This is a genomic window from Chryseobacterium indologenes, from assembly GCF_018362995.1.
GTDB classification, from domain to species: Bacteria; Bacteroidota; Bacteroidia; order Flavobacteriales; family Weeksellaceae; genus Chryseobacterium; species Chryseobacterium indologenes_G.
On sequence record NZ_CP074372.1, the window covers coordinates 4,496,188 to 4,553,858 of the forward strand.

The following is a 57,671-nucleotide window of genomic DNA, read 5'->3' on the forward strand; positions in this document are numbered from 1 at the left end:
CCTAGCCTTCGGGCGAAGCTGCTGTAGTGTAATCTGATCCAAGAAAAGCCGAAGTGAAGCAACCCGTACCAAAACCGACACAGGTGGTCGAGGAGAGAATCCTAAGGTGCTCGAGTGAGTCGTGGCTAAGGAACTAGGCAAAATAGTCTCGTAACTTCGGAAGAAGAGACGCCATCAGCAATGGTGGCCGCAGTGAAGAGGCCCAGGCGACTGTTTATCAAAAACACAGGACTCTGCTAAATCGAAAGATGCTGTATAGGGTCTGACACCTGCCCGGTGCTGGAAGGTTAAGGAAGGTGCTTAGGGTTAAACCGAAGGCATTAACTGAAGCCCCAGTAAACGGCGGCCGTAACTATAACGGTCCTAAGGTAGCGAAATTCCTTGTCGGGTAAGTTCCGACCTGCACGAATGGTGTAACGATCTGGGCACTGTCTCAGCCACGAGCTCGGTGAAATTGTAGTATCGGTGAAGATGCCGATTACCCGCAATGGGACGAAAAGACCCTGTGAACCTTTACTATAACTTCGTATTGACTTTGAGTAAGTAATGTGTAGGATAGGTGGGAGGCTTTGAAGCTTGCACGCTAGTGTAGGTGGAGCCAACGTTGAAATACCACCCTTTACTTACTTGGAGCCTAACTTCTTTTAGAAGGACATTGCGTGGTGGGTAGTTTGACTGGGGTGGTCGCCTCCAAAAGAGTAACGGAGGCTTTCAAAGGTACCCTCAGCACGCTTGGTAACCGTGCGTAGAGTGTAATGGCATAAGGGTGCTTGACTGTGAGACCTACAAGTCGATCAGGTGCGAAAGCAGGACATAGTGATCCGGTGGTTCCGTATGGAAGGGCCATCGCTCATAGGATAAAAGGTACTCCGGGGATAACAGGCTAGTCTCCCCCAAGAGCTCACATCGACGGGGAGGTTCGGCACCTCGATGTCGGCTCGTCACATCCTGGGGCTGGAGAAGGTCCCAAGGGTTGGGCTGTTCGCCCATTAAAGTGGCACGCGAGCTGGGTTCAGAACGTCGTGAGACAGTTCGGTCTCTATCTATTGCGGGCGTTAGATGTTTGAGAGGGCTTGATTCTAGTACGAGAGGACCGAATTGAACAAACCTCTGGTGTATCAGTTGTACCGCCAGGTGCACCGCTGAGTAGCTACGTTTGGAAGAGATAAGCACTGAAAGCATATAAGTGCGAAACTCGCCTCAAGATGAGACATCTTTTAAGGGTCGTTGTAGATGACGACGTTGATAGGCTACAGGTGTAAAGACAGTAATGTCATAGCCGAGTAGTACTAATTACCCGTAGATTTATAGCCTTTGGTTGCTATATCAAATTATTAAATAATAAATACGACAAGTACTTTATGCGCAGTGAAGGTTTTGTCTTTGTGAAAGTTTTTATCGCTTAAAAATGCAATTGGCGACTAGCGGTTAGCGAATGGCAAATAGCCAAGAGCCAGCAGCAAATAGCCAGATGCTATATACCTTCTTTAGGGTGGTTTTAGCGGTGGGGCTCACCTGTTCCCATTCCGAACACAGAAGTTAAGCCCACCAGCGCCGATGGTACTGCGAAAGCGGGAGAGTAGGCCGCCGCCAGTTTTTATTTTATTTTTAAAAATCCTTTATCATAAGATAAAGGATTTTTTTTGCTTTGTACACAACTCAAACCAAATTACCCGTCAAATAAGTACAAATCTCAACACAAACATAAGCAATGAGTAATCGCTAATGAGCAATGAGTAATGATTGATTGTTTGCTGTTGCCATTCAATCCAAATCATACATTACATTGATCACTTATTACTTATCATTCAGAGCACATACTATCTTGTCACTCCGCAGGAGTCCGAATAATCCATTTTAAATTCTATCATCAAACATAGCTGAGATTATTAAATCACTTAGTATTAAAAGTGCCTATTAGTATTCCTTTGAATCCTTCACGTTAACAAATGTGGCTGGATTCCTACGGAATGACATGATTGGGCATATTAGATCTTAGAAACTCACAATTTAAAATTGATCACTCCTAACCAACTCAGGGTCTATAATTCATAACTCATCATTTATAATTCATAATTATCGTTCATCATTCGTCTTCCCTAGCCCCGATAGTAATGGTTACCCCGTAGCACGCCTGGTAAAGCTGTTGGTTTTGAGCGCAGGAAAGCCCTGGCGCGAGGAGTATGAATGGATAGCGGGAGAATGCGCCCGAAATTTCAGAGTTGTTCACAAAACTATTCTCTATAATCCCTATTTTCCTCGAATAAATTCAATAAGTTTGTATCAGTTTTCCAAAAATAATTATAATGTCAGGAAACATTCTGATCATCGATGATGAGATCAAACTTCTTAAGTTATTAGGAATGATTCTCTCCCAAGAAAATTTTAATGTAAAAGAAGCTTCTACGGCACGTTCAGCGATGACAATGCTGGAGCAATATGATTTTGATGTTGTTTTAAGCGATGTCCGTCTGCCTGATGCTTTTGGAGTAGAATTGATAAAGTCTATTAAAAGCAAATATCCTCAGCTGGAAATTATTCTGATGACGGCTTTCGGTAATATTACTGATGCAGTGCAGGCTATGAAGAATGGAGCATATGATTATCTGGTGAAAGGTGATGATAATGAAAAAATTATCCCATTGGTGTACAAAGCTCTTGAAAAGGTAAAGGATAACAAATCAAGAACAGTACAACAGGTTGTCACCAAAGGATTTGACCAGATCATAGGGAAATCACCTTTAATTTTACAGGCCAAGAAATTGGCTGAAAAAGTGGCTTTAACAGACGCCGCTGTTTTGCTTACAGGAGAAACAGGAACGGGTAAAGAAGTCTTTGCAAGTGCGATTCATGAAGGGAGTGACAGAAAGAAAAACAGCTTTGTAGCAATTAACTGCTCGGCATTCAGTAAAGAGATTCTGGAAAGTGAGCTTTTCGGGCATAAACAAGGGGCTTTTACCGGTGCTGTAAAAGACAAGAAGGGATTGATTGAAGAAGCAAATGGAGGTACTTTGTTTCTGGATGAAATTGGAGAGATGCCGATAGAACTTCAGGCCAAGCTTCTCAGGGTTTTGGAAACCAGAGAGTTTATCAAAATGGGTGAGACGAAAGTTTCAAAATCTGATTTCAGATTAATCGCAGCTACTAACAGAGATTTGGAAGATGAAATAAAGCAGGGAAACTTCAGAGAAGACCTCTATTTCAGACTGAATGTATTTGAAATCACTCTTCCGTCTCTGCGCAATAGAAAAGAAGATCTGAAAGTACTTGCGAAGAATTTTATTGACCTTTTTTCTCATAAACTTCATTTGTCATCTGTTCAGGTAAGTCCGGATTATTATAAAGCATTGGAGAAAAACGACTGGAAGGGAAATATCCGTGAGTTGAGAAATGCTGTGGAACGAAGTTTAATCTTGATGGATAATAATATCCTTGATGCCGACAGTCTTCCTCATTATTCTGAAAAAGCAATTCCGGAAAGCGATTCTTTAAGCATCCGTTCCCTGGAAAAAATACATATTCAGAAAGTATTACAATATACAAAAGGAAATAAAGCGGAAGCAGCCAGATTACTTGAGATTGGTATTGCCACACTATACCGTAAACTGGAAGAATACGGATTAAAATAAACTTATTATCATTTTAATAAAGAGCCTATCATTTTGATAGGCTTTTCTGTTTTTATATGGTTTGATGTTGTGGTTTAATTTATTGTTATTCAGTGTTTTATATGTTTGTTTTTCAAAATGGACTTTCTTTTGGCATATAGTCTCTGAATAAAATATTTAAAAATGACAATTTCAAGAAAAACGTTTAAAAAACGGGAGCATTCTACTTTTAGTCTGCTTATTGTATCGTACGTATTACTGACTCTTTTAACCCTAATGATTAAGATATGATGCTTATAAGTTTAATCCTGCTTTTTGCAGTATTGTTTTGGCTTTTATATAAATCAGTTGAATTTTTTGATAGAATATAAATTATGTGGAGTTTATTTTTCCTCTCAATACTTGCCTTTGTGTATATCTGTTATGTTTTAATAAAACCTGAAAAATTTTAAACAATCATGAATACAGAAATTTTAGGCATTATAGCAATGTTTGCTGTCACGTTAGTTATCGGAATTTTTTTAGGAAAATATATAGCTAATGTTTATGGATACAAAAAGACTTTTCTTGATCCGGTTTTTGAACCCATTGAAAAGTTAATTTATAAAGTTTCGGGGATTAATCCTGCCCGTCAGATGAATTGGAAGCAGAATATGTACGCCATGCTGGCGATCAATCTTATATGGTTCATCATTGGATTCCTTCTTTTATTGAATCAGGCATGGCTGCCTTTAAATCCTGATGGAAACCCGAATATGTCTCCCGATCTGGCTTTTAATACAACCATTTCATTCTTGGTTAACTGTAATTTACAGCATTATTCAGGAGAAACCGGGGTAAGCTATTTGAGCCAGCTTTATCTGATGTTTTTACAGTTTGTAACTGCAGCAACAGGTATGGCAGCAATGGCTGTCCTTTTCAAAGCTTTTAAAGAAAAAACAAGTACAGAATTAGGGAACTTTTATGATTATTTCACAAAATCAATGGTCAGAATCTTAGTTCCTATAAGTGTGATTGTTGCTTTAATTCTTTCTATGAACGGAAGTCCTATGACTTTTGAAGGAAAGGATCATATCATCACATTGGAGGGACAGAAGGCTGATGTTTCCAGAGGTCCTGTATCTGCATTTGTTGCAATTAAACATTTAGGAACTAATGGAGGTGGATTTTTCGGAGCCAACTCGGCACATCCGCTTGAAAATCCTAATTATATCACCAATATGACAGAGATGGTCACTCAGATGATCATTCCGTTTGCATTAGTATTTGCACTGGGTTTTTATCTGAATAAAAGGAAACTGTCATGGGTGATCTTTACCGTAATGACAGTCGGTTTTCTTGCTCTTACCATTCCGAATGTTGTGAATGAAACGGCTGGAAATCCTCTGATTACACAAATGGGAACAGACAGCAGTCTGGGAGCAATGGAAGGTAAAGAAATCCGTTTCGGAAGTGCTTCATCCGGCTATTGGAGTATCGCTACTACAGTTATTTCTACGGGATCTGTGAATTCCATGCATGACAGTACTATGCCTCTCTCGGGGATGAATGAGCTGCTTGCCATGATGATCAACTGCTTCTACGGAGGCTGCGGGGTTGGAATTCTGAACTACTTCATCTTTATCATTCTGGCTGTATTCATCAGTGGTCTGATGGTAGGGCGAACCCCTGAATTTATGGGGAAAAAGATTGAAGCCAAAGAGATGAAAATCGCTATGATTGTGGCTTTATTCCATCCTTTTTTAATTCTTGCAGGAACAGCTTTAACGGCTTATCTACCAGAATTTGGAGCAAAAACATTGAATAATCCAGGTTTCCATGGTTTCAGTGAAATGCTGTACGAGTTTACTTCTTCTGCAGCCAATAACGGATCCGGATTCGAAGGACTGGGAGACAATACACCATGGTGGAATATCTCAACGGGAATTGTTCTTTTATTATCCAGATTCATCCCGATTATAGGCCCTGTTGCTATTGCAGGATTACTGGCACAGAAAAAATATATCCCCGAAAGTTCCGGAACACTGAAAACAGATACAGCTACTTTCGGCTTTATGACCCTGGCGGTGATTTTACTGATTGCAGCATTGTCATTCTTCCCTGCATTGACATTAGGCCCTATTGCAGAGCAGATTCAGTATTTCTCAAAATAAAAATGTGAACATTAAAAATTAAAATCAATATTCAACCATTAAGGAAGCCGAAAAGTTGGAGGAAGCTAGTCTGACACTTACTGAAACGTTCACTTAATATTATCCATATCTATCCTCATTATCTGGCAGACCTTGATGGTTACTATTGATTTACAATGATATAAACTCTTTCAAAAAAATGAAAAATCAGTCACAAACATTGTTTCAGAGAGATTTGGTCAACGAAGCGATAAAACAGTCCTTCGTGAAACTGAATCCGAAAATTATGTTTAAAAATCCAGTAATGTTTCTGGTGGAAATCGGAACCATTGTCATGTTTATTGTAAGCATGTTCAGTCTTACTGGTGATAAAACCCAGGGAAGCTTTTCCTATAACTTTTTAGTATTTATTATTTTATTTTTCACCGTTCTGTTTGCCAATTTTGCAGAAGCTATTGCGGAAGCAAGAGGAAAAGCACAGGCTGATACTCTCAGAAAAACAAGAGAAGAAACTCCGGCTAAATTGGTCATTGATAATAAACCAGGTTTTCAGGTAGAAACAGTGTTGAAAATGTCAGCTGAAATGACTTTAGGTGATATTTTCCTTTGCGAAGCCGGAGATCAGATTCCAATGGATGGTGAAATTATTGAAGGTCTTGCAACCATTGATGAATCAGCAATTACCGGAGAAAGTGCACCTGTAATCCGTGAATCCGGAGGAGATAAAAGTTCTGTAACAGGAGGAACAAAAGTTCTTTCAGACAGAATTAAAGTGAAAGTAACCACAAAACCAGGAGAATCCTTCCTTGATAAAATGATTGCCCTTGTAGAAGGAGCTTCAAGACAGAAAACACCTAACGAAATCGCACTAACTATACTTCTGGCAGGATTTACCCTTACATTTATCATTGTTACCCTCACTTTAAAGCCTTTTGCAGACTATGCGCAGACTCCGATTACCATAGCGGCATTTATATCTCTTTTCGTTTGTCTTATTCCGACAACCATCGGTGGTCTGCTTTCTGCAATCGGGATTGCGGGGATGGACAGAGCTTTAAGAGCAAATGTGATTACAAAAAGTGGTAAAGCAGTGGAAACTGCGGGTGATATTGATGTTCTGTTGCTTGATAAAACCGGAACAATCACTATCGGAAACCGTAAGGCAACTCAGTTTCATCCTGCAAACGGAATCGAACTTGACAAATTTATTAAAGCTTCTGCATTAAGTTCTGTGGCTGACGAAACACCGGAAGGAAAATCAATCATTGAACTGAGTGCTTTGAAATCTGAAGACTTGCTGGTTGCGAATCCTGTTTATATCGATTTTACAGCAGAAACAAGAACTTCAGGAATTGATTTTGACGAAACAAGAATCCGTAAAGGAGCTTATGATACGATAAAAAAACTGACTGAAAAAGCCGGGAATATCTTCCCACAGGAAACTCAGGATGCGGTAACCAAAATTTCTGAAAACGGAGGAACTCCTCTGGTAGTTTCTGTGAATGAAAAAGTATGGGGCGTTATTGAGCTTCAGGATATCATCAAAACCGGAATTCAGGAACGTTTTCAAAGACTGAGAAAGATGGGAGTGAAAACGGTAATGGTAACCGGCGATAACCCTCTGACTGCCAAATTTATCGCAGAAAAAGCTGGAGTAGACGATTTTATTGCCGAAGCCAAACCTGAAGATAAGATGAATTACATCAAAAAGGAACAGCAGGAAGGTAAGCTGGTAGCGATGATGGGTGACGGTACTAATGATGCTCCGGCACTGGCACAAGCCGATGTAGGTGTAGCCATGAACAGTGGAACACAGGCTGCAAAAGAAGCCGGAAACATGGTAGATCTTGATAATGACCCTACAAAGTTGATCGAAATCGTAGAAATTGGGAAGCAGCTGCTGATGACAAGAGGTACTTTGACAACTTTCAGTATTGCAAATGACGTGGCGAAATATTTTGCCATTATTCCTGCGCTCTTTATCACTTTTATTCCTTCCCTTCAGAAGCTTAATATTATGAATCTTCACAGCCCGGAAACAGCCATATTATCAGCGGTTATTTTCAATGCGATAATCATTCCGTTCCTGATTCCGCTGGCGTTGAAAGGAGTGGCTTACAAACCGATTGGTGCAAGTGCCTTATTGAGAAGAAACCTTTTGATTTATGGTTTAGGCGGGGTAATCGTTCCGTTTATCGGAATCAAAATCATTGATCTGGTAATCAGTTTATTCTATTAAAATTAAAAAAATGAAAAATCATATTGTTTCAGCATTCAGATTAACTCTTGTAATGCTGGTGGTGACAGGTATTTATCTGGGGGTTGTATATGGAGGTTCCAAAATACTTCCGAATAAAGGAAACGGAGAAATTGTCTATGATAAAGGACAGAAGTTTTATGCCAATATCGGACAGGAATTCAAATCTGAAAAATACTTTCACGGTCGTCCTTCTTCCGTTAATTATAATGCAGCAGGAAGTGGTGGGAGCAACAAAGGTCCCAGCAATGAAGAATATCTGGAAACAGTTCAGAAAAGAATTGATACTTTAAAAATGAAAAACCCTGAAATGGGAAATACGAAAGTGCCTGTAGAACTTGTTACGGCAAGTGGAAGCGGGCTGGATCCGGATATTTCTGAAGAAGGAGCACTGTATCAGGCCAAAAGAATTGCAAAAGTGAGAAACCTTTCCGAGGAACAGATCAAAAGCTTAATTAATACTCAAACAGAGAAGCCGTTGTTAGGATTTTTCGGACCATCAAAAGTAAATGTACTGAAGCTTAATATTGCTTTGGATCAATTAAAATAATAAATTTAATAATCAATAATCATATCAAGGTTTTAAACCTTGATATGATGAATACACCTTTAAAACTAAAGTGAAAAAATATCTAGCTATATGTGCACTATCAGGGCTGTTTTTAGCCAAAGCACAATCATCAGATTCATTGAAAACAGGAAATAAAGTTACGTTTTCCGCCTATGCAGAACTCTTTTACACCTATGATTTTAATGAACCTGGAAATCATATGCGTCAAAATTTTCTCTACTCATATAACAGACACAATGAAATGAATCTTAATCTGGGATTGGTTAAAGCCAATTACCAAAGTGAAAATATTCGTGCCAATGTTGCTTTAATGGCCGGAACGTATGCACAGGATAATATGGCAGCTGAACAAAATGCTTTGCGCTATGTAAATGAAGCCAATATCGGTATCAAAATCTCAAAAAATAAAAATCTCTGGATTGATGCAGGAATCATGCCTTCACATATCGGCTGGGAAAGTGCTATAGGAAAAGATAATGTGAATCTGACAAGAAGTTTAGCCGCTGAAAACTCGCCATATTTTGAAACCGGAGCTAAAATTTCCTACACCTCAGATAACGGAAAATGGTTTTTAAGCGGGCTGGTGCTGAATGGCTGGCAGCGTATTGCCAAACCGGAAGGAAACCAGAGTATTTCTTTCGGACATCAGTTGACGTATAAACCGAATGATAAAATTACTTTGAACAGCAGCTCATTCGTAGGAAATGATAAAGCAAAAGAAGATAAAAGAATGCGGTATTTCCATGATTTATATGGAAGCTTTCAATTGACAGATCAGTTCTCTGCAGTATTGGGATTTGATATCGGTGCAGAGCAAAAATCAAAAGGAAGCGAGCAGTATAATATCTGGTACAGCCCAAATGTATTAATGAAATATCAATTAGATAACAAATGGGCACTGGCAGGGAGATTGGAATATTACAATGATAAAAATGGAGTGATTATCAATACTGGAACTCCTAATGGATTTCAGACCTTCGGATATTCTCTCAATGTAGATTATGCGATCTTTAAAAATGTGATTTTCCGTACAGAAGCAAGAGGTTTTACTGCCAAAGATGCCATTTTTGCGAAAAATGATGAATTTAGAAAAGGGAATTTCTTTATAACATCAAGTTTAGCGGTCTGGTTTTAATATCGGTTTAGCCACAGAAAATAGTGTTTAAAGTAAAATTAAAAAGAATAAAATCAATGTCATCAGCAAAAGATTTTTTAGAACTGATTCAGAAGTCCCGCAAAGGAAAATTCAAAATTTATATCGGGATGAGTGCAGGTGTAGGAAAGAGCTTCCGTATGCTTCAGGAAGCGCATTCTCTTTTGCGAAATGGCATTGATGTAAAGATTGGCTATATTGAAACTCACGGCAGAGAAGAAACGGTAGCTCTTGTAGAAGGTCTTCCTGAAATTGAAAGAAAATCAGTTTTTTACAAAGGAAAAAACCTTGAAGAAATGGATTTTCAGGCCATTATCAATGAACATCCTGAAGTTGTTTTAGTGGACGAACTGGCGCATACCAATGTAGAAGGCTCCAAAAATAAAAAAAGATGGCAGGACGTACTGGAAATCCTTGATAACGGCATCAATGTTATCAGTGCGATGAATATTCAGCACATTGAAAGCCTGAATGAAGAAGTAAAGAAAATCACAGGAGTAGAAGTGGCAGAAAGGGTTCCGGATAAAATACTGGCACTCGCAGATGAAGTGGTGAATATTGACCTTACCGCTGATGAACTTCTTACTCGACTGAAAGAAGGGAAAATCTATAAAAAGGAAAAAATTCAGACAGCACTGAGTAATTTCTTCCAAAGCGGGCATATTCTACAACTTCGTGAGCTGGCTTTAAAAGAAGTAGCCACTCACGTGGAAAGAAAGGTAGAAACGGAGATCAAAACTGAAAATTTTAAACCCATAAAATTCCTGGCCTGCATCAGCAGCAACGAGAAAATTGCCAAAACAATTATCCGGAAAACAGCAAGGTTAGCCAGCTATTATAACAGTCCATGGACTGTTTTGTACATTCAGAAACCTTCAGAAAATCCGGAAAAAATAGCGTTGGATAAACAGCGGTATTTGATTAATAATTTTAATTTAGCACAGGAATTAGGTGCCAAAGTAGTCCGTATCAAAGAAAACAGTGTTCATAACGGGATTCTTGAGTATGTGATTGCCCATAATATCACGACGGTCTGCATTGGAAAACCTCATGCCAGTTTCTGGCAGCGGCTGTTGGGGTACAGCTGGATCTATACCCTTATGAACAGGCTGAATGAAAGACAGATAGATATTATTATTTTATCTTAAAAGTAATGAAACTTAAAACGAAACTTACCTTAGGCGTTGGCCTTTTATTTCTGCTGATTGTTCTGCTTTCAGTGATAGGTTCTGTATACATCAATAAATTAAAATCCGATACTGAAAAGATCCTTACGGCCAATTACAACAGCCTGGAGTTTTCTAAAAATATGCTTCTGGCGCTGGATAATATCAGTACAGACAGTACTGTTGCGATCGCAGATTTTCGAAAGAATAATAAGCTGCAGGAAAAAAACCTTACAGAATTTGGAGAAAGAGAAGCCACTCAAAACCTTAATATGCATTTCAGTAGCTATCTGAAAGCACCTGATATCCATAAAGAAAAACTAATCCGTGAGGATCTTGCCAAGATCATGTCTTTGAATATGAAAGGCATAGAAAGAAAAAGTGATATCGCGATTATTACAGCAGAAAATGCCACTTTTTGGATTGTAAGTTTAGGAACCGTATGCTTTCTGATTGCTTTTATTCTGCTTTTCAATTTACCACAAACTATTGCAGAACCAATTAATCAGTTAACCTTCAGTATCAAACAGATTGCTGATAAAAATTATAATGAGAGGGTTCATTTTAAAGGAAGTGAAGAGTTCAACAGCCTGGCGGAGTCCTTCAACAGTATGGCGGAAAAACTTCAGGAGTACGAAAGCAGTACACTTTCCAAGCAGCTGATGGATAAAAAACGTATCGAAACATTGGTCAATAATATGCACGATGCAGTGATTGGGCTGGATGAAAACCATTTTATTTACATGATCAATGATGAAGCATTGAAGATCACCAACCTACATAAAGAGGAAATTATTGGAAAAACAGCTCATGAAGTTGCTGTTAACAATGATCTGATGCGTGAACTGCTGAAAAATATAGATCATCCGGTAAAAGATCCGATTAAGATTGTTCGTGATAACAAGGAAAACTATTTTGAACAGGATATTATCCCGATCAATATTGTTAAAACAGGCGAAAAAGAAAAAAAATATATTGGAAAGGTAATCTTGTTGAGAAATATTACCCCTTTTAAAGAGCTTGATTTTGCCAAAACCAATTTCATTGCAACGATCTCTCATGAACTGAAAACTCCGATTTCAGCCATCAAAATGGGTGTTCAGCTTCTGGGAAACCAAAAGTTCGGAGAACTGAATGAGCAGCAGCAGGAATTATTGAAAAGTATCAATGAAGATGGACAGCGATTATTGGATATCACAGGTGAATTGCTTAATCTTTCTCAGGTAGAATCCGGAAATATCAGATTGACTGTTGAGAAATGTTCCCCTAAAGAAATCGTACAGACTGCTGTAAAAAATGTTGAAAAGCTTGCCGAGCAGAAAAATATTTCCATCAGCACAGAATATCTTCTGGAAGACAGCGATGCTGTGACTGCTGATTTTGATAAAACAGTCTGGGTGATGAATAACTTTCTTACCAATGCGGTAAAGCACTCTTTTCAGGATGAAAATATTAAGATTGTGGTAGAAAAACAGAACTTATTCATTCAGTTCAGTATTATTGATACCGGAAGCGGAATTGATGAAAAATACCACCGCCAGATCTTTGACCGTTATTTTCAGGTTCCCGGCGAACACCAAAATGGAACAGGTTTGGGCTTGGCTATTTCAAAAAATTTCATTGAAAAGCAACATGGAGAAATAGGAGTGAAGAGTTCTCTGAATAATGGAAGTACGTTTTACTTCAGACTGCCGGTTTCATAAGGATTATTGTTATATCTTTGACTCAGAAAATATCTGATTTTCTTATTTAAAAATTTGTAATTCTATCCTTTTAAATTCATGGATCCTTTTTTCTATTTGCCATTGGCAGGTGTAGTATTTTTTATCATCTCAAGAATTTTCTTTTATGCGCAGAAAAATAAAATCATTGAAAAATATCAGCAGCCGGATGCGGTAGTTTTTAAAAATATCCATGGTACCATTATTTCAGTAACTAAAGGAGGTCTTGGCTATAGTAAAAAATTTCGGTGGTGCAGTTTTGAAATTTTCATGAATCAAAATTCTATATTTTTGTTTCCTAAAGATTTTTACATTGTTCCCGGTAAGTGTATTAATCTGAGATTTGGATCAGATAGAAGAAATACAAAAAATCCTGAAGTTCTGAGAGAATTTCATATATATGACAATTATGTTGAACTGATTCTCTATCCTGACTGGATGCCCAATACAAAACGTACAATTTCTTTGGAAGGACTAAATAAGGACGAAATTTTACTTTTCAGGAAAGTTTTGATTAAGGAATAGTAGTTTAAGCAGTTATTTCAGACTACCAGTTGTAAGGATTATTGTTATTTGTTATATTTTAGCGCTATAAAATTAAATAACCTAAACCTGTGAATATTAAAACAATTGTTCTTTTTTGGGGACTAGCAATATCGAATTTTTGCTTTAGTCAGCAAAAATTTCGTGAAAACTTTACTTTAAAACTTCCGGTGGATTCTGTGAGATACTATCAGCAAGAAGTTAAAAAATCTCCCTATTTTGTTGAGGAAAATACTTTGCAAATTTACCCTGGTGAACACTTATTTATTGCAGCAGATATTAAAGAGGGAAAACTGGAATCTATGAAGGTGGTTAAAGAGAATGTAAACCCGTCAAAGACCATAGAAATAGAGTTTTCACAGGATGTTGAAGGCAGAAAACATAAAGGAATGATGCTTCAGGTAAGTAATCCCTTTGATAAAAATCTCTTATATGATGCGACAATGTATACTGTAGAGGAATCTAAATGGGTTGAAACTTCCATTCTTCCAGTAAAACCTAAGTTGGCAGGCTTTGAGTTATGGAACGACGTTATTATTACTCTTGTCCTTCATAACTGGAGATTACAAAACTGACAATCCTATTCTTATATTTACGCTAAAATAAAAATGAGAAAAACGTTAGCATTCTTGTTATTTTCAATGGTACTCAGTATCCAGATCTCTGCTCAGACCTTCACATTAGAACAACTTAAAGGTTTCAACAAGCTTACTATGGATGAGTTTAAAAAGGAAATGAAACAGCTTAAGTTCAAATTTTATGACAAAACTGAAGGTTTAAGTTTTCTTTTAACCGAATACGAAGCCCCAGACTATACCTCGAAAATAGGAAAGTTTGAATACAAAGAAGAAAAATCAGAAGACAGAATTGAATTTGAGTTTAAAGACAAGAAAGAATACGATCAATATCTTAAACTGATATTGTCAGCCGGATATAAAGAAACGGAGAAAGGAAAGATCATTACCAAAGAACCCTATGTGGATTACCACAGGAATAAAGAATATATCAGGCTAATCTTGCCAAAGACAGGAGAAAGTTCTCCATATACTATTATTGTTTTTAAGTAAATAAATTTTTCTAAATTTGAACTTAAGTCACGCAAGATGAACACCTCAGATTTAAAAATTGATTTAATTAACAGAATTACCCAATTAAAAGAAGCCAGAATTATTGAAGAAATTCAAAAGATTCTGGATTTTGAATTGGACCATAATGAATATATTCTTACTACCGAGCAAAAAGAAAGAGTTGCTGAAGGAAGAGAAGAATATAAGAACAAAGCATACCTTACGGAAGATCAGGCCAACAAGGATATTGAAGAATGGCTAAAAGAAAAGTAATTTGGACCGTTAAAGCCAATAAGGATGAAAGAAAAGAAGATAAAAAGTTAGGAACTGTTAATTCAACTCACTTTACGATAATAAAAAGGCTGTGATCATTTTCACAGCCTTTTTATGTGAATATTTTTAAAGTTTAGTCTTTAATAAATTTCTGTACAATTACTTTGTCTTTCAAGAAAACTTTGAGAATATAATTTCCTTTAGAAAGTTCAAAAACAGGAATGGAGTTTCCTTTTACATTTGTTGAACTGATAATTCTTCCGGCTGCATCATAGACTTCAGCTTTTACAATTTCATTTTTAGATTGAATATGTAAAATATCTCTTACTGGATTCGGATAAACAGAAATACCATTGCTTTCCTTATTGTTTTCTGCTGTTGCTAATACATTTTGAATGCTTGTTGTATAAGTATTGGTAATAATCGGAGCATTGTAATCGAAGTAAATATTGGCTGTATTGCTGAAGCTGTTCCCAATATTTAAAGTAGATTTTGTTTTAATTTTGAATGAGACATATCCGTCATTATTCGCATCATCAAAAGGAAGCTGGATGTTTTCAAAGATGAATTCTACTGTACTTGGATTGGTAATTCTTGCTACAAAATTGTGACTTCCGTTCAACGCAACTAAACTTGATAGATCAAATTTAGAAGTATCAATAACATCCTTTACCACAATATTCTGTGCATTTGCGGTTCCAGTATTTTCAAACCTGATCAGATAATGCACATAATCTCCAACTTGGGTTTGCGTAATAGTAGTTCCTTCCAGACAAGTCTTATCATTTGGATCAAAAGAATTGACAACCGATTGGTTCAACGTGAAATTATTGTCAAATGGTGTTTCATCAGTAGCTCCATTGATTTGTGCCGTATAATGCAAAATATCACCACCGTTTAGTGGTGGGGTCTGAGTTGGTGTATTTAATTTTAGAGTTACAGTAATTTCTTTGGTTTCAAAAGGGAGAAGATTCGTGAAATTCCAGTTCAATATACCACTAGATTGAGAGCCTGGAGATGTCGTTGCACTCAGATAATTCATCAGGTTATTATTGAAATTAAAAACTATATTTCCCGACTGTGGTGCAGTGCCTTTGTTTTTATAGATGATTTTATATTTTGATTCAAAACCAGGTGAAGCTGCTGTTACAGGAATAATCAGCACTTCTAAATCATGATGAACTCCATTAGCTGCCAAACAGAAATTTTGTGCTACAGGACTAGGCTGATTGGGAAAGGTGACGCTTATGGAAGGTGGAGTGACTGTAAAATAATTAGGGTTTTCTAACACAGGGGTAAGCGTATGTGTTCCTGCCTGTAGTGGAATTGAATAATTAGCTGAAGTATTTCCTATGAAACTTCCTGAAGTATTCCCACTTGTAATATTAAATTTTTGCAATGCTTTACCCGGATCACCGATGTCACAGCCATTATTGTTACTGTCATATTTTGTATTTCCCTGAACCACATAGAAGATTCCGCCCGGAGTAAATGAGCAATAATTTGTTGTTTTATAAGTGGAGTAAAAATAGGGAGAACTATCTATTATACTTTGTATCATATCCTGTTCATTGTAATCACAGCAAATTACAAGATTGGGATTAAAAACGATACCTGTTCCGCTATTTTGCTGAACTTTACCGTTTTTTAAATTAAGAAAACTCATATTGTTTGAGCTGCAGTTGATATTATAAAATTCAGGGTTTTGGGATAGATCAAGAGATTGAATTGAATTATTATTGCAGTTGAGTGTATTTAAAAGAGGATATATGGAAAGATTGAGGTTTGTGAGCTGATTGTATCCGCAATAAATCATTTTCATATCGGGACAACCGGGCATACTTAAGCTTGTTAAGTGATTGTTTTCACAGTAAACAACACGAAGGTTGCTTTGATTTTGAATATTGAGTGCTGATAGGTTATTTTTGCTGACATCTATGATCTCCATATTGGAATTTGCAAAGTTAATGGATGAAAGCAAAGTATTGTTCTTCAGGTAAAAAACAAAAATATTCTGCAGATTAGAAGCATCAAATGTTGTAAGTTGTGTCTTTTCTATATCCAATTCCACAATATTTGAAGATCCGGAAATATTGATATTCGTTAAAGGGGTATTAAAAATGTACAAATATTTTAAAGAAAGTCTATTCTGTAAATCCAATGAAGTTATAGCTGTATTATTGCAGTAAAACCTGTATATATTGTTACAGTTGGTAAGATTCAGGGAAGTTAGTTGAAACATTGCATCTAAGCTTAATTCTGATAAAAAAGGATTAGAGCTCAGATTTAGGGATGATATATTATTCCCGGAAATATCCAGCTCTCCTAAATTTCCAAAGGCAGAGATTCCTGTCAGATCTGATATTCCTCCACCATAAAGTCGGAGTCTTCCTACCTGTAAAGCTTCGGATACTTCAATTTCTCCATTGTTATTCGTATCAATTTTCATGTTGAAATTACCGGAATTTGTTGATGCAATACTATTGGTAATGTCTGCTGACAATAATTTTGCTTTAAAATTAGCATCGGGAATATTGACAATCTGTGACTGAAGGATAGAAAATACAGTCAACAGAATAACTGAGTAGAGTTTTTTCATGGTTAAGGTAAGTTGGGTTTTAGTTTTTTATTATTTGATTACAAATCAAAAGCAAATGTAAACTTTTACACGAATATTTTATTAGTTTTTACGTTTGAATTCAAAGAACTTATCTCAAAAATGAAAATAAAAAAGACTGTGATAGATTTCACAGTCTTATATAAATGATTAAACCATTATTCTTTATTGCTTTTCAATCAAATCCAGAAACTGCTGCTCATCCAGAATCGTAATTGTTCCGATATCCTGAGCTTTTTTCAGTTTGCTTCCGGCTTTTTCACCTACTACAAGATAGTTGAGGTTTTTTGAAACCGCAGAGATATTTTTTCCACCATGCTTTTCTACCATTTCCTCAGCAGATTCTCTGGTAAATAATGACAATTTTCCGGTGAAAAGGAAAGTTTTTCCTTCCAGAACGTTGGATAAAACTTCATTGGTGCTTTCTCCTTTTTCAAGCTGTACACCATAAGATTTTAAACGCTCGATCATCAATACGTTTTCAGAATTCTGAAAGAAATCAACAATGCTTATTGCAATCTTAGTCCCGATATCTTCTACCTGGCAAAGTTCTTCAACAGTAGCATTCTTTAATTCTTCAATTGTTGGGAAGTTTTTTACCAGTTTCTTGGCAACCGTTTCTCCCACATGTTTGATTCCGATTCCGTATAATACCTTTTCAAAAACAATTTCTTTGGATTTCTCAATTCCTGAGATGATGTTCTGAGCTGATTTCTCAGCCATTCTTTCCAGTGGAAGAAGCTGTTCTTTCGTTAAAACATAGAAGTCGGCGGGATTTTCAATCAGTCTTTCTCTATAAAGCTGTTCAATCGTTTCACTTCCAAGATTATCAATATTTAAGGCTTTTCTGGAAACATAGTGAATCATTCTTCCAACAACCTGTGGCGGGCAGTGAAGTTCGTTCGGACAGAAATGAATGGCCTGATCTTCAACTTTTACCAACTCAGTACCACATTCAGGACAATGTTTGATGTATTCTATTTCTTTACTTGCTTCTGTTCTTTTTTCGGTGTTTACGCCTACAATTTTTGGAATAATCTCACCACCTTTTTCTACATACACGAAATCATGCTCGTGAAGATTCAGTTTCTTGATAATATCCTCATTATGAAGAGAAGCTCTTTTAACGATTGTTCCAGCCAGTAATACAGGTTTTAGATTAGCAACAGGGGTTATGGCACCCGTTCTTCCCACCTGATAAGAAACACTTTGAAGTTCTGTTTCTACCTTTTCTGCTTTAAATTTATAAGCCATTGCCCAACGCGGAGATTTGGCTGTATAACCAAGCTGTCTCTGCTGTTGTAATGAATTCACTTTTAAAACAATTCCATCAATTTCAAAAGGAAGATTATGACGTTCTGTGTCCCAGAAAGTAATAAACTCCTGTACCTCAGCCATGGTTTTACATAATTTGGTCTGCTGAGATGTTTTGAAGCCCCAGCTTTGGGCTTTCTGAAGCAGTTCCCAATGCGTTTCCGCAGGGACTTCATCAGAAATAAACTGGTACAGTACAGAAGAAAGTCCACGTTTTCTTACCTCAGCACTGTCCTGCATTTTCAAACTTCCGCTGGCCGTATTTCTTGGATTCATGAAAGGATCCAGACCTTCTTCTTCACGGAGCTTATTAATTTTATCAAAGTTCTTTCGGATCAGATAAATTTCGCCACGCATAAAAAACTGAGCCGGGAAATCACCTTTTAATGTCAAAGGAATATCTGAAATGGTACGTACATTCGGGGTAATCTCATCTCCCTGGAAACCATCACCACGGGTTACCGCTTGTGAAAGTTTTCCGTTTTCATAAAGAATAGAAATGGAGGCACCGTCATACTTTAGCTCAGCAACAAATTCTACAGGATCTACAATCGTTTTAATGATTCTTTTTTCCCAGTCTTCCAGATCGTCAAAATCATAAGAATTATCCAGTGAATACATTCTGAATTTATGCTGAATGGTAGGAAAAACCTTGGTAACACCACCACCTACACGTACCGTAGGTGAATTCTCGTCATAAAATTCGGGATGCTTGGCCTCCAGATCCTGAAGTTCCTGAAGAAGCATGTCGAATTCAAAATCCGTAATGGTAGGAGTATCCAGTTGATAATAATTGTCGTTATGCTGGTGAAGCTCTTTGCGGAGCTGCTCTATCTTTTGTTGAATGTTTTCAGACATTGGGTTTCTATCTTTTGAGCAAAAATAACTAAAGTAATTGCATTTAAAAAATAACAGAATTAAATAGTACAGGAAAATTAAAAATACGTAACATGTCTTAACAGATTGATTCTGTTGAAAATAAAACAAGTGTTTAAAGTAATTTAACATAAAGTTCCGATTTAATTAAAAAAATGTTAAAACTTTCTTAAACACCCAGCTTTTAAAGTCAAAATACCTTTGCGCATCTGATTGAAAGAAACCTCAACATGATCTATTAACATGAAAATCAAAGAGGTTTCCTGGCGAAAATCAAAAAATTAATCATAAAGATCTTCGGAAGAAATGAAAAAAGTAAAGATTGTATTGGGATTATTGTTTTTAGGGCTTGGGACCATGGCATATGCACAGACCACGCAGGCTTCTATTGTAGGGAAAGTTACCGGACCGGGAAGTACGGCTCAGGAAAAAGTGAAAGTAACGATCGTGAATGAGTCTACAGGATTCAGAACGGAAACGGAAACCAACTCAAAAGGAGAGTATATTTTTAAGGAAATACCTCTTGGTGGGCCTTATACAGTTATTGTAAACGATGATAAAAAGGAAGGTTACAATGTCAACTTCGGAGATCAGGTTACTGTAAATATGGATCTTGGCAATGAAAAGACCATTGAAGAAGTAAAAATTACCGGAAACCTTAAAAACAAGATCGGAAACCTTGGTGCTGCTACGGCAATCTCTGCAAAAAATATCAGCATGCTTCCCGTGAACGGACGAAACTTTACCAACCTTGCTGAACTTTCGCCATTAAGTGGAAAAGGAGGAAATCTTTCCGGACAGCTTGGATCTTCCACCAACTTTACAATTGACGGAATGACTGCCAAAAATCCAACTTCTGCAGGTTCTACTACCAGCCGAAGCGGCGCCCCTTTTTCAATCTCTATTGAAGCAGTACGTGAATTTAAAATTACCACCAACCAATATGATGTGACATTGGGAAGAAGTGGAGGAGGAACCGTAAGTGCTGTTACCAAATCAGGAACCAATAAATTTTCTGGAAGTGCCTGGGAATATTTAAGAACCAACTGGCTTTCCAGCCCATATGACATCAGAGGAAACAAAAGAGATAATGATTTCTCTACTTCCCAGTTCGGATTTTCACTGGGTGGACCGATCATTAAAAATAAATTACATTTCTTCGTAGCATGGGATCATCAGTTGGATTCAAGACCTTTGGTGATTGCAGATATCAAATCTCCGGATGATGAAAAGAGATTCAATACAACAACGCAGACTCTTAATCAGTTTGTGGATATTGCCAGAGCAAAATATGGAGTAGGAAGCGGCCCTCAGTTTGGAAGTTTTGACAAAGTAAGAAACTCGGATGCAGCTTTCTTACGTCTTGACTGGCAGATCAACGAAAAGAATTTATTAACGCTTAGAAATAACTTTACTTACGATCTTAATAAAAACGGTCTTGGTGATAATACCAATATCAATTTCTTTGAATCTTATGGAAATGATAAAAACCTTGACAACAGCTTATTATTAACCTTAAGATCAAACCTGCAGCCTAATTTAACCAATGAATTAAAGGCACAGTATCTTTATACTTTCCAGGACAGTTATCAGAACAATCAATTAGGAAAACCTGTTCCGAGAGCTATTGTTGAAGGAGTATCTTCCAGTGCGGGATCTACGAATATTCAGATCGGAGGACACCGTTTTGCCCAGGAAAGCTTTAGAAATAATGTATTCCAGATCGTAGATAACTTATATTATAATACCGATAAGGTAAAGTATACATTTGGGGCAGATCTTATGTATACAACAGCAAAATCGGTATACGGAAGTGAGGTAAACGGAAGGTTCCATTTCCAGGGAATGAGCAATTTTGATGCAATGACACCTTACCGATTCTACAGAGAAGTTCCTTTGATGGCAGATCCGTCTGTAAGATCAAATATCTGGAACATAGGTGTTTATGGACAATTCCAGACCAAAGTGGCCAAAGGTCTTGATTTAATGGCTGGTTTAAGATTAGATTACGGTGGTTACCCGAAAGCAGAATTCAACCAGAAGCTGTTTGATGAAATGGGAATCAGAACAGATAATCAGATCAAATCATTTGTAATCCAGCCAAGATTCCAGTTTGACTGGAATATCAATGAAGGAAACAAAGACTTCCTGAAGTTCGGAGCCGGAATTTTCTCTTCGGATATCAACAACTATATGATCATTAACAACCTTGTATTCGATGGAAAGCATCTTGCTACAGTGGATGTAACGGGTAAAGATGTTCCGTTCCCGGATTTCAACAGTTATAGAAATGATTATAACTCTGTTCCGTCTCTTTCCCAATATCAGATTCCAACCATCAACTATACGGGTAAAGACGCAAAAATTCCAATTGTTTATAAAGCGAATATCTCTTATACCCATTTCTTCAATGAAAGATTCAGAGCAGGAATCGCAGGATATATGGCTTTAGGTAGAAATAATTATTTTTACTATGACAGAAACATGGTAGCCAATCCTTTCTTTACATTGAGTAATGAAGACGGAAGAGGGGTATTTATTCCTACAGGTGCCATTACCAATAATGCCAATAACAGTGTAAGCTTTGACTGGAAACAGGGAAGAATCAATAAGAATTTCGGAAGAGTACTGGAGTTGGTGAGTGATGGTAAAGTAAACCAGTTCTCATTCGTCATAGATACAAGCTACCGTTACTGGAAAGATGGAGAAATTACTGCAAGTTATACATGGTCTGATATCAAAGACAATACTTCTTACAACGGAAACGTAGCCAACTCTGCAACATTATCTACCATGATTCAGAGCGATCCGAGAGATTTGAGAATGACCTATTCTGACAACCAATTCAGAAATAAAGTCGTGATCTATGGAAACTCTCCTACCATTGCAGGATTTACATTAGGAATCAGATATTCGGGAATCGGAGGAACCCGTTTCTCTGCAACAACAGGAGGAAATATCAATGGTGACTTTGTAGATTCCAATGACCTTGCTTTTATCTTCCCGAACCTTACCAAATCGATTTTGGATGATCCACAGGTAGGACAGGCTCTGAAAGATTATATCAACGAATACAACGGGAAAATCGCAGAACGTAACGGAGGTAAAAACGGGTTCTACGGGGTTTGGGATGTACGTGTAGCGAAAAAAATTAAATTCGATAAAGTAGGAGCTTTTGAACTTTCTGTAGATATCTTCAACGTAGCAAACCTTCTTAATAAAGAATGGGGTGTCAACAACTCATATGGAAATACATCTTTGTATAAAGTAACCAGATTTAATAAGGATACCATGCAGTATGAGTATGCCAAAAACGTAAGTGGAGGAGGTCTGGTTCCTATGACGGGAAATCCATATCAGATCCAGATTGGTGCGAAGTATTCCTTCTAATAATTACCTTTTTTAATCACTGAAGACATAAAAGAAATGTAAAGAACTACGATTAATATCAGTTTAAAATCTTTTATGTCTTTTTGGTTTCCATATTTTAATAACTACCTTTATCAGAAAGTTTCAGGACTTTTTTTAATTATCTAAATTATATTATGAAAAATTTTATCTTAGGGTTAGCAGTTTTAAGTACAGTTATGATGAAAGCACAAACCCAGATCATTGCCCATAGAGGATATTTCCAGGCCCAGCCTCCTACAACGGAGAACTCAATTCAATCATTGGAAAATGCCCAGAAATTAAAAATATATGGGTCTGAATTTGATGTAAGAATGACAAAAGATGGTGTATTGGTGATCAATCACGATGAACATCATGGTAATATGGAAATTTCTGACGCTACTTTCAAAGAACTGGAAGCTGTGAAATTATCCAATGGAGAAAAATTCCCGACCTTAAAAGATTATTTGAAACAGGGGAAAAAAGATAAGTCTCTGAAACTGATCGTTGAGATCAAGCCAGCCAAGACTCCGGAAATTGAAAATGAGATCACAGAAAAAACGATCAAAATGATCAAGGATATGAAGCTGGAATCTCAGAGTGAGTTTATTTCTTTCAGTCTTAATATCTGTAAAGAGATCAAAAAACTGGCACCTTCCTTTAAAGTACAGTATCTGAATGGTGAGCTGTCTCCTGAGCAGATCAAAAAAGAAGGATTGGATGGGATGGATTACCACTACAGTGTTTTCCAGAAAAATCCTACCTGGATCGCTGATGCAAAAGCATTAGGATTAATTACCAATTCATGGACCGTGAATGATGTTGCAGTTTACGATGAATTGAAAAAACAGGGAATCGGATTTGTAACAACCAATATTCCTGACCAGTTAAAGAATAAATAACAGTCTAAGCTTTTCACAAAATTACAGCTGAAGAATGAAACATTCCCCTCCTCCGGAGGGGTGGCAAAAATTCAAAGAATTTTTGCCGGGGTGGTTTACAACGCCTCTCAAATCAAAATTTCAACAAGTAGCAATTTACGCAGTCTGCCCTTTATAAAAGGCAGGCTGTTTCTTTTTTAGGGGAGTTAAGCCCTTATATTCAGAAATAACAAAAAAACAATATAGTTGGATTTGATTTATTGTGTTGTTAATCAAATTGTTATGTTTGTTTCGTTGTATTATCTCAAGTAAAGACAATAAAGATACATAAATAGGGTTGTAAAATGGTATTAAAAATAATTAATTGCTTAATTGCTTGTGAATTAATTGTTTATGTAATGTTGTTAAGAGTGAATTAATATATGGTTTAATAAATTTTTAAGAAACGTTAAAACTGTGTTAAGGTCATCCTTGTAATGTCGTTCTAATTTTGCGCAAACAAAAAGTAAATGCGTAAAGAGACACAAAAACTGTTGGTTTTGTCACTGTTAGGATTTGTCACTGTTAATCTGGCAGCTCAGCAGAAAGCTAAAAAAGACACGGTTAAAGGACTTGACGAAGTAGTAGTAACTGCTTTGGGAATCAAAAGACATGACAGGGCTTTAGGGTATGTTGCAGAAAAAGTAGAAGCCAAAACATTTGAAGAAACCCAGAATAACAACTGGGCACAATCCATGGAAGGAAAAGTGGCAGGTCTAAAAATCCAGACTGCCGGAGCAGGACCGCTTGGTACTTCCAGAATTACTTTGAGAGGAGAGAAATCCATTATGATGGATCATAACTATGCTCTGATTGTTGTGGATGGCGTTCCATTGGGGAATTCCACCACAGGATCCGGTACGGCAGCGTATGGAGCAGGTTCCGGAGGTGATGTTCCGATTGACCTTGGAAACGGATTAAACAGCATCAATCCGGACGACATAGAATCTGTAACTGTACTGAAAGGCGCTTCTGCAGCTGCATTATACGGATCCCGTGCTGCCAACGGAGCCTTAATGATTACCACAAAATCGGGAAAAACAAAAAACGGAAAACTGAGGGTAACCTTCAATTCTTCTTCAAGCTTCGATTCCGTATTAAAATGGCCGGACTGGCAGTATGAATACGGGCAGGGTACCCTGGCAGTCAATCCAGCAGGAAACTTTTACTATTCTTATGGCCTTTCCCCGGATGGACCAAGTACCGGAGGTACAAGTAGTGCTTTCGGACCTAAATTCGCCGGACAATATTATTTTCAATACGATCCAAATGTACTGGGACAAAGCAAAGAAAGGCAGCTGTGGAGACCCTACAAAAATAACATCAAAGGTTTCTGGAGAACAGGTTCTAATTACTCAAACAGTATTTCGGTAGAAAGCTCCAATGAGAAAACCAGCTTCAGGACGTCATTGACTTACCTTAATAACGAGTGGATGATGCCGAATACTGGCTTTGACAGGTTCAATTTTGCCTTATCCTTTGCCCATCAGCTTACCCAAAAATTAAAAATCTCAACAAAATTTGCTTATAACACTACTACGAGTGACAACCTTCCTGCGACGGGATACAACAACCAGTCGATCTCTTATTTCATGATCTTTCAAAATCCCAATGTAGATTTGGAATGGTATAAACCGATATGGAAACCGGGTCAGGAACAGGTGGACCAAATTCATCCTTTCAGCTCCTTTATTGACAATCCTTATATGATCGCTTACGAAATGTTGAATGGGGTCAGAAAAAAGACCATTACAGGAAATATTACGGCAGATTATCAGTTTAATAAAAATTTTAGTTTAATGCTGAGGTCTGGTATTGAAATTCTGAATGAAAAAAGAACGACTAAAAGACCATGGAGTTCAGCAAACTATCTGAAAGGGTTCTACAGAGAACAATTCATCAAAAATCAGGAATATAACAACGACCTTTTATTCTCTTACAAAGCAGATTGGAATAAATTCAGCATTTCCGCTTCTGCAGGGGGAAGTATCCGTTACAACGAATATCTGCTGAATGATTATCAGGCCATCGGATTGAAAATAGCAGGTGGATACGATCTTACCAATGCACTTAATATTCCGGTTAAATATCCGGCGCCAAGAGATAAACATGTTGACAGTGTTTACGGATTACTTACTCTGGGATATGACAATAAAATTTTTGTGGACGTTACCGGAAGAAATGACTGGAGTTCTACACTTCCGAAGCAAAACAGATCCTTCTTTTATCCTTCAGTGAGTACCAGCTTCATTCTTTCAGACATTTTTAATCTGAAAAGTAATAACCTGAATTTATGGAAACTGAGAGCTTCCTGGGCTAAAGTAGGGATAGACAGTGATCCTTATCTTCTGGATAACTATTATTCAGCAAGTAATATTACAGGAAGTGTAGTAGCACCTACGATCTTTAATAATCCTTCGCTTAAACCTGAAAAAAATACCAATATCGAAGCCGGTATGGATTTCAGTTTTTTCAAAAACAGATTGAATCTTAACCTTACTGCTTATCAGAACGTCAGTGAAAACCAGATTATCCCTGTATCATTGCCCACCGAAACAGGATATTCCAAAAGGATAATCAATGCAGGGAAAATCCGAAACAGAGGTCTTGAACTTTCAGCTGATATCTTAGCTGTAAAAGGTGAAAATTTCTCATGGAAAGTAGGTGGAAACTGGTCTACCAACGAAAACAGAGTGATGACTCTGCCTGAAGGATTTGACGGAATCGTTTCCAATGTAGGAGATGTTGTTTTCTATAAAATGGAAGTCGGAGGTTCTCTTGGAGATATGTATGGATTTAAATTACTAAGAACTCCGGACGGAAAAGTTATCTATGGAGACAACGGACTTCCGGGAAGACCTGCAGATATTGAAAAAGTTGGCAATGCATTCCCGAAATGGAGAGCTGGTTTTCAGAATGATTTCAAGATCAAAAACTTCACAATAAGTTTCTCTTTTGACGGTCAGTACGGTGGTATTGCCTATTCACAGTCTCATCATAAAATGTCTGAACAAGGTAAACTGAAATCTACCCTTCCCGGAAGAGATAATCCTGGCGGAATGATTATAGGAGACGGTGTTGTTCAGAATCCTGACGGATCCTTCAGTCCGAATACAAAAGGAGTTCTGGTATCTTCCTATTATGGAGATTACTATAGAAGAGCCAATGTAGAAACGAATAGCTTCAGTACAGATTTTATTAAGCTGAGAGATGCCAGAATTGCTTATTCTTTCCCAAAAGAAACTATAAAATCTATTGGTCTGGATGATCTTACGATTGCCATTTTCGGAAAGAACCTGTGGATGTGGACCAAGTTTCCAATGTTTGACCCTGAAGTGGCTACACTGGATAATGCAACCATTACCCCGGGGGTAGAGATGGGGCAGCTTCCAACAGCAAGGACAGTTGGTTTTCAGTTAAATCTTAAATTCTAAAATCTTTAAAAATGAAAAAAATAATCATAAATCTGACATTGGTAGCTTCTGTTTTTATGCTTCAATCCTGCGACAGAACTTTCGGGGAAATGAATACAGATACCAGTAAGGTTAAAGATCCTTCTGTTGGAAGCCTTCTTGCTCCTATCCAATATGAAATGGGAAGTTATGGCTATAACAGAGCTGATGATTTCACTTTTGATATGATGCAGATCGCTTTAGACTTTCCCAATGAAGGAAATTCCTACAGCCGATATTATATGGACGAAAAAAGTGGTAATGGCTACTGGAATACTTCTTACAGATGGCTTAAGCAGGTCAGTGACCTGAGAAAATACGCAGCCAAAGAACAGAATAATAATTATCTGGCTATTTCAATGGTTTTGAATGCATGGATAGCTTCCAATCTTACCGATGCTTTCGGAGATGTACCTTTATCTGAAGCGGTGAAAATTGAAGAAAATATTTTAAAGCCAAAATATGATAAGCAGAAAGATATCTACATCCAGCTGTTAAATGATCTGAAAACAGCTAATTCACTATTCAACCCAAACCAGGCATTAGCAGAAACAGATTTATTTTACAATGCCAATACCAATAGTCAGACGGGTATTTTAGGATGGAAAAAATTCTGTAACTCTCTTTCATTGAGATTATTGACCAGGATTTTAAGCAGAAACGGGGAAGTAAATGTTTATGAAAGAATCCAGGAAATTGTCAATAATCCTGCACAATATCCTGTTTTCCAAAACAATACAGACAGTGCAGTGCTTCCGCTTTCAGGGATATCACCTTATTTACCGCCAATTGCCCGTCCTCAGGATTTTACGGCATACAGGGCAGCAGGCGAATTCTTTGTAAATGCCATGAAAGATAATAATGATCCAAGGTTAAGTATGTTTTTTACCAAAGCGAAAGCAACATCAGGAGAAGATCTTGGGTATAAAGGAGCGCCTTCAGGATATGCTTTGGGAACAGCTTTCAATTATCAGCCTTCAAACCTTAATCAAAACCTGGCAAAAGCCCCATTAAAAATCTTAATCATGACCTATTCTGAGGTTCAGTTTATCCTGGCAGAATTAGTCAACAAAGGAATTATTGCAGGAAATCAGCAGACTTATTACGAGACGGGTGTGAAATCTATTATTGAACAGTGGGGAGCAACGGTTCCGGCCAATTACTTTAGCAATGCAAACGTTGCTTATGACGGCTCTCTGCAAAAGCTGATGCTTCAGAAATATATCTCCCTGTTTTTTGTAGACCATCAGCAATGGTACGAATACAGACGTACAAAACTGCCGGTACTTCCTAACAACGGAGGACTTCAGAACGGAGGGAAGATGCCTGTAAGATTCATGTATCCTACCGCTACAAAAGTGATGAATACGGATAATTATAATGCAGCCGTACAATCGATGGGAGGTGACAATATCAACGTAAAAATGTGGTGGAATAAATAACAAATTGAATTTAAAAATAATTTAAAGATTAAAAAACGATGAGTATCAATATAAAATTTTTAGTGCCATATCTGTTGGTCTCAGCAATGGCATTCCCGCAAACTTCTGTTTCAGGATATGTATACGAAGACAGCAGCAAAAATCAAAAGAAAGAAAACCGCGAAAAAGGAATTGAAGGCGTAGCCGTTTCTAATGGCGTTCAGGTAGTTCTTACCGATAAAAACGGACGATACAGCCTTCCGGTTCAGGAAGATCAGACTATTTTTGTCATCAAACCTTCAGGATATCAGACGGCTTTAAATGCGAATAACCTTCCACAGTTCTATTACCATCATAAGCCGAAAGGATCTCCCGCAGATTTCAAATACAAAGGAGTTGCTGCTACAGGAGATCTTCCGAAAGAGCTGAACTTTCCGCTTTATAAGCAAAACGAAAATAAAAACTTTGATATCCTTGTTTTCGGTGATCCGCAGCCTTACACAGAAAAAGAACTGGATTATTTCAAAAGAGGAATTGTAAATGAAGTGAAGAATACGAAGAAAAATGCAGTACTGGGAATCAGTCTGGGAGATCTGGTAGGAGATAATCTAAGTCTTCAGAAGCCTTATGCAGACGTCATGAAAGAAGTTGGACTTCCTTGGTATAATGTGATGGGAAATCATGACATGAATTATGATGCGAAAGAAGACCGTCTTTCCGATGAAACATTTGAATCCAATTTTGGTCCTGCCAATTACTCTTTCAACTACGGTAATGTACACTTCATTATTTTAGATGATATTCTTTATCCGGATCCGAGAGATGGTAAAGGATACTGGGGAGGATTCCGCGAAGATCAGCTTCAGTTCATCGAAAACGATCTGAAACTGGTTGATAAAAATAAATTGATCGTCATTTCTTTCCATATTCCATTGGAGCATAACAACGAAGACAGCTTCAGAAATGCGGACCGTCAGAAATTATTTGATTTCTTAAATCCCTTCCAGAATGTATTACTTCTGTCAGCACACACCCATATTCAACAGCAGATTTTCTATGGAAAAAAAGCAGGCTGGAACGGAATAAAAGAACTCCACGAATATAACGTAGGAACTACTTGTGGCGACTGGTACTCAGGAACACCGGATGAGGCCGGGCTTCCTACTTCTACCATGAGAGACGGAACGGCAAAAGGATATTCATTCATCAGTTTTGCAGACAATCAGTACAAAGTGAAATACAAAACGGCCGGAAAACCGGACGATTATCAGATCAAATTATATGTTCCGAAAGTCATTCCTTCCTCAAGAACCTCTGCAAAAGTATTGGCTAATTTCTTCATGGGAAGCAAAAAAGACAAAGTAGAATACAGAATAGATGGCGGAAAATGGGAAGAAATGGAATATGATGAAACTATAGATCCGAATTTTGCCCTTTCAGTTTTCAAATGGGATTCTACAGAGAAAATTTTCCCCGGAAGAAGACCTTCCAATCCCGAAATGTCAAAGCACATCTGGGAAGCAGATTTCCCTAAGAAATTATCGTTGGGAAAACACAAAGTTGAAGTGAAAGCTGTCGATATGTATGGAAATGAATTTTCTGCTTCAGAAGAATTTGAAGTACAGAATGCCATTCAGATTCCTTAAGCATTTTATTTTTTTACTATATCTTTTTTAGATTTTGAAACCGGTTCTCCATGAGCCGGTTTTAATTTTTTTGATGAGGTTCTTGGAAACCATAAGTTTCAATTGACTTTCTAAACCATTAAAAAACTATTAAATCCACGATTTCACCGCTTCATAAAAATGTTCTTTCGTAACTTTGTATGAAGAAAAGTATCATTACTATGAATATAAATGGAAAAAATGCCATCGTAACAGGTGGTGGAAGAGGATTAGGGAAAGCCGTAGCATTAGCTTTAGCCAATGAAGGAGTAAACGTTGCCATTACAGGAAGAAATGAGGAAAACCTAAAAATGACTGTTGAAGAAATCAAAAAACTGGGAGTAAATTCCGCATACGCAGTTTTTTCTGTAGACAATGAAATTCAGGTAAAAGCAGGAATTGAATCTTTAGCAGAACAATTGGGAGGTATTGATATCCTGATCAACAATGCAGGAATCGGAGACTTCGGAAGTATCGAAGAAATGCCTTCTGAAACGTGGGAGCAGGTAATCAAGACCAATCTGTTCGGAGTATATTACGCCGCAAAAGCAGCATATCCGTTTATGAAAGCTAAAGGAGAAGGAGATATCGTCAACGTAGCTTCTACAGCTGGTTTGAAAGGAGGACCAAATATGTCCGCATATGCGGCTTCAAAGGCGGCAGTAGTGTCTTTATCACAATCCATGATGGCAGAATGGAGAAAACAAAACATCCGTGTAATTACTCTGACTCCAAGTACCATTGCTTCAGATATGAGCATCCAGGGCGGACTTACAGACGGAAATCCAGATAAAGTTTTACAGCCGGAAGATTTTGCAGAATGGGTAAGAGACATCCTGAAAATGAACAGAAGAGCGTTGATCGCAAATGGTTCTATCTTCTCTACAAATCCTTAAGAGTTTAAAATTAATGTTCAAGGTTTAAAGTTTAATGTTCTCAGTAAAGAACTGTTAATCTCTCTGAACAATAAAAATCAATAGGAGCGGGCTTTAGCCCGCTTTACCTTTTTACACATTATACATGGCTTTAGCCGAAACCTGGAATTTCTCGCACTAAAATCTGAGTCATCTGTGAAATCCGTGGGATAAAACGTAGCCAACAAACTTTCCTGCCACATTTATTCAAAAAAACATAAAAATCCCTGGTTTCAGCCAAAAATTACTCCATCATTTTTTTAACAATAATAACATTAGTATTTTTGCAGCAAATTAGTCACATGCAAAATTATTTAGAATTTAATTTCAAAATTTCTCCATTGCAGCCTTGGAATGAAATTTTAATGGCAGAGCTTATCGAAATAGGTTTTGACAGCTTTACAGAAGAAATTGACGGAATTTTAGGATATATCCAGACAGAATTGTTTCAGGAAGATCAGTTGAAAGCCCTTCCGATCTTTGAAAACGAAAATGTAAAAATCGAATATACTTTCGAAGAAATGCCTAATATCAACTGGAACGAAGAATGGGAAAAGAATTTTTCTCCAATCAATATTGATGATAAAGTATTGATCAGAGCAGAGTTCCACGAATCGGTGCCGGGAATGCATGAAATTATTATTCAGCCTAAAATGTCTTTCGGAACAGGACATCACCCTACAACCCACCTGATGATCCAGCAAATGATGGACATTGACTTCAGTGGTAAAAAAGTACTGGATATGGGATGCGGAACTTCTGTATTGGCAATCTATGCAAAACAGCAGGGAGCAGGAGATACGAAAGCTATCGATATTGATGAATGGTCCGTAGAAAACTCAAAAGAAAATGCAGTAAGAAACGGTGTAGAATTAGATATTGAACAGGGAACTGCTGAAAACTTAGGAAAAGAAAATTTTGATGTTATTTTAGCCAATATCAACAGAAATATTCTGATTTCAGATATCCCAACCTATGTTTCGGTATTGAATAAAGGGGGTAAACTATTGCTTTCAGGACTTTGTTTCTTTGACGTAGATGATATCCTTGAAGTATGTAAAGAAAGCGGTCTTGAGCTTAAAAAGCAGCTACAGCGTGAAGAATGGGTAAGCCTTCTGCTTGAAAAATAACACCTAAAAACAAAATACGAATATGAAAACTTTATGGACAGCTTTATTGATACTGATGCTGCAATTTTTTACAGCGCAGGAAAATGAAGTGTATGCAGATGGTGTCTTTGGCTTTGAAGAAAATAAAACGCAGAAGATTTTTACAGATTGGACCCGCGTGAGATTAGACCCGGGAGTTAACGCTCAGATTACAGATTCATTGCAGACCAATCAGCAGGTAATGATTCTTAAAAAAGAAGAAGGAGTACTGAAGTTGGGGGAAAGAGCTGCTAACTGGTATAAAATCTCTTATCAGAAAGGAGAAAATACTTTGGAAGGATATATCTGGGGTGGTAATCTTTGTGTAGGATACCGTAACAAAAATGGGTATGATTTCCTTTTTGGGCTAGCCAAAACAATTGACAGGAAAAATAAAGAATACAACCAAATCGATAAGAAGAATATTGCCGGAATAAAAGTATTGGAAGGAAAGACACTCATTGATGAGGTATATTTTGATACGGGAAGAGGAGAGGAGCTGAGTACAGCAGCTTTCAACATAGAAAGTAATCACAAGCTTCAGAATGTTGAATTTACCCTGAAAGCAATGGTTTCCGGTGAAGCATGTGGAATTGCAGGATATGACCAGTATGTTCTTTTTAAGGATAAAAAACTGATTACCCTTCCACAGTTGATGAATGTAGGAGATGCCGGAGCTTTTTATCACAATGAAGAATTTGTTTTCCCTAATGATAAAGGTGGAATTCCCAACGCATTTATCCTTAAAGTAGAAGATATGGAAGTAGATGAAAAAGACAGAGAGAAGAAAAAGCATTCTTCCAAAACCTATCTTTGGAACGGAAGTTCTTATAAGTTAAAATAGCATTCTCAAAATAATTAAACCGTTGTAGCCACAGCGGTTTTTTTATTGCATAAATACCTATAAAAATAGGATTGGAACAAGCCAATCCTACCAAACATGATTAAGTGTATAGTTGAGCCATAAAGGCTACAGGGAATTAAAGTGCACAAAAAGATTTTTATTGATCCTTAATCAATGTTTCCTTAATACTAATTAAACTAACTAAGTGACCTTGCGGCAACATTTACCATGTAAAAGTAACAGGTCTTTTGGTCTATAGAAGTAAAAGATAAGCTGATCCTGCAAAATTAGTTGGTGAAACGGTGTTTTTAACCAGTGAAACGAATGGGATAGTCTCTCTTATTATTCGCAGATAAGTATTCTATTCCAATTAAGACCGGAAAAGCCTTATTAATGGTACTGATTTTAATTGTTCCTCATAATTCGTTATAATAATGGGAATAATTGAAATTTGATACCTTATTATGGTTTATTTAGGATGCCAGATTTCTGTTTAGAACTATAAGAAGAGGAAAGAATAATATTTGGAACTTTTTTGTTAATTTATAAAACAAAAAAGACTTACTATTTCTAGTAAGTCTTTAAGTGAACTTGGAAGGATTATCTTCGAACCGTCTGATACAAGATTTGAATTGGATTTTGAAGTTAAATATTTGATTATTAGTTGTTTGTGTGAGTGTTCGGAGAGTTCGGATCCTTTTGAGATATCTTGACGGGAGCAATTTTTCGAACCTTTGTTCTAATATTTTAAGGAATCTATTTTTCAATAGATTGGTTTTTAATGTTTTAGGATTAATAATTCAAGTTCGAATCCTCTTGCCATATTGATTTTATTAAGTTTTTGGGACTATTATAATAACTAAAATACATAATTTTCAGCTTTGAGTTGATTTATTATCAGCTCAAAGCTCGTTTATAAAAAGCTATGAACTTTATAACTTTTAATTATGGCGTTGATTCAGTATTGAAATTTCTTTTTCAAATGAAATGAAAGGTAAGGATTCTAACCAATACTTTCATTGCACTTTAAACCTAATTTTTAAGGATATTTTTAATTACTGCCACGAATTTGCCAATAATTATTTTGGTAGATGTTTTGAAATAAATATTTGTCAACGACTCTAAATAACAACTAATTTATTTTGCCAAATATAATTTCCATTTTAATACTGATGACAACACTATAACTTGAGATGTTATGGCGTGAATCATACTCTTATTTTTCTAAAATTATCTGAGTTATTTTACCTTCGTCCAGTCTGATATTTAATCGAATTCTATAAAAACTCTTTGCAGCTTCTTCCGGTTCAGAAGGTGGTGTAAATGTTTCTAAAGAAATTTTTATATCCTTTTCAATAAATGACCATGACGATTTTATTTTAAAATCTCTCCCACATATTTCTTGATAAGAAGAATCAATATAATTTTTAAACTCTTCTAAACCGTCAGTAATAAGTGTTTGCTTCCAATTGATCCTTATTTCAAAATTTAGGTTCTCAGATAAATCCTTTAAAATAGATTCCTCATCAAAGTTATTACAAGCTTTTATAAACTCACGGACTATCTTCCTAGGAATTTTTTCACGCTGTTGTTTTTCTTTCTTTTTGATCTCCAAATAGTCCTTGAAATCTCGGTTTACAATATTTTCCAATTTGTCCTTACCTCTATAAAAGGCAAAAGCTGAGTTTTATAAAGTTTATCTGTAAAAAAATCAGCTGTTTCAGGATCTGCCTCATGCTTAAATTCAACTACGAGAAGGAATTCTTTTTCTTGAGTAGAATTATTAATACCAGGAATGATATTTATATGATAAGTTTGCTCATCTGGCCCAAAAAGGACTTTAATTGCCGGATTAAACTGAATGGGAATTTCTACGTCTTTCTTTATCAGGTATTTGGTTTCGTTTAAGGGATTTTCGATAGGGTTTCCCCAATCAGTTGTACACAATTCAGATTGATGCCTTGAAATTTCTACTCGTATTTCTTTTCTTCCTCGGTGCAGATCGGTCGTGAATTCATAACCAGGAAACGCATCGCTTATCAATTTGTCAAGTTCCCATTCTTCATAATTACTGGTGAAATTTATTCCAAAATATTCTCCAAATTCCGTTAAATAAACAGGAAATTCTATTTTGTTTCTAATCAAAATACTTTTGATTATGTCGATATCAGCTTTTCTATTTACTGTAATATTTATTTGTGTTTCGATCATTAGTAAAAAAGGAAATATAAGTTTGAAATATAGATATTAACATCAATTTTACCTTTATTTAGAACAGTTTGAGCCTTTAGAGAATGAATAAATTTTATTAGGGATGTTTTATTTTCAGTCCAATTTATAGGAATGTTTCCAATCAGCAGATATCTCCCAAGACAGAAATTAATTTGACTGGCATTTATCCTGTAAACTATTTTATTTCACTTTAATCACAACTTTCCCTTTTGCTCTTCCACTGGCGATATATTCCAGGGCTTCATTGGTTTGATTAAAAAGAAATGTTCTATCAAGAATCGGTTTTATTATTCCATTTTCAATCAATTTTGTGATTTCTTGTAATTGCTTTCCATTAGCCGTCATAAAAAGAAATTCATAATAAACATTCAATTTCTTTGCTTTGCCTCGGATCTTACTACTTAATAGTTTTGTAGCGAATTTTACGTACCATGGAAGTTTGAACTCGTTTGCAAATACTGGTGTTGGAGGACCTGAAATAGATATGACTTTACCACCATCCTTCAACACGTTTAAAGACTTTTCAAGAGTTTTAGTATCTTGGCTGTTCAATACAAAGTCATAATCTTTTAAAACAGCTTCAAAATCTTCTTTTCTGTAATCAATAACTACATCCGCTCCGAGACTTTTTACCAGGTCAGTATTGGCTGCACTGGTTGTAGTTGCGGTTTTTAATCCCAGATGCTTTGCCAATTGAATGGCTATTGTTCCCACACCTCCCGAACCTGCCTGTATAAAAACTTTTTGTCCTTTTTTTAAATTGGATTTTTCTATGAGTGCCTGCCAGACCGTTAAAGAGACCAATGGAATAGATGCAGCTTCTTCGAAGCTGATATTAGTCGGTTTTAGTGCTAAATCCTTCTCATTTATTGCAATATATTCTGCAAAGGCCCCAATATTGAAATCCGCTGGACGGGCATACACCTCATCACCGACTTTGAATTTTGTTACTTTTGAACCAACCTTGATTACTACTCCTGATACATCGTGCCCTAACACAAGCGGTAGTTTATAAGGCAGGATCAATTTGAACTCGCCACTTTTTATTTTTAGGTCGAGTTGGTTAACGCTTGCGGCGTAAATCTCAACCAAGACCTCATCTTGCTTTAGGTTGGGAACCGGTAAATCGACAAGTTTCAACCTGTCCGTTTTACTGTATCTAGAAATACTGTATGCTTTCATATTTCAGAGGGTTAAATTATTATTCACTAATTTATTAATATGATTTTAGAATAGCTATGCAAAGTAAATAGAAATTACTTTCTTTTTCCGCAGCTTTTTCCCAAGTATCATTTCACTTGTTAGGAAACAGGCTTTTACGGAAGTGATCTTTATTTAATCAGGTTTATTTCATTAATTGCAAAACGGCAATAGCTATTTTTGATATTCAGCGAGCTTCTTACCACCTTTTACAAAGGTGAATGTTTCCTGTATTTCATAGGCATGTGCTGCGGAACAAAAAAGTGCAATTCTGTCGGATAACTTTTTTACTTCATCGCTTCTGAAAAATGTGTCTTGGGCATTTTTGTCGCTGAAGCCAAGAATTAGCGAAGCTTGGAATTGTACTTCTTCCGCATTGTCATGTTGTACGTTTGGTGTATTCCATTGCTTTTGGTTCCAGGGCATGTATACTTTGTTCCTCAACTCTTTCAAAACACGCAAATTTGCCAAGGCGGGAGTAAGTTCATTATTGATAAATTTTTTAAATTCCTTTTTATCTACACCTTCTTTAATCCTAAAGAAAACCATACTTCTTGCTTGAATTTTTTCATCAGAATCATTCAAGCTATACCACTTGGAAGCATTTCCCAATGCCGCGTAAAGTAAAGTACGTTTGAAAAGGTTTACTTCGTCCTCGTACGCCAGTTTGTTCTGTTTTTTTCCTCTAAAGACTGAGAAGATATTTTTGAGCGTAACATCTGCTACACCGTCAATCTTACGGTCAGATGGGATAGATGTTTCTACACCATTGATTAAAGGCCAAAGCCCATTGTTTTCTTCGGTAAAGTGTATCTGACGGTATTCTTCAAGTCCCTTATTTGCCGAAATGATCTGCGAGTGTGGATATTTCCAACGTTCCATTCCTGCCTGGCGAGGTTTATCGGTGCGCATCCATAACAAAATGGAAGATGAAGTGTGATTTTCCGATTTTATGGAGGTGCGCACATTTTCAGCTTTTGCCTCTATGTTCTGGGCATAGCTGTGCGTAGGTACAGATAATGCCAATAAAAATATTGCTGCTAATTTTTTCATTGCTAAATTATATAATTGTTGAAAATTATGATGCACAAAATGCCAGTGCTCTTTTTACAAAATCCCAGTACTGCTGAAACACGCCTCCGTGCCGCGGTTCGTAGTAAATATGTATGGTAGCATCTGGGAAACGCTTTGTGAGGTCGTATGAGTTAGGAATTGGTACCATCCTGTCACCATTGATAAAATAGCCGCTTTCACTTTCACGTTGGATTCGTGCTTCAAATTTGCTGCTCATAAGGTCTTATTTTTAGTAAATTTTCTATTTCAATGATTTTTTATCTTTAGCCGGGTTAACCAGTCCATAGGTAAATTTTGGTACAAGACGGTTTAATAGGTACACAAGTTTTGTATCCCCCACACGTATCGTTAACTGGTTTTTATGCAATCCACTGATAAGCCCTTTTACGAACTGCTCCGGAGATAGTTTTTTGTCTTTTCTGTCTGCTGTCATCTCGGTATCAACCAGCGGAGGCAGCAATTCAAAGACTTTTACATTACTGCCAATAATATGCAGATGCTCTCTTAATGACCTGGTGTAAAATGCCAAAGCGGCTTTGGATGCAGAATAGGTTGCTTCCATGACAGAGGGTACGATACTGAGTATGGATGTCGTATTGATTATGGCGGTTTCTTTTCTTGATTTGAGCATATCCATAAACAGGTTGTTCAGACGGATAACACCAAGATAATTAACCTCCATTTCGTAGGCTGCTCCATTAAGATGCCTATCATCAGCCATGCCAAGATTTAATGGCGGGACGCCAACCCCGGCGTTATTATAAAGGATATCTATACCACCCAAAGCAGACACCTGAAGGTAGAGAGCTCTGGCATCTTGTTCGTTTCCTGCATCGCTCTGTATTGCAATAAGTGACGGATACCTGTTCCTTGCTTCATCTAGTTTCTGCTGGTTTCTGCCTGTTATGATAACCTTTGCTCCAATTTCAAGAAACTGTTTTGCAGCTTCCAGTCCTATACCCGAACCTCCACCTGTTATCAAAATTGTTTTTCCTTTTAATTCCATATAATTTCTTTTTAACAGGGATGTGCCCATCTAAGAGCACATCCCATGAACTGCTTTAATTACGGCTGTTTATCCTCTGTTGCGTGAAAGGCTGGCAAACGCTTCCCGGGTAGCGGCTGCATAGGCCTTTGTTTCACCAACAGGTACTTCAAACTGATCTTTTTCAAGGGCGATGAAAAGTTCATCTGCCACTTCTGAAGGCGGTATTCCGTTCGCTCCTCCAATTTCAGCAGAGAATTCTGTGTTTACCAACGGTGGATAAACCTCGTATACTTGAAGGTTTTTGGATTCCTCGTAGGTTTGTCTCAACGCAACTGTATAGCTGTGCAATGCTGCTTTTGTCGCTCCGTAAGTCGGAAGGAATTTGTGGCTTCCATAAACAGCGATTGATGATATATTCACTACCGCTGCCGACTCTTTCTCTAATAGGAGGGGCAATAACAGTTCTGTAAAATGGATTACCGAAAAATAATTGGTATTCATTTCGATCTGTGCCTTTTCGTGGGCATTGGTTGTTTCACTCAACAGATATCCGAATGCTGCTCCTGCGTTATTAATGATAATGTTCACATCTGAATGCTTTGTTTTCAATTCTTCAGCGATTCGTAATCGATCAGCTTCTATCGAGAGATCACCCTGGATAGCAGTAGCGTTGTCAAGTTGCTGCAGTGCATTGGTAAGACGTTCTTCATTACGTCCGTTAATAATCACCTTATTTCCGGCTGCACTTAGATTTTTTGCGATAGCGAGGCCGATACCGGCACTTCCGCCGCTTATGAATACTGTATTTCCTGTTGTTTTCACTTTATAAATTCTAAAATTAAATGATGTAACTGTCGTGATGGTTAGTCTTTCAAAAAGCTGTTTACCTCAGATGTAAAATCATTATGGTACTGGTACAAAGCTCCATGCCCTGAATCGCTCCAGATCACCAATTTGGCATTGGGGATATTCTGGACCATATTATATGAGTCCTGCGTGGCAACCATGATATCATTATTACCATTAACAATAAGTGCAGGCTGTCTGATTTTTTTTAGCAGGGTAAACTCTTCATCCTGTTCACTTCCCCAACGGATAATTGCTGCTGCCTGATTCTGAATAGCTGTTTGGGTAAAGGCTGGAACACGGTCTTCTTTTATTCTTTTCTGCAACCTTTCCGTATAGTCAAGTCCTGCTTTTTGGCTTGTCGCTGAGGGAGAGAAAAAAAGATATACACGGGGATTTTCCGGCTCCGCTTTTCGGGCAGCTTCCACATGCTTAAGTATGTTGGCTGTATACTTACCTCCTTTATGACCTGTACCGGCCAGGATAACTTTGTTAACAAGATCGGGATTCTCTGCTGATACGACCTGTGCCACAAACCCACCTATGGAAAACCCTAGCAGGTTAACCTTTTTATGCCCCAGGGCTCTGATTACATCTGCGGCATCCGCAGCCATGCCTTCAATTGTCTCTGGGGTAGTGCCTGCTGAACCTCCCACACCTTTGTTATCCAGAAGTATGATAGGGTGTTTTTCAGCAAGGGGGTTAATAACCGCAGGATCCCAATCATCCATAGTTGCTACAAAATGGATAAAAAATACCAGGGGAATACCTTCTTTCTGACCGAAAGAACGGTAAGCATATTTAGTACCCTTTACCTCAATATATTGGGTAGGTGCAGTTTCCTGTGTATACACGGTAACTTTTTCGTTTTTACTGTCCATCGTTTTATTTTTTTTTGATTGGGAAAATGCTGTATTGACTGTCATACAGACCAATAGGGAAGCAATCCCCATTTTACGGATAATTGTTATTTTCCTCTGCATTATTATTAGTTCTTTTGGAGTGCCGGATAGTCTGTATATCCTTCTGCTCCCGGTGTATAGAATGTATTTTGATCTGGAATGGCAAGCTCCGCATCGGTACGGAATCTCTCAACCAGGTCCGGACTAGCGATAAATGGAGTTCCGAATGATACCAGATCAGCATCACCGGCTTCCAGTACGGCATTGGCCGTTTCTTTCGTGAAACCACGGTTGATGATGATAGTGCCATTATAAATGCTGCGGAAGTGTTTGGCCACCTCCTGGATAGCGAATGGGTTTCCTGTAACATCTGTAAATGGTTCGGTTAGATGAATGTAAGCCAATCCATAGCCGTTAAGCCTATCAACAATATAATCATAGATGGCAATCGTCTCATCGTCAACAGAAATACCCATAAGATTATTTAATGAAGGATTAAAACGTACACCGACACGGGAAATGTCCACAGCTTTTTTAAGTTCATCGAGGATTTCAAAGAGAATACGTGCACGGGTTTCTATAGAACCACCATATTGATCATTTCTTTGGTTGCTGTTCTTACTGAAAAACTGCTGTAAAAGATAACCGTTTGCTCCATGCAACTCTATACCATCAAAACCTGCTTTGAATGCATTGACAGCTGCCTGTCTGAAATCTGCTATGGTTTGCTTGATATCCTCCAGGCTCATTGCTCTGGAAGTTTCACTTTTCTTGAAACCGGTAGGCGTGAATATATCCAGATCTGGATTATAGCTTGATGGAGCCAGCGGTGCGTTTCCATTGTGATGGTCAGGATGCGAATATGCTCCTGTATGCCAAAGCTGGACAAAAATTTTCCCGCCTTTTTCATGCACAGCATTTGTAGTTAGTTTCCATCCTTCTATTTGCTTTTCAGAATAAATGCCTGGCACATTCGGAACACCCACACCATCTCTACTAATAACAGTGCCTTCTGTAATAATAAGACCAGCAGACGCTCTTTGTCCGTAATATTCAGCATTTAATAATGTTGGGGCATTATCTGCATTATCCGATCGGCTTCTGGTCATTGGAGCCATAACGATCTTATTCGACAATTCTACACTCCCTAGAGTGTAGGGTTTGAAAATGTTTTCTGTACTCATTTTTTTTATTTTTGGTAAATGATTTTTATTTTAAAAGGAAATTATGAATATAACCCACAATAAGTTCAGGACTTTGGTAATGGGGAGCGTGGCCTGCGTCATTAAGGATAAAATGCTGTAGGGTAGGTGCATTTTTTAACAATGGGAACCAATTCTCTACTGCAAGAGATATGTCGTGGTCTCCCGAAATAGCAAAAACAGGTACCTGTAAGGTTTTATAACCTTCCCTAACATTGAGGGCATCCTCGGTTGCACTCGCAATGCCGGCAATGTACCGACTGATCAATTCTTCAGTAGAAGGTACTTTACTCCAGTCCAGACGTTCATGGATTCTGTCTGTTGAAGCTTTGGCTGCTGATCTGCTTTTTTCCGATGTAGGTTCGAAGAATAGAGTGACCCAATCTTCAAAATCGTAGGCAGGCTTAGGGGCCAGCTCTAGAAAAAGAGGCTCAAGCGGAACTTCGTTTTTCCCTATTGGATTTCCTCCGATTACGGTATTGCTCAATATACGGTCCTGTGCCAACCACGTAGCATATTGGGTTACAAACGTACCGTAAGACCATCCCAAGACATGGAATTTATCAATACCCAGGCTGTCGGCCAACTTAATGATCTCACTGGCAACTTCCTTAATATCGGTTGGCAGTTCTCCCTCTGAATAACCGATACCAGGGTAATCAAAAGTGATCACGGTGTTCTTTTCCGCTAATAGATCCAGAAATAATGGGTCCCAGGTATCCAGGGTTCCCCTGAAGCGATTGGCAAGTATGATCGGAGATCCGTTTCCGATCTGACGATAGGCTATATTCCTGTTTTCGATGTCTACAAATTTGGTTTCTGATGTTAACGCTGTTTTACCCATAATGAATGTATGTGTTATGTATTATACTTTTTAGTCTATTTTAAAACAATAATATACTTTTTAGTCTATTTTAGTCCAAAAAAAAATTAGTTGCTATATTGTTCGAGTTCGGCTTTCAGGTTTTTTATCAGAGAAACCATAGGTTTTGTAGAATTCATTACCCTACACATGACAATGCCTCCTTCCACAGCAGCCACAATCTTAAATGCAATGACAGAAGGTTCAAGTTCTTTTGAAAACTCTCCATCTTCTATGCCTTGTTTCAACAGGTTCGTAAGATCTTCCTGCCCTGCACGGAATACGGATGCTACCTTCTCTTTGATCAGTGGGAAATTATCGTCCGCTTCAGCTGCAGTATTAATGATGGGACAGCCTCCCGGGACAAATGTCTGGATGGGATCTTTGTAAAAATCTAAAAAATTGAACAGTTTTCCTTTTACTGTTTTTCCCTTAGCTACTTCCAGTCTCATCTGGTCTGATATCTTTTTTAGCAACAGATCGACCACCTGGTTTGTAAGATCCTCCTTGTTTTCAAAATGACTATAAAGACAGCCTTTTGTGAGCTTTGTAGCTGCAAGGACATCATCAATGCTGACTCCGGAAATACCTTTCTGATTGTATATCGGCGCCGCTGTATGAAGTATAAATTGCTTTGTTTTTTCTGCTTTCGTCAACATGATCTTTCTGTATAACGTTGCAAATATACTAAAAAGTATTTTTAAAAATATACTTTTTAGTATTTTTCTGACATAATTATTGGAATTGAATAAATATCTACACAGATCCGAACCATCCTCTTCAGAATAGCATAAAATTCCACTATTTTAATCCTTTTCAAATTACTGCCATGATTCTGCAATAAATATAAATCATGCTATTATCCAGTAAAACAGAATATGATCGAAGCATAAAAGCCATTTTGTAAAAACTTGTATATAAATTATTCAAATAAGTTGTTCTGTTTTTCGTTTAATATATAGGAGTTTTAACTAAAGGACTTTAATTAATACCACGCCATGCAAGCCGTTTATCTGTATATACGAGTCAGTACTGATGAACAGGCTGTAAAAGGATATTCCCAACGCAGCCAGTTGGATCGACTTGTGCACTATTGTAAAGATCACAATCTCATTGTTACCAAAACTATTTTCGAAGACTATTCTGCGAAAACATTTAACCGGCCAGAATGGAACAAACTGTTCGCTGAATTTAAGCTCACTAAAAATCAATCTTCACTTATTCTCTTTACTTATTGGGATCGATTCAGCCGCAATATTATGGACGCTTACAAGATGTTAGAAAGATTGCAGAATATGAAAGTTTCTATTCAGGCAATTGAACAGCAGATAGACTTCTCAATTCCGGAAAGCAAAATTATGTTGGCAATGTACTGGGCTACTTCTGAAGTAGAAAACGATAAAAGAAGCCGTAATGTACGTTTGGGAATGCAAAAAGCAAGACTGGAAGGAAGATGGATTAACAAAGCTCCTCTAGGATATAGAAATAAAATCACATCTGATGGAAAAAAATATATAGCCCTCTACGAACCGGAAGCATATATTATCCGTGAGGCTTTTACAGCTATAGTGAGACAAAATAAATATTGTTTAACTGAAATATACAAGGATGCGGTATCAAATGGGCTTAGTTGCAGTAGAAGTGCATTTTACCGGCTGGTAAGAAATCCTATTTATTGTGGTAAAATAAAAATTCCGGCATTTGAAGATAAACCTGAAAAAATTGTTGAGGGTACTCATGAGCGTCTTATACCTGTCGTTTTATTTGATCATGTTCAAAGAATAATAAAAGACGCAGATTTAAACCATCCTAAGAAACTAACTTCAAAAAGGATAGTCAATGAAAATTTAATTTTTAGAGGTGTCCTACAATGTCCTAATTGTGGAAATACGCTTACAGGAAGTGGATCGCAGGGACATACTAAAAAATATTATTATTACCACTGTATGGGACGTTGTTCATACCGGGTAAGAGCTGACGCTATCAATTTGAGTTTTCTTTCATTCCTTAAGAACAATAGAGTGGTAGAACCATTTTTAGAACTTGCCAATAGTATCTCAAAGGAATTTACGGTGAAGAACATCATGATTATATTCAGAAAAAAGAGGATATAAAGAAAGAAATGGAAAAATTGATTGATAGGGGATTCAATGCACAAAAGCTATTTTCAAATGGGAATATTGACTATGATGATTATATACTAATAAGAAGTCGTTGTCAGGAATCTTTAAAAGATAATACTGATAAATTGAGACAGCAGGCTTTAAAAATAGTGGCTGAAAAACATACAGAAAAGGGAACTGATTACATAATTAACCATTTAGGGGAGTTTTATGAAAATTCAGATACTATAACCAAACAGAGAATTATCAGGTTGTTTTTTCCGGAGAAAGTAAAAGTAATAGAAGGGAATATTGATAAGATGCTATCAGAAAGTGTTAAGACCATATTTGGATTAACTGTTTCAGCCTCGAAAATAAAAGAAATCCATGGTCAGCAGACAGACCAGGCAATAGTTGAATTTTTTAAAGAATTATATTTTTTAGGGTATGAACAAAACTTGAAAAATATCTAAAAATTGATTGATTAGTTTTTGATTTTTCAGAGTAAAGCTGATATTTTAAATTGTATTTATATAAAGTGCTGAAAAGCAGTATTTTGTTTATCGTTTGAAGTGTTCGAGATCCTGTATAGATAACTTGATGGGCTTGACTTTTCGAACTTTTTGTTCTACATAAAAAAAACATTTTTAGTATTTGATTGATTTTCAGTTGTTTATTTTTCTTGAAAGGGTTCGAATCCTGTCAGGTTCGTAGTAACAATATGGAGCTTTAATCGAAAAATCCTCTAAAAAAGATAAAACATTTGTTTTTTAAGAAAAAATTTTTGCTTTAGAAAATAAGGTAAAAGGCTGAAAAATACTCTAAATAAACTGAATAACAAGCATTTATAAATAAAATGACACCATTTGGCCTAAATTGTCCTAATGGTGTCATTAAGTGAGCGCGAAAGGATTCGAACCTTTGACCGTCTGCTTAGAAGGCAGATGCTCTATCCAGCTGAGCTACGCACCCATTAAGTAATTTTGAGAAAACTACTAAAACAGTCGGGGCGGCAGGATTCGAACCTGCGACCTCCTGGTCCCAAACCAGGCGCGATGACCGGACTACGCTACGCCCCGAGGGTGTCATCAGTAACGATATTTACTTCGTTTTTGCGGTTGCAAAGGTACAATACTTTTTTAAATAAAAAAATAAAATGAAGAATAATTTTTAATTAATTTTTGGTAAATAGAATTTTATTAACTTTACCTGGTTAATAACCATTGACTTATCGTGTTTGAAAAATGATGAAAAAAATTTCATTTTTTTTCTCTTTTTTTCCTTTTTGAAATTTGAAACCGTTTGTTCATGGTGTTTTATTTTTATAATCATAAAAAATGAAAACAGAGGATTTTTATAAAATTTATATTCCTGCACTGGAAAAAGCGTTTCAGAATGATTCCATTAATTGGGTTTTTTACGTTAAATCTCCGGAAGATTATCTTGATGATGAGGTGTCAGCTCAAATTGATCAGTATTCGAATGAAAATGGAGATGTATTTCTTGAAAAAATCGCTTATTATTTTGATGCAAAATCCCACAACTTTTCTTCTGTTCAGGGAGTTAAAATTGATTTATATAAAGCTGAGCTGATCGATGAAATGGTAAAGATTAAAAAAGAGTTTTTAATTCATTAAAACAGGATACTATCATAATGAAATATAAAAATATATATGTGAAAGCTGAATATCATTTTTTTCTGTTAGGTTGCCTTTTGATCATACTATCGTCTTGTTGTAAGAATGAAAAATTTGTAACGCACAGAATTTCCAATATATCCTTAAGTTTACCCCAATCATTTGGTATTAAGAAAGAAAAGGCTGAAGATTCACAAGTATTTAGTATCAATACCGGAAATAAGCGTCTAGGTTATATTTACTATGGTGATTATAAGCCTTTTGAAGATGATTCTTTTTTCATTACTGATGATAAAGAATTATATGAAAAATATAAAAACAGAGAGTTAAAGGCTTATTTCTCAAAAAACACTGAAAGAGATATTAAGAATGGTATTTTTAATATTAATTATTATTACTACGATACAATCAATAAACACAGAGCACAGATTATGTTGCCGAAAAAAGTTAATAAAGGATTTATAGGGATTCATTTTGACAGCGTAGATGTGCATAAAAATAAAATGGCAATTATTGTCAATGATTTGAGTGAAGAGAATAAAGAGTTGTTTTTAAAAATCTTTAAAACCATTAAAATCAATTCTGTTCAATAGTAATAGTAGTAAAAATAAATGCAAAGTGATTATTAATCAATTATATATACTTGACTGGTATGATGATATTATAACATCAGTTACTTTATTTGAAGATGATGTGTATATTTTTAATTGTATTCATAAAGATTTTAATAATGGAGAGAAAACATATTATTGTGTAAAAATAGATGAAATTTCGTCTCATAAAATTTGGGATATAATGAAGAAAAAGAAACTTACTACAGATGATTGGAATAGTATCAATGTGATCTTTGAAAAGAATAATAAAAAAGATCATGTTTTTTTATTGAAGGCTGAATCATTATTCATTGGTTCTGATATTATTTTTAGGAAAACAAAAAATTCGGACCTCAGATCTATTACGTTTCCTTTTGATATTTCAACTTTATACACTGATCAAAATAATAATGAAAGATATATTTGAGTTTACAATAATGATTCATGAAAATTTGTCGGAATACGTTGTAGACAGTTTTATTGCATTTATAGAAAATAATTCTGTGTTTTGGGGAGGTGGTTATTCTGAAAATCAGATGAATGGAGGATTATATATTGATGAGAGTGTAGACATTAATATCAATGATTTTATAAAAGAATTCCTTACATTTTTTTTACATCAGGAAATTAAGATTGATAAAATTGAGGTCAATATTGAAGATTTTTACTTTCACTCTTTTGAATATGATGATTTTATGAAGATCCATTCATCAGTGCCGATATATATTGGTTATTGGGAAGTATAATTATTGCCGGCAAAAAGGCTTGCCGAAAATTCAATTAATTTTATGAAGAAATATAGAGATACCAATGCTTATTACCTGTCAAATTTTTTTGAACATAACGAATTGAAGTACGAAAGTTTCTGGTTGTTTTATAATCGCGAAGATGAAATTCAAATGGGAAATTTTTTTCCTGATCAAAAAGTGTATTCGTTTTTATGGGAGTATGCAGATGAAGATATTTTAGTAAAAATTGATGAGTGGAAAAGAGCGTTCAGGAGAAATGATATTGAGATCTTACAGGAAGCTAAGCTGCATACCCGAAATTATCTGTCAGGAGAACAAAAAGTATATCTGGATTGTTTAGAAACCAATCTTATAACTGTAGATAAAAAATTTAAAGACCTGACTGCATACGATACAGGACAACGTTTTGTTCAGATTGTGACCGATAAGAATATATCATTTGCTGATATTGATTTAGGATTTCTGGAATTAACGGATACAGTAGATAAATTTAGAGCGGCTGTCAGGCTTTTAGATACTGATGGTATTCAGGCATTGATCTTAAATGGATACCATCATCGTGGAGAATTACTTAAAGTTTGCATTGTGAAGAGTGATAAAGCTTGCTCAACAATAACCGAAACTTTGCCCTTGAATATTTTTGAAAATACATATGTAGCAATGCCCTTTAACGGGTGATGGTATTAAAAACATAGTCTGTTAGAAATTGTTTCTGTAAGGATATAAAAATTGATTTTTTAAATGAATAGAAATAAAAATTTATTAATGATTTTAATCGTTGCTGCATTAGTTTTTTTATATAAATTTATATTTTCGTCAAAAAACGAAGGCCGTTTTTTAGATGAAATTAGAGATAAGGATATAAAATCAATAGTTAGCAAAAAGTATATTAATTATGATAATCACAATATATCATTTTTGGTGTATGGCAATAAAGATAGTATAGTGGTTTATAGAGATTGGTGGGATAAGGTTTCTGTTGGAGATTCTATACTAAAACCAAATGGCTCTTTAGAGATAGTTATTAAAAATTCTGATAAGATTGAAAAATTTGATTTTGGAGATAAATAAAATGAAAAAAGAGACTCTAATTTCTTTGATTTTATTTATATTATTTTTTTCATGTGAATCGATTAAAGGTCCATTGGAAATAAAAAATGAATGTGGATCAAATGAGATAATTTTAAATTATAATAGTAAAGAAAAATATGACCACAATGAATATAAATTTTTATTTAGATCAGGTATTAAAGATACTGTTAAGGTAGAGTTTGATAATGAAATAATAAAAAAATATATAGATACAGAAGAAAATTATGAACATAATTTTAATTTTTTTCTATTAAAGGGAAAAAAGATTCTATTGTTAGGTTATCAATAGGAACTGAGAATTATTGTTTTATAATAAATAAAAGATACTATTATTATGATTTTATTAGAAGAGATAATAAGTTGTATATATATTTAGATAAGTTAAGAAATAGATCTTTCGAATAATTTAGATAAGTATTTATCCTTGTATCACTTCTGTACAAAGTAATTAAAAACCTCGCAAAACGCGAGGTTTTTTAATCTGTAATAACGACTAATCCCTATATTTGCCCCATGAAACGATTAATGTTGCTGTACGTACTTTTCCCTGTATTTCTATTCTCACAGACTACCGGAAAAGTGATCAAAATTTCAGACGGAGATACCATTACTTTGCTGTTAAAAGGCAATCAGCAGAAAAAAATCAGGCTGGCTGAAGTCGATTGTCCGGAAAGTGGACAGGCATTCGGGAAAAATGCTAAACAGTTTACTTCTGCCCAGGTATTTGGGAAAACGGTAAGCTTTGTTGAGACGAACACAGACCGTTATGGGAGATCTATTGCAAAGGTTTATTATGATGATGGAAAATACCTTTCCAAAGAGCTTATCAAAGCCGGAATGGGATGGTGGTATTTTTCTTACTCCAAAGATGCTTCTTTAGGTAAAATTCAGGAAAATGCACAATATAGAAAAGTCGGTCTCTGGCAGGATGTGAATGCTGTTGCACCCTGGGATTATCGTAAAATGAAGCGTGAGCTTAGAAATAATAAGAAAATCGAGGCTGCCAAAAGCGGAACAAAAGTAAAAACAGTAGCATAAATATTGGGCACGGAAGCGTAAAGATAGTAATTTCCATCCTCAAGCTTCCATCTTCGATCTTTTTAAATCCCTTTCTTCCTTACAAAAAGATAAAAACTCGCAGCCATGAAGATAAATATGGCAGCGATATTACAATAATCCATTCTTTCAAAAGCAATGTTTTCGTTTAGAAAATCTTCCAGTGATCTGTAACCTCCGGTATAAATTAAAAAATCAGCAAAAGATTTTTGATGAATAATCGTCGCAAAAAGCAGCATAAATACCCCGAAACCGATAGGATAAATGAAATTTTTAAAGAAAAGACTCAAAGTTAACTGTACCATCGCAATTGCAGAAAGCGTAATGAAAAACTTCAAAAAGACATAAAATATCACTTCCCTGAAATCATAATTCTGAAATCCAAGTTGTGGAAAGGCAATTTCCAGAAGATATCCGCTTAGCAAAAAAGTGAGGTAAGAAAAAAGCACAGAAAAGAGAACCGTGATCTGGATAAACAGAGCTTTTGAAAGAAATATTTTGGTCTTTGAAACCGGAAGGGTAAAAAGAATTTTATAATTATTATTCCGGTATTCCACATCACAACAGGCATGTACAAAAAGTGATACCAGAATAGGGTAGAGAAGATAGAAAAACATAAATACAGTCCTTCCTAATGACATTTTCCAGGGATTTACTGTTCCCTCTGTTTCTTCCACTCCGGAACGGAGCACATCATACACCATATACAGATCAATCGCAAAGATGATTAAAACAGGAAGCAGCAGAATCCCGAAAATCTCTTTGTTTTTCGAGAGTTTATACTGCTCGGATGAAAAAGCTTTTAAGAAAGTATTGGTATTAGTCATGTTTTTTAGAAATTAAATTAATGAAGATCTGTTCAAGATTCGTGCTTTGAGACTCTATGTCATAGATATCAATTCCGTTTTGGATCAGCGTTGTGAGAAGTCCGTTGAATTCTTTGCCATCGTTGATTTTTACTGAAATTTTATTCGTATTGTTCAGTGTTGCGGAAAAAGTGTCTTGCAGTAGAGATAATGCTTTTTCAACAGGATTAATTTTTAAAACAACCTCTTTTTCCACTTTGCTTAAAAGTTCATTTTTTGTCCCCTGAAAAATCATTTGTCCGCCTTCAATAATTCCAATGTGGGTTGCCGTTTTTTCAAGCTCGCTCAAAATATGGCTTGAAAGAAATATCGTTTTTCCCTGTTCATTCAAATGCTGGAAGAGTTTTCTCATTTCAAAGATTCTCTGAGGATCAAGTCCGTTAAGAGGTTCATCCAGGATCAGAACTTTCGGATCATGAAAAATAGCCATCGCAATTCCCAGACGCTGTTTCATTCCCATTGATAGAGCTGTTGCCTTTTTCTTTTTCTCATTATGAAGATCTACCAGTTCCAGCACCTCATCAATCCTTTTATTTCCTTTGCCATAGATGATATCAAGGTATTTAAGGTTTTCAAAAACGGTAAGTTTGGTATAAAAGCAAGGAGATTCAATCAGATTCCCTGTACTGGCGAGAATATCTGTCCGGTTCTGCTGTAAACTTTTATTTTGAATGAAAATATTGTCTGCAGATGATTCCAGAAGTCCCAGAAGAAGTTTAATCGTAGTTGATTTTCCCGCGCCGTTTCTTCCCAGATAGCCGTAAATACTGCCTTCAGGAATATTGAGGTTGATATTGTTCAGAATAGTTTTAGAGCCTATGGCATAACTGAGGTTTTTAGTCGTAATGCTTTCCATTATTCATGAGAGGTTAAAAAAGTGTTGGTGTCTATATAAAATATTCCGTCAAAAAACCGGCTCCAGGCCTTTTTCTGATCTGTTCCCTGGTTAATGGTGGATACAAACTCTTTCTTCAGGACAGAACTTTCCGGAATACTTCTGAGATCAATAAAAAAATAAGGTGTTTTCGTTGCATGAAACGTATTCTCGATGGCAAGCTTTCCAGGCCTATTCATAGGAGTTCCTGTTTTATTATTTTTGGAATAGGATGAAAAATCAACCATATAAGAAGCCTTTCCGTATTTACTTTTGATATAAGCGCCAAGAGGCAGATAATCTTTGCTATACCGGCTTGCGAAAGTATGGAGGTTTGCGCACCACACAATAATCTTTTGTCCCTGGTACACAGAATCAATCTGATCAATAAGATTTTTAGCCATCAGAGAGTCTCTGAACTGCATACTCTGCATAGATCCTGATTCATATTTCCATGTTTTATCGAAATTGTTTCTCATATCATGTAAATACCGGGTATATATTCTGTTTTCAGGAGTCTTTTCAAGCTTTGAAATCACTTGTTCTAATCGGGTAATCTCATTGAGAAAGTCTTTTTTCTGGTTTCCCGGTAAAGTTCTTCCGGCAAATCCTTTATACATAAAGTTAGAGATCTGATTAAGATTTTTGTTTAAAAGAGGAAATGATTTAAGATCAATCGAGTTTTTGCTTAAAAAATCCTTCAAAAGCTTACCTCGTCTGTCATACAGTTCTGTTCCGGAAAATTGAATGTCAAACCCGCTCAGTTCTATCGGGCTAGATGAAGTTTTGGTTTTTTGATAATAGCTGATAATAGGTTGGGTTTCCCTGTTGTCCCACCAAAAATCGAAAAGTCCCAATCCTCCTATAGAAGCCGAAGGAACTTTAAGACTGTGGTTTTTCATTTCCTCATTCATTATCCAGGTATCATATTGTCCGGTTTCATACAATACAACGTTATAGCCCAGATTCTCATGGAGATATTTGATGAGTCTGCTTTTGGCCTGCATCGTAGCGCCGTCGCTATGGACGTTTTCTCCCAGCATGACAATCCTGTTATCTTTAAGCACAGCATCCAGAACTTTCAGGTCACTGTTGTCTGTGTATTCCATAGAAATACTTTTTGTAGGATGCTTATATTGCTGGACGTCTTTCAGCAATTCCTGTTTTTCTTTTTCAGGGACATCTTTAAAAACAATTTTATTCAGGAGTAAAACCGCAATTACAGAAATTATAAAAGTGTAAAGTATTTTCTTCATCTATTCAAAATTATACAGTCGTCAAATGCCTGTTCATTTTCTTATTTGGTTTTAAATTTAATAAAAAATAAACGCTTTATGTAGAAACTGTTTACTGTTTGGTCGAAAACAATGCCAGAAGAAAATGGTGTCAATTCGTCTTATTTTTCCTTGTGTCGGGAAATATATAAACTGAGATGGATATAAAAAAATAAAACTGTCTCAATTTTAAGACAGTCTTTTTAGTTTAAAATTAAGAGTTCGTAAACTGTTTGCATGAGTGTCCGATAGAATTTATCTAAAGATTTAGAATGAAGTATATAACAAATAGCACATAAAACTAATATACACAAAAAAAAGTTTATGATTTTAGTGTAAAAATAAGATGTACGGGTAATTGTATGAAGTTAATAAAAACAAAAAAGACCTACTATTTCTAGTAAGTCTTTCAGTGAGCGCGAAAGGATTCGAACCTTTGACCGTCTGCTTAGAAGGCAGATGCTCTATCCAGCTGAGCTACGCACCCATAAAGTAGTTTTGAGAAAACTACTAAAACAGTCGGGGCGGCAGGATTCGAACCTGCGACCTCCTGGTCCCAAACCAGGCGCGATGACCGGACTACGCTACGCCCCGAATATATAGAAGAGCGGAGGGTAAGGGATTCGAACCCTTGCGACACTTTCGCGTCGACAGTTTAGCAAACTGCTCCGTTAACCACTCCGGCAACCCTCCTTTTTGTTGATTTTTTAATGATCGTTGTTCCGTTATTGCGAGTGCAAATATAGAACAGATTTCTTTATTTACCAAATAAAATTCAAGAAAAATTTGTGTATTTTTGAAGTAATAAATCATCCAAAAACCAAACTGATGCGTAAAACATTATATATCATCGGATTAAGCACTTTTGTTTTTTCATGTACTTCTCAACAAAATGTAAAAAAAAATACATACAAACCGAAAACCCCGGTAACACAGGCGAAACCGACGGTTCAGACAACCCCTCCGGTTGCTCCGAAACCAAAAGTAGTATCTGATCGTGGAGTAGATTTTTTTACTACTAATATAGCAGACCCAACAAAAAATGACAATACCGCAAGTTATGGTTCTATTGTATCTGCAAAACCGGCAGGATATAAAGTTGTAAAGACTTATTTCCCTGCAGTAGCCCAAAACTTCAGACAGCGATATTTAATATTACATTATACCGCTCTTGCAGATGATAAATCAATTACCGTTCTTACCCAGCAGGCGGTAAGTGCCCATTATCTGGTAAACAATACAGGAGATAACGAGATCTATCAGTTGGTAGACGAAAACAAAAGAGCATACCATGCAGGTGTAAGTTCATGGAGAAATGACAAAAATCTTAATGATACCTCTATCGGTATTGAAATTGTAAATGCCGGCTATACTACAGATAGTACTGGTAAGAGAACATTTGCTCCTTTTAGCGATGACCAGGTGAAAAAAGTGGCTGCACTGGTTAAAGATATTGTGACAAGATATCAGATTCAGCCTACTTATGTACTTGCTCATTCAGATATTGCTCCTACAAGAAAACAGGATCCGGGACCTATGTTCCCATGGAAAAAGCTCTATGACGAATACCAGATTGGGATGTGGTATGATGAGGCAGCCAAGCAGACTTATCTTGAGGCAGCGCAAGCAGACATTACAGCAAAATATAATGAATCCAGCTTTATTTTCCTTATTCAGACTTCACTACAGAAATTCGGATACGGGCTGGAGCTTAGCGGAACATGGGATGATGCCACCAAAAAAACAATTGAAGCATTCCAGTACCACTTCCGTCCACAGAATTATGACGGAATTATGGATGCCGAAACATGGGCAATACTGCAAGCTTTAAATCAAAAATATCCGGTAAAATAATTCAAATTAAAACGCATCGGTTAGATGCGTTTTTGCTATCTTTAAACGATCAAAAACAGTAAAATATCTGTAATGGAAAATTTCAGGAAAGAAAGTGATCTATTAGGTGAACTGAATGTGCCTTTAGATGCTTATTATGGGGTTCAGACACAAAGAGCTATCAACAATTTTAAAATTTCAGGACAGCTTTTGTCTTCATATCCGGATTTCATAAAAGGGTTGGCTTTTGTAAAAAAAGCAGCCGCAAAAACGAATTATGAATTAGGACTTCTGGACGAAAACCTATATTTTAAAATAGCAGAAGCATGTGATGAAATTGTAGACGGGAAATATCATGAACAGTTTCCGGTAGATATGATTCAGGGTGGGGCAGGAACCTCCATCAACATGAATGCAAATGAAGTAATTGCCAATATCGTATTGGAGAAATTAGGAAAAAATAAAGGAGAATACGAATTCTGTTCACCAAACGATCATATCAACCTTTCCCAGTCCACCAACGATGCTTATCCTACAGCCATCAAAATGGGATTGCTGCAGATGAATATCGGGCTGGTAGAAAAACTTGAAAAAATTATTGCTGCATTCCGTGCAAAAGGACAGGAGTTTCATGATGTGATCAAAATGGGCCGTACACAGCTTCAGGATGCTGTTCCAATGACTTTGGGACAGGAGTTTGAAGCCTATGCTGCTACATTGGAAGAAGATATTTCTAAACTGAATAACAATGCCAGTCTTTTTGTAGAAGTGAACATGGGGGCAACAGCTATCGGTACAGGATTAAATGCTCCTGTAGGATATGCCACACTTTGTGCTAAAAACTTAGCTCAGATTACCGGATACCCGATTGTTTCAGCACCGGATTTAGTGGAAGCAACACCAGATACCGGATCTTATGTAATTTACTCTTCAGCAACGAAACGTCTTGCCGTGAAATTATCAAAAATCTGTAACGATTTAAGATTACTTTCATCAGGTCCGAGAGCAGGTCTTTTTGAAATCAACCTTCCGCCAATGCAGCCGGGATCTTCTATCATGCCGGGTAAAGTAAATCCGGTAATTCCGGAAGTGGTAAATCAGGTTTGTTTCAAAGTATTCGGAAATGATCTTACCGTAACTTTTGCAGCAGAAGCAGGACAATTACAGCTTAACGTAATGGAACCGGTACTTTCTCACGCGATCATGGAAAACATCAATTTCCTTTGCAACGCATTAGATACCCTTCGTGAGAAATGTGTGGTTGGAATTACTGCCAATAAAGAAATCTGTCTGAATATGGTGAAGCACAGCATCGGTATTGTAACAGCTTTGAACCCTTATATCGGATACAAACAATCTACACAGATTGCTAAAGAAGCATTGGAAACCGGAAAAAGTGTTTACAACCTTGTTCTTGAAAAAGGAATTCTTTCCCAGGAGAAACTGGACGAAATCCTTGATCCGAAAAATATGCTGAAACCGCATAACAAATAAAATCTTTAAACGATGAGTAATCAATGATAACTGATGTCTTAAAAAACTTCTTATCATTGATTATTCATCATTAATCACTTATAATTCCCGTGAGGTTTTTAATCATAATTCCTGCCCATAACGAAGAAGATAACCTCTCCTTTACACTGGATTCTTTACAAAAGCAAAGCAGCAAAGATTTCAAAGTAGTGGTAGTGAATGACGGTTCTGTAGATAGAACCCCTGAAATCATCAGGAAATATACCAAGACTGATTCCCGTTTTGAAACGATTAATCTTCAGAAATCTGAACATCAGCCCGGATCGAAAGTCGTTCATGCTTTTAAAAATGGTCTCCGGACTCAACAGATGGATGAATTTGATATCATCTGTAAATTTGACGCCGATATCATCCTTCCCGAAAACTATCTGTCAGCAGTAGAAACAGCTTTTGCAAACAATCCGGAATATGGTCTCGTAGGAGGTCTTTTATACATAGAAAAAGACGGAAGCTGGATCTATGAAGGAAATTCCAATAAACATCATGTAAGAGGCCCTATGAAAGCTTACCGTAAAGAATGTTTCATTCAGATCGGCGGTTTAAGAGAGACATTGGGATGGGATAATATAGATTCCATACTACTGGAAAATCTGGGATGGAAGGAAGTTGTTCTTCCGGAACTTCATGTGAAGCTGATTAAAGTAAAAGGAGCCGATTACACCATACGGCCGGCGGATTATTATGGAAAGTATTTTTATTTCTTAGGCCTGAACAGGTTTCTGGCTTATATTGCCTCCTCAAAAGAAGCGATGAAAAGTAAGTCTCCATCATTTTTCTTTGATATTATCAATTCCTATGAAAATTGCAGATCAAAAAAAATGGAGCTTAAAATTACAAAAGAAGAGCAAAAAGCCGTCAATGATCAGCGTTGGAGAATGCTGAAAAAAAAATGGCTGAAAATGTAGAAAAAAATAACTTATTATTTGTAAAATCAATAGGGATGGGCTTTAGCCCGTTTAATCAAAAAAATAAAATCCATCGGCTTTAGCCGAAACTTAAGAATGTAACTCCCCCTCGTGAAAAAAATAGCTTACATAGAAATAGATACCCACGCAGAAATTGCTCAGGCCTTCATGGATATTATGAAGGGTTCTCAGGATTTTGCCGTAGACTATTATTTTTCAAAAAGAATTAAAGATCAGATTATTGATAGCAATGAAAATGTTTTCCTGTCAGACAGTTCTATGATTCTGGATCAGCTAAAGGGAAAAGGATATGATCTGGTTGTAATTGGAACTGTACATCGTTATTTTAATACATTTTTAGCCGTAACAAAAAAGTACAATACAGCAATCATTACCCATAATCTTAATTTTACCAAAGCTTCAAAACTGAACCTGCTGAAAAGTATCTTCAAAGGAGATGTTATTTTCAGACTTAAATTGTGGTTGAAAGAAGGACTATTTTATAAAACCAAAGTTTATCAGACCTCCCGATCACTTTTAGTGCTTGATGAAGCTTTGATTTCAGAAAGACATCAGTTTTTGCCACTGTTTTATACCAGAGATTTTGATAAAGCAAGAAATGAAAACCTTGTGGTGGTAATTCCAGGTGGCGTTTCACAGAAGAGAAGGGATTATTCCTATATTTTTAAAACTATTCAGGATCTGAATACAAATAAACGTTATGAGTTTGTATTCCTTGGAAAAGCAAAGGACCATGAATTAAAGCAGTTAGAACAACTGTCTCAAAGACTGCCTGAAAA

Annotated in this window: 49 protein-coding genes, 5 tRNA genes and 2 rRNA genes (2 of these 56 only partly in view); 36 read left to right on the forward strand and 20 right to left on the reverse strand. The window is 36.5% G+C overall.

Going from position 1 to position 57,671, the window contains the following annotated elements:
• The 14 genes from DYR29_RS20455 to DYR29_RS20520 form a co-directional block, all read left to right on the forward strand.
• Positions 1 to 1,313 (forward strand): 23S ribosomal RNA (locus DYR29_RS20455); it begins 1,445 nt to the left of the window's first position.
• Between the two features lie 175 nt (positions 1,314 to 1,488).
• Positions 1,489 to 1,596, forward strand: a 5S ribosomal RNA gene (gene rrf / locus DYR29_RS20460).
• Positions 1,597 to 2,306: 710 nt separating this feature from the next.
• Positions 2,307 to 3,629 carry a sigma-54-dependent transcriptional regulator gene (locus tag DYR29_RS20465; protein ID WP_213278297.1) on the forward strand — a complete coding sequence of 441 codons (1,323 nt, stop codon included), beginning with the start codon at positions 2,307 to 2,309 and terminating at the stop codon, positions 3,627 to 3,629.
• 353 nt (positions 3,630 to 3,982) lie between these two features.
• Positions 3,983 to 4,060, forward strand: coding sequence for a potassium-transporting ATPase subunit F (locus tag DYR29_RS23055; protein WP_077415921.1), 78 nt, complete (start codon positions 3,983 to 3,985; stop codon positions 4,058 to 4,060).
• A gap of 6 nt (positions 4,061 to 4,066) precedes the next feature.
• On the forward strand, positions 4,067 to 5,761 hold the full coding sequence (kdpA, locus tag DYR29_RS20475) for a potassium-transporting ATPase subunit KdpA (protein ID WP_213278298.1): 1,695 nt from the start codon (positions 4,067 to 4,069) through the stop codon (positions 5,759 to 5,761).
• Positions 5,762 to 5,939: 178 nt separating this feature from the next.
• Positions 5,940 to 7,979, forward strand: coding sequence for a potassium-transporting ATPase subunit KdpB (kdpB, locus tag DYR29_RS20480; protein ID WP_213278299.1), 2,040 nt, complete (start codon positions 5,940 to 5,942; stop codon positions 7,977 to 7,979).
• A 10-nt stretch (positions 7,980 to 7,989) separates the two neighbouring features.
• The gene (gene kdpC / locus DYR29_RS20485) at positions 7,990 to 8,547 is read left to right on the forward strand and encodes a potassium-transporting ATPase subunit KdpC (protein WP_213278300.1); all 558 of its coding nucleotides are present in this window, start codon (positions 7,990 to 7,992) and stop codon (positions 8,545 to 8,547) included.
• Positions 8,548 to 8,617: 70 nt separating this feature from the next.
• A complete protein-coding gene (locus tag DYR29_RS20490) occupies positions 8,618 to 9,703 on the forward strand; it encodes a porin (RefSeq protein ID WP_213278301.1) in 1,086 nt (361 codons plus the stop codon).
• 56 nt (positions 9,704 to 9,759) lie between these two features.
• A complete protein-coding gene (locus DYR29_RS20495; protein WP_213278302.1) occupies positions 9,760 to 10,869 on the forward strand; it encodes a sensor protein KdpD in 1,110 nt (369 codons plus the stop codon).
• Between the two features lie 5 nt (positions 10,870 to 10,874).
• The gene (locus DYR29_RS20500; protein ID WP_213278303.1) at positions 10,875 to 12,590 is read left to right on the forward strand and encodes an ATP-binding protein; all 1,716 of its coding nucleotides are present in this window, start codon (positions 10,875 to 10,877) and stop codon (positions 12,588 to 12,590) included.
• A 78-nt stretch (positions 12,591 to 12,668) separates the two neighbouring features.
• The gene (locus tag DYR29_RS20505; protein ID WP_213278304.1) at positions 12,669 to 13,133 is read left to right on the forward strand and encodes a hypothetical protein; all 465 of its coding nucleotides are present in this window, start codon (positions 12,669 to 12,671) and stop codon (positions 13,131 to 13,133) included.
• Between the two features lie 89 nt (positions 13,134 to 13,222).
• Entirely contained in the window at positions 13,223 to 13,726 is a 504-nt protein-coding gene (locus tag DYR29_RS20510) for a hypothetical protein (protein ID WP_213278305.1), read from the forward strand.
• Positions 13,727 to 13,759: 33 nt separating this feature from the next.
• Positions 13,760 to 14,218: a hypothetical protein gene (locus tag DYR29_RS20515; RefSeq protein ID WP_213278306.1), complete on the forward strand. Its 459-nt coding sequence runs from the start codon at positions 13,760 to 13,762 to the stop codon at positions 14,216 to 14,218.
• Positions 14,219 to 14,254: 36 nt separating this feature from the next.
• Positions 14,255 to 14,491 (forward strand): hypothetical protein, encoded by a 237-nt coding sequence (locus tag DYR29_RS20520; RefSeq protein WP_213278307.1) that lies wholly within the window; start codon positions 14,255 to 14,257, stop codon positions 14,489 to 14,491.
• Between the two features lie 133 nt (positions 14,492 to 14,624).
• Here the strand turns inward: DYR29_RS20520 and DYR29_RS20525 are convergent, their stop codons facing one another.
• Positions 14,625 to 17,090: a DUF7619 domain-containing protein gene (locus tag DYR29_RS20525; protein WP_213278308.1), complete on the reverse strand. Its 2,466-nt coding sequence runs from the start codon at positions 17,088 to 17,090 to the stop codon at positions 14,625 to 14,627.
• 183 nt (positions 17,091 to 17,273) lie between these two features.
• The gene (ligA, locus tag DYR29_RS20530) at positions 17,274 to 19,280 is read right to left on the reverse strand and encodes an NAD-dependent DNA ligase LigA (RefSeq protein ID WP_213278309.1); all 2,007 of its coding nucleotides are present in this window, start codon (positions 19,278 to 19,280) and stop codon (positions 17,274 to 17,276) included.
• A 324-nt stretch (positions 19,281 to 19,604) separates the two neighbouring features.
• On the opposite strand from ligA, the gene DYR29_RS20535 reads away from it, so the two are divergent.
• From DYR29_RS20535 to DYR29_RS20570, 8 genes are all read left to right on the forward strand, one after another.
• Entirely contained in the window at positions 19,605 to 22,688 is a 3,084-nt protein-coding gene (locus DYR29_RS20535; protein WP_213278310.1) for a TonB-dependent receptor, read from the forward strand.
• 155 nt (positions 22,689 to 22,843) lie between these two features.
• A complete protein-coding gene (locus tag DYR29_RS20540) occupies positions 22,844 to 23,590 on the forward strand; it encodes a glycerophosphodiester phosphodiesterase family protein (protein WP_213278311.1) in 747 nt (248 codons plus the stop codon).
• A gap of 488 nt (positions 23,591 to 24,078) precedes the next feature.
• Positions 24,079 to 27,042, forward strand: a complete 2,964-nt coding sequence (locus DYR29_RS20545; RefSeq protein ID WP_213278312.1) for a SusC/RagA family TonB-linked outer membrane protein — start codon at positions 24,079 to 24,081, stop codon at positions 27,040 to 27,042.
• Positions 27,043 to 27,053: 11 nt separating this feature from the next.
• On the forward strand, positions 27,054 to 28,502 hold the full coding sequence (locus tag DYR29_RS20550; RefSeq protein WP_213278313.1) for a SusD/RagB family nutrient-binding outer membrane lipoprotein: 1,449 nt from the start codon (positions 27,054 to 27,056) through the stop codon (positions 28,500 to 28,502).
• A gap of 38 nt (positions 28,503 to 28,540) precedes the next feature.
• Positions 28,541 to 30,127, forward strand: a complete 1,587-nt coding sequence (locus DYR29_RS20555) for a calcineurin-like phosphoesterase C-terminal domain-containing protein (protein ID WP_213278314.1) — start codon at positions 28,541 to 28,543, stop codon at positions 30,125 to 30,127.
• Positions 30,128 to 30,327: 200 nt separating this feature from the next.
• Positions 30,328 to 31,041, forward strand: a complete 714-nt coding sequence (locus tag DYR29_RS20560) for a 3-ketoacyl-ACP reductase (protein WP_076597572.1) — start codon at positions 30,328 to 30,330, stop codon at positions 31,039 to 31,041.
• 320 nt (positions 31,042 to 31,361) lie between these two features.
• Entirely contained in the window at positions 31,362 to 32,189 is an 828-nt protein-coding gene (prmA, locus tag DYR29_RS20565; protein WP_213278315.1) for a 50S ribosomal protein L11 methyltransferase, read from the forward strand.
• Positions 32,190 to 32,211: 22 nt separating this feature from the next.
• Positions 32,212 to 33,051 carry an SH3 domain-containing protein gene (locus DYR29_RS20570; protein ID WP_213278316.1) on the forward strand — a complete coding sequence of 280 codons (840 nt, stop codon included), beginning with the start codon at positions 32,212 to 32,214 and terminating at the stop codon, positions 33,049 to 33,051.
• A 1,216-nt stretch (positions 33,052 to 34,267) separates the two neighbouring features.
• On the opposite strand, the gene DYR29_RS20575 is transcribed toward DYR29_RS20570, so the two are convergent.
• The 10 genes from DYR29_RS20575 to DYR29_RS20620 form a co-directional block, all read right to left on the reverse strand.
• The gene (locus DYR29_RS20575) at positions 34,268 to 34,702 is read right to left on the reverse strand and encodes a hypothetical protein (RefSeq protein WP_213278317.1); all 435 of its coding nucleotides are present in this window, start codon (positions 34,700 to 34,702) and stop codon (positions 34,268 to 34,270) included.
• The gene (locus DYR29_RS20580; protein ID WP_213278318.1) at positions 34,687 to 35,262 is read right to left on the reverse strand and encodes a hypothetical protein; all 576 of its coding nucleotides are present in this window, start codon (positions 35,260 to 35,262) and stop codon (positions 34,687 to 34,689) included. Before DYR29_RS20580 ends, DYR29_RS20575 begins: the two co-directional genes overlap by 16 nt.
• Positions 35,263 to 35,463: 201 nt before the next feature.
• Positions 35,464 to 36,465, reverse strand: a complete 1,002-nt coding sequence (locus DYR29_RS20585) for an NADP-dependent oxidoreductase (protein WP_213278319.1) — start codon at positions 36,463 to 36,465, stop codon at positions 35,464 to 35,466.
• Between the two features lie 192 nt (positions 36,466 to 36,657).
• Complete coding sequence (locus tag DYR29_RS20590; RefSeq protein WP_213278320.1) at positions 36,658 to 37,536, reverse strand: hypothetical protein; 879 nt, start codon at positions 37,534 to 37,536, stop codon at positions 36,658 to 36,660.
• A gap of 262 nt (positions 37,537 to 37,798) precedes the next feature.
• Positions 37,799 to 38,593 carry an SDR family oxidoreductase gene (locus DYR29_RS20595; protein WP_249413550.1) on the reverse strand — a complete coding sequence of 265 codons (795 nt, stop codon included), beginning with the start codon at positions 38,591 to 38,593 and terminating at the stop codon, positions 37,799 to 37,801.
• A gap of 39 nt (positions 38,594 to 38,632) precedes the next feature.
• Complete coding sequence (locus tag DYR29_RS20600; protein ID WP_213278321.1) at positions 38,633 to 39,367, reverse strand: SDR family oxidoreductase; 735 nt, start codon at positions 39,365 to 39,367, stop codon at positions 38,633 to 38,635.
• A gap of 41 nt (positions 39,368 to 39,408) precedes the next feature.
• On the reverse strand, positions 39,409 to 40,374 hold the full coding sequence (locus DYR29_RS20605) for an alpha/beta fold hydrolase (protein WP_213278322.1): 966 nt from the start codon (positions 40,372 to 40,374) through the stop codon (positions 39,409 to 39,411).
• Positions 40,375 to 40,379: 5 nt separating this feature from the next.
• On the reverse strand, positions 40,380 to 41,477 hold the full coding sequence (locus DYR29_RS20610) for an alkene reductase (protein WP_213278323.1): 1,098 nt from the start codon (positions 41,475 to 41,477) through the stop codon (positions 40,380 to 40,382).
• Positions 41,478 to 41,502: 25 nt separating this feature from the next.
• A complete protein-coding gene (locus DYR29_RS20615; RefSeq protein WP_213278324.1) occupies positions 41,503 to 42,339 on the reverse strand; it encodes an alpha/beta fold hydrolase in 837 nt (278 codons plus the stop codon).
• An 86-nt stretch (positions 42,340 to 42,425) separates the two neighbouring features.
• Entirely contained in the window at positions 42,426 to 43,016 is a 591-nt protein-coding gene (locus tag DYR29_RS20620) for a TetR/AcrR family transcriptional regulator (RefSeq protein ID WP_213278325.1), read from the reverse strand.
• Between the two features lie 339 nt (positions 43,017 to 43,355).
• On the opposite strand from DYR29_RS20620, the gene DYR29_RS20625 reads away from it, so the two are divergent.
• Both DYR29_RS20625 and DYR29_RS22885 read left to right on the forward strand, forming a co-directional pair.
• A complete protein-coding gene (locus DYR29_RS20625; protein WP_249413551.1) occupies positions 43,356 to 44,471 on the forward strand; it encodes a recombinase family protein in 1,116 nt (371 codons plus the stop codon).
• 8 nt (positions 44,472 to 44,479) lie between these two features.
• Positions 44,480 to 44,932 carry a hypothetical protein gene (locus DYR29_RS22885; RefSeq protein ID WP_249413552.1) on the forward strand — a complete coding sequence of 151 codons (453 nt, stop codon included), beginning with the start codon at positions 44,480 to 44,482 and terminating at the stop codon, positions 44,930 to 44,932.
• A gap of 425 nt (positions 44,933 to 45,357) precedes the next feature.
• On the opposite strand, the gene DYR29_RS20630 is transcribed toward DYR29_RS22885, so the two are convergent.
• Both DYR29_RS20630 and DYR29_RS20635 read right to left on the reverse strand, forming a co-directional pair.
• Positions 45,358 to 45,431: transfer RNA gene (locus DYR29_RS20630), tRNA-Arg, on the reverse strand.
• 32 nt (positions 45,432 to 45,463) lie between these two features.
• Positions 45,464 to 45,538: transfer RNA gene (locus DYR29_RS20635), tRNA-Pro, on the reverse strand.
• Positions 45,539 to 45,796: 258 nt separating this feature from the next.
• Between DYR29_RS20635 and DYR29_RS20640 the strand changes: the two genes are divergently transcribed.
• The 8 genes from DYR29_RS20640 to DYR29_RS20675 all read left to right on the forward strand — a co-directional run bounded on the left by DYR29_RS20640 (position 45,797) and on the right by DYR29_RS20675 (position 49,568).
• Positions 45,797 to 46,096 carry a hypothetical protein gene (locus tag DYR29_RS20640; RefSeq protein WP_213278326.1) on the forward strand — a complete coding sequence of 100 codons (300 nt, stop codon included), beginning with the start codon at positions 45,797 to 45,799 and terminating at the stop codon, positions 46,094 to 46,096.
• A 17-nt stretch (positions 46,097 to 46,113) separates the two neighbouring features.
• A complete protein-coding gene (locus DYR29_RS20645; protein ID WP_213278327.1) occupies positions 46,114 to 46,689 on the forward strand; it encodes a hypothetical protein in 576 nt (191 codons plus the stop codon).
• A 25-nt stretch (positions 46,690 to 46,714) separates the two neighbouring features.
• The gene (locus DYR29_RS20650) at positions 46,715 to 47,116 is read left to right on the forward strand and encodes a hypothetical protein (protein ID WP_213278328.1); all 402 of its coding nucleotides are present in this window, start codon (positions 46,715 to 46,717) and stop codon (positions 47,114 to 47,116) included.
• Positions 47,100 to 47,435: a hypothetical protein gene (locus DYR29_RS20655; protein WP_213278329.1), complete on the forward strand. Its 336-nt coding sequence runs from the start codon at positions 47,100 to 47,102 to the stop codon at positions 47,433 to 47,435. The genes DYR29_RS20650 and DYR29_RS20655 overlap by 17 nt, the downstream gene beginning before the upstream one ends.
• A 42-nt stretch (positions 47,436 to 47,477) precedes the next feature.
• Positions 47,478 to 48,116, forward strand: coding sequence for a hypothetical protein (locus DYR29_RS20660; RefSeq protein ID WP_213278330.1), 639 nt, complete (start codon positions 47,478 to 47,480; stop codon positions 48,114 to 48,116).
• Between the two features lie 63 nt (positions 48,117 to 48,179).
• Complete coding sequence (locus tag DYR29_RS20665; RefSeq protein WP_213278331.1) at positions 48,180 to 48,509, forward strand: hypothetical protein; 330 nt, start codon at positions 48,180 to 48,182, stop codon at positions 48,507 to 48,509.
• A gap of 1 nt (position 48,510) precedes the next feature.
• Positions 48,511 to 48,819 (forward strand): hypothetical protein, encoded by a 309-nt coding sequence (locus tag DYR29_RS20670; RefSeq protein WP_213278332.1) that lies wholly within the window; start codon positions 48,511 to 48,513, stop codon positions 48,817 to 48,819.
• Between the two features lie 224 nt (positions 48,820 to 49,043).
• Positions 49,044 to 49,568, forward strand: a complete 525-nt coding sequence (locus DYR29_RS20675; RefSeq protein ID WP_213278333.1) for a thermonuclease family protein — start codon at positions 49,044 to 49,046, stop codon at positions 49,566 to 49,568.
• A gap of 62 nt (positions 49,569 to 49,630) precedes the next feature.
• Here DYR29_RS20675 and DYR29_RS20680 read toward each other — a convergent pair whose 3' ends face one another.
• The 6 genes from DYR29_RS20680 to DYR29_RS20705 all read right to left on the reverse strand — a co-directional run bounded on the left by DYR29_RS20680 (position 49,631) and on the right by DYR29_RS20705 (position 53,293).
• Positions 49,631 to 50,413 carry an ABC transporter permease gene (locus DYR29_RS20680; protein ID WP_213278334.1) on the reverse strand — a complete coding sequence of 261 codons (783 nt, stop codon included), beginning with the start codon at positions 50,411 to 50,413 and terminating at the stop codon, positions 49,631 to 49,633.
• Positions 50,406 to 51,308 (reverse strand): ABC transporter ATP-binding protein, encoded by a 903-nt coding sequence (locus DYR29_RS20685; protein WP_213278335.1) that lies wholly within the window; start codon positions 51,306 to 51,308, stop codon positions 50,406 to 50,408. Before DYR29_RS20685 ends, DYR29_RS20680 begins: the two co-directional genes overlap by 8 nt.
• Positions 51,308 to 52,582, reverse strand: coding sequence for an erythromycin esterase family protein (locus DYR29_RS20690; RefSeq protein WP_213278336.1), 1,275 nt, complete (start codon positions 52,580 to 52,582; stop codon positions 51,308 to 51,310). Before DYR29_RS20690 ends, DYR29_RS20685 begins: the two co-directional genes overlap by 1 nt.
• A gap of 431 nt (positions 52,583 to 53,013) precedes the next feature.
• Positions 53,014 to 53,087 (reverse strand) — tRNA-Arg (locus tag DYR29_RS20695).
• A 32-nt stretch (positions 53,088 to 53,119) separates the two neighbouring features.
• Positions 53,120 to 53,194, reverse strand: a tRNA-Pro gene (locus DYR29_RS20700).
• 14 nt (positions 53,195 to 53,208) lie between these two features.
• Positions 53,209 to 53,293, reverse strand: a tRNA-Ser gene (locus DYR29_RS20705).
• Between the two features lie 135 nt (positions 53,294 to 53,428).
• Here DYR29_RS20705 and DYR29_RS20710 point away from each other — a divergent pair.
• From DYR29_RS20710 to DYR29_RS20725, 4 genes are all read left to right on the forward strand, one after another.
• Positions 53,429 to 54,454, forward strand: a complete 1,026-nt coding sequence (locus tag DYR29_RS20710; protein WP_213278337.1) for an N-acetylmuramoyl-L-alanine amidase — start codon at positions 53,429 to 53,431, stop codon at positions 54,452 to 54,454.
• Between the two features lie 72 nt (positions 54,455 to 54,526).
• On the forward strand, positions 54,527 to 55,927 hold the full coding sequence (aspA, locus tag DYR29_RS20715; protein ID WP_213278338.1) for an aspartate ammonia-lyase: 1,401 nt from the start codon (positions 54,527 to 54,529) through the stop codon (positions 55,925 to 55,927).
• Between the two features lie 89 nt (positions 55,928 to 56,016).
• Positions 56,017 to 56,871, forward strand: coding sequence for a glycosyltransferase (locus DYR29_RS20720; protein ID WP_213278339.1), 855 nt, complete (start codon positions 56,017 to 56,019; stop codon positions 56,869 to 56,871).
• Positions 56,872 to 56,982: 111 nt separating this feature from the next.
• On the forward strand, positions 56,983 to 57,671 hold the 5' portion of the coding sequence (locus DYR29_RS20725; RefSeq protein WP_213278340.1) for a hypothetical protein. The gene runs 352 nt beyond the window's last position; 689 of the gene's 1,041 nt are visible here — the first part of the coding sequence; its start codon is at positions 56,983 to 56,985; its stop codon lies beyond the right edge, outside the window.

Excerpts from the sequence above, each read along its gene's own strand:
- DYR29_RS20465 (WP_213278297.1), top strand. The coding sequence starts at position 2,307 with ATGTCAGGAAACATTCTGATCATCGATGATGAGATCAAACTTCTTAAG.
- DYR29_RS23055 (WP_077415921.1), top strand. The coding sequence starts at position 3,983 with ATGTGGAGTTTATTTTTCCTCTCAATACTTGCCTTTGTGTATATCTGT.
- kdpA (WP_213278298.1), top strand. The coding sequence starts at position 4,067 with ATGAATACAGAAATTTTAGGCATTATAGCAATGTTTGCTGTCACGTTA.
- kdpB (WP_213278299.1), top strand. The coding sequence starts at position 5,940 with ATGAAAAATCAGTCACAAACATTGTTTCAGAGAGATTTGGTCAACGAA.
- kdpC (WP_213278300.1), top strand. The coding sequence starts at position 7,990 with ATGAAAAATCATATTGTTTCAGCATTCAGATTAACTCTTGTAATGCTG.
- DYR29_RS20495 (WP_213278302.1), top strand. The coding sequence starts at position 9,760 with ATGTCATCAGCAAAAGATTTTTTAGAACTGATTCAGAAGTCCCGCAAA.
- DYR29_RS20500 (WP_213278303.1), top strand. The coding sequence starts at position 10,875 with ATGAAACTTAAAACGAAACTTACCTTAGGCGTTGGCCTTTTATTTCTG.
- DYR29_RS20505 (WP_213278304.1), top strand. The coding sequence starts at position 12,669 with ATGGATCCTTTTTTCTATTTGCCATTGGCAGGTGTAGTATTTTTTATC.
- DYR29_RS20515 (WP_213278306.1), top strand. The coding sequence starts at position 13,760 with ATGAGAAAAACGTTAGCATTCTTGTTATTTTCAATGGTACTCAGTATC.
- DYR29_RS20520 (WP_213278307.1), top strand. The coding sequence starts at position 14,255 with ATGAACACCTCAGATTTAAAAATTGATTTAATTAACAGAATTACCCAA.
- DYR29_RS20525 (WP_213278308.1), bottom strand. The coding sequence starts at position 17,090 with ATGAAAAAACTCTACTCAGTTATTCTGTTGACTGTATTTTCTATCCTT.
- ligA (WP_213278309.1), bottom strand. The coding sequence starts at position 19,280 with ATGTCTGAAAACATTCAACAAAAGATAGAGCAGCTCCGCAAAGAGCTT.
- DYR29_RS20535 (WP_213278310.1), top strand. The coding sequence starts at position 19,605 with ATGAAAAAAGTAAAGATTGTATTGGGATTATTGTTTTTAGGGCTTGGG.
- DYR29_RS20540 (WP_213278311.1), top strand. The coding sequence starts at position 22,844 with ATGAAAAATTTTATCTTAGGGTTAGCAGTTTTAAGTACAGTTATGATG.
- DYR29_RS20545 (WP_213278312.1), top strand. The coding sequence starts at position 24,079 with ATGCGTAAAGAGACACAAAAACTGTTGGTTTTGTCACTGTTAGGATTT.
- DYR29_RS20550 (WP_213278313.1), top strand. The coding sequence starts at position 27,054 with ATGAAAAAAATAATCATAAATCTGACATTGGTAGCTTCTGTTTTTATG.
- DYR29_RS20555 (WP_213278314.1), top strand. The coding sequence starts at position 28,541 with ATGAGTATCAATATAAAATTTTTAGTGCCATATCTGTTGGTCTCAGCA.
- DYR29_RS20560 (WP_076597572.1), top strand. The coding sequence starts at position 30,328 with ATGAATATAAATGGAAAAAATGCCATCGTAACAGGTGGTGGAAGAGGA.
- prmA (WP_213278315.1), top strand. The coding sequence starts at position 31,362 with ATGCAAAATTATTTAGAATTTAATTTCAAAATTTCTCCATTGCAGCCT.
- DYR29_RS20570 (WP_213278316.1), top strand. The coding sequence starts at position 32,212 with ATGAAAACTTTATGGACAGCTTTATTGATACTGATGCTGCAATTTTTT.
- DYR29_RS20580 (WP_213278318.1), bottom strand. The coding sequence starts at position 35,262 with ATGATCGAAACACAAATAAATATTACAGTAAATAGAAAAGCTGATATC.
- DYR29_RS20585 (WP_213278319.1), bottom strand. The coding sequence starts at position 36,465 with ATGAAAGCATACAGTATTTCTAGATACAGTAAAACGGACAGGTTGAAA.
- DYR29_RS20590 (WP_213278320.1), bottom strand. The coding sequence starts at position 37,536 with ATGAAAAAATTAGCAGCAATATTTTTATTGGCATTATCTGTACCTACG.
- DYR29_RS20595 (WP_249413550.1), bottom strand. The coding sequence starts at position 38,593 with ATGGGCACATCCCTGTTAAAAAGAAATTATATGGAATTAAAAGGAAAA.
- DYR29_RS20605 (WP_213278322.1), bottom strand. The coding sequence starts at position 40,374 with ATGCAGAGGAAAATAACAATTATCCGTAAAATGGGGATTGCTTCCCTA.
- DYR29_RS20610 (WP_213278323.1), bottom strand. The coding sequence starts at position 41,477 with ATGAGTACAGAAAACATTTTCAAACCCTACACTCTAGGGAGTGTAGAA.
- DYR29_RS20615 (WP_213278324.1), bottom strand. The coding sequence starts at position 42,339 with ATGGGTAAAACAGCGTTAACATCAGAAACCAAATTTGTAGACATCGAA.
- DYR29_RS20620 (WP_213278325.1), bottom strand. The coding sequence starts at position 43,016 with ATGTTGACGAAAGCAGAAAAAACAAAGCAATTTATACTTCATACAGCG.
- DYR29_RS20625 (WP_249413551.1), top strand. The coding sequence starts at position 43,356 with ATGCAAGCCGTTTATCTGTATATACGAGTCAGTACTGATGAACAGGCT.
- DYR29_RS22885 (WP_249413552.1), top strand. The coding sequence starts at position 44,480 with ATGGAAAAATTGATTGATAGGGGATTCAATGCACAAAAGCTATTTTCA.
- DYR29_RS20640 (WP_213278326.1), top strand. The coding sequence starts at position 45,797 with ATGAAAACAGAGGATTTTTATAAAATTTATATTCCTGCACTGGAAAAA.
- DYR29_RS20645 (WP_213278327.1), top strand. The coding sequence starts at position 46,114 with ATGAAATATAAAAATATATATGTGAAAGCTGAATATCATTTTTTTCTG.
- DYR29_RS20655 (WP_213278329.1), top strand. The coding sequence starts at position 47,100 with ATGAAAGATATATTTGAGTTTACAATAATGATTCATGAAAATTTGTCG.
- DYR29_RS20660 (WP_213278330.1), top strand. The coding sequence starts at position 47,478 with ATGAAGAAATATAGAGATACCAATGCTTATTACCTGTCAAATTTTTTT.
- DYR29_RS20665 (WP_213278331.1), top strand. The coding sequence starts at position 48,180 with ATGAATAGAAATAAAAATTTATTAATGATTTTAATCGTTGCTGCATTA.
- DYR29_RS20670 (WP_213278332.1), top strand. The coding sequence starts at position 48,511 with ATGAAAAAAGAGACTCTAATTTCTTTGATTTTATTTATATTATTTTTT.
- DYR29_RS20675 (WP_213278333.1), top strand. The coding sequence starts at position 49,044 with ATGAAACGATTAATGTTGCTGTACGTACTTTTCCCTGTATTTCTATTC.
- DYR29_RS20680 (WP_213278334.1), bottom strand. The coding sequence starts at position 50,413 with ATGACTAATACCAATACTTTCTTAAAAGCTTTTTCATCCGAGCAGTAT.
- DYR29_RS20685 (WP_213278335.1), bottom strand. The coding sequence starts at position 51,308 with ATGGAAAGCATTACGACTAAAAACCTCAGTTATGCCATAGGCTCTAAA.
- DYR29_RS20690 (WP_213278336.1), bottom strand. The coding sequence starts at position 52,582 with ATGAAGAAAATACTTTACACTTTTATAATTTCTGTAATTGCGGTTTTA.
- DYR29_RS20710 (WP_213278337.1), top strand. The coding sequence starts at position 53,429 with ATGCGTAAAACATTATATATCATCGGATTAAGCACTTTTGTTTTTTCA.
- aspA (WP_213278338.1), top strand. The coding sequence starts at position 54,527 with ATGGAAAATTTCAGGAAAGAAAGTGATCTATTAGGTGAACTGAATGTG.